The following is a 57,671-nucleotide window of genomic DNA, read 5'->3' on the forward strand; positions in this document are numbered from 1 at the left end:
CGCCGCGCCCTGGTGCGTCACAGGTGGCTCATCAGGGGCACATCAGTGGCACAACGGCCGTTCGGGACGCCACTCGCGTCCGTCCCGTGGACGCCCTGCCCATCCCGGCCCGCTCCCGGTTACGCTGGCGCCGTGCGCCGTTCCCCCGGATGCCCCCCGTGTGTCCGGGAAGCCGCATAGCCGACAGCCGTCGCACTCGAGGGAGCCCCTTACATGGCCTCGTTGCCACCGACCCCTTCCGACAGCCGGACCCGTGTGTCCGCCCTCCGAGAGGCCCTGGCCAGCCGTGTGGTCGTGGCCGACGGGGCCATGGGCACCATGCTCCAGGCGCAGGACCCGACGCTCGAGGACTTCGAGAATCTCGAAGGCTGTAACGAGATCCTCAACGTGACCCGGCCGGACATCGTCCGTTCCGTCCACGACGCGTACTTCGCGGTCGGCGTCGACTGCGTCGAGACCAACACCTTCGGCGCCAACCACACGGCCGCGGCGGAGTACGAGATCTCCGACCGGGTGCACGAGCTGTCCGAGGCGGGTGCCCGGATCGCCCGCGAGGCGGCCGACGAGTACGCCGCCCGGGACGGCCGGCCGCGCTGGGTGCTCGGCTCGATCGGACCCGGCACCAAGCTGCCCACGCTCGGCCACGTCACCTACGGCACCATCCGCGACGGCTACCAGGCCAACGCCGAGGGCCTGCTCGCGGGCGGCGCGGACGCGCTGCTCGTGGAGACCACGCAGGACCTGCTCCAGACGAAGGCCTCCGTCCTCGGCGCCCGCCGGGCCATGGAGGCCACCGGCGTCGAGGTGCCCCTGCTGTGCTCGATGGCCTTCGAGACCACCGGCACCATGCTGCTCGGCTCCGAGATCGGCGCGGCGCTGACCGCGCTGGAGCCGCTCGGCATCGACATGATCGGCCTGAACTGCTCCACCGGCCCGGCCGAGATGAGCGAGCACCTGCGCTATCTGACGCGCCACTCGCGCATCCCGCTGCTGTGCATGCCGAACGCCGGCCTGCCGATCCTCACCAAGGACGGCGCCCACTTCCCGCTCGACGCCGAGGGCCTGGCCGACGCCCAGCAGAACTTCGTCCGGGACTACGGCCTGTCCCTGGTCGGCGGCTGCTGTGGCACCACGCCGGAGCACCTGCGGCAGCTGGTGGAGCGCGTCCGGGACGTCACCCCGAGCGAACGCGCCCCGCAGCCCGAGCCGGGCGCGGCGTCGCTGTACCAGTCGGTGCCGTTCCGGCAGGACACGTCCTACCTGGCGATCGGTGAGCGTACGAACGCCAACGGTTCGAAGAAGTTCCGTGAGGCCATGCTGGACGGTCGCTGGGACGACTGTGTGGAGATGGCCCGGGAGCAGATCCGTGAGGGCGCGCACATGCTCGACCTGTGCGTGGACTACGTCGGCCGTGACGGTGTGGCCGACATGGAGGAGCTGGCCGGCCGTTTCGCCACCGCCTCGACGCTGCCGATCGTGCTGGACTCCACCGAGGTCGAGGTGATCCGGGCCGGTCTGGAGAAGCTCGGCGGCCGTGCGGTGATCAACTCGGTGAACTACGAGGACGGCGCCGGCCCGGAGTCCCGCTTCGCCAGGGTCACCCAGCTGGCCAGGGAGCACGGTGCCGCGCTGATCGCGCTGACCATCGACGAGGAGGGCCAGGCCCGTACCGCCGAGAAGAAGGTCGAGATCGCCGAGCGGCTGATCGACGATCTGACGGGCAACTGGGGCATTCACGAGGAGGACATCCTCGTCGACTGTCTGACCTTCACCATCTGCACCGGTCAGGAGGAGTCCCGCAAGGACGGCATCGCCACCATCGAGGGGATCCGCGAGCTGAAGCGGCGCCACCCGAAGGTGCAGACCACGCTCGGTCTGTCGAACATCTCCTTCGGTCTCAACCCGGCTGCCCGCATCCTGCTGAACTCGGTGTTCCTGGACGAGTGCGTCAAGGCGGGTCTGGACTCGGCGATCGTGCACGCGAGCAAGATCCTGCCGATCGCCCGTTTCAGTGAGGAGGAGGTCCGGACGGCTCTGGACCTCATCTACGACCGCCGCGCCGAGGGCTATGACCCGCTGCAGAAGCTGATGCAGCTGTTCGAGGGCGCCACCGCCAAGTCCCTCAAGGCCGGCAAGGCCGAGGAGCTGGCCGCCCTGCCGCTGGACGAGCGTCTGAAGCGGCGCATCATCGACGGCGAGAAGAACGGCCTGGAGGCCGACCTCGACGAGGCCCTGCAGTCCCGCCCGGCGCTGGACATCGTCAACGAGACGCTGCTGGAGGGTATGAAGGTCGTCGGTGAGCTGTTCGGTTCCGGGCAGATGCAGCTGCCGTTCGTGCTGCAGTCGGCCGAGGTGATGAAGACGGCCGTGGCTCACCTCGAACCGCACATGGAGAAGACCGACGAGGCGGGCAAGGGCACCATCGTGCTGGCCACCGTGCGCGGTGACGTGCACGACATCGGCAAGAACCTTGTCGACATCATCCTGACCAACAACGGCTACAACGTCGTCAACCTGGGCATCAAGCAGCCGGTCTCGGCGATCCTGGACGCCGCCGAGGAGCACAAGGCCGACGTCATCGGCATGTCCGGTCTCCTGGTCAAGTCCACGGTGATCATGAAGGAGAACCTGGAGGAGCTGAACCAGCGCGACCTGGCGGCGAAGTACCCGGTCATCCTCGGCGGCGCCGCCCTCACCCGCGCCTACGTCGAGCAGGACCTGCACGAGATCTACCAGGGCGAGGTCCGCTACGCCCGCGACGCCTTCGAGGGCCTGCGCCTGATGGACGCCCTGATCGGCGTCAAGCGGGGCGTTCCGGGCGCCAAGCTGCCCGAGCTGAAGCAGCGTCGCGTGCGGGCCACCGCCCCGGCCGCCGTGGAGGAGCGCCCCGAGGAGGGGCACGTCCGCTCCGACGTCGCCACCGACAACCCCGTCCCCGAGCCGCCCTTCCGCGGCACCCGCGTGATCAAGGGCATCCAGCTCAAGGAGTACGCGAGCTGGCTCGACGAGGGCGCCCTGTTCAAGGGCCAGTGGGGCCTCAGGCAGGCCCGCACCGGCGAGGGCCCCTCGTACGAGGAACTCGTCGAGAGCGAGGGCCGGCCCCGGCTGCGCGGGCTGCTGGACAAGCTCCAGACGGACAACCTGCTGGAGGCGGCCGTGGTCTACGGCTACTTCCCGTGCGTCTCCAAGGACGACGACCTGATCATCCTGGACGAGCAGGGCAACGAGCGCACCCGCTTCACCTTCCCGCGCCAGCGCCGCGGCCGGCGCCTGTGCCTGGCCGACTTCTTCCGCCCGGAGGAGTCCGGCGAGACGGACGTCGTGGGCCTCCAGGTCGTCACCGTCGGCTCGCGCATCGGCGAGGAGACCGCGCGGCTCTTCGAGGCGAACGCCTACCGCGACTACCTCGAACTGCACGGCCTGTCCGTGCAGCTGGCCGAGGCGCTCGCCGAGTACTGGCACGCGCGCGTGCGCTCCGAACTCGGCTTCGCCGGCGAGGACCCGGACGAGATGCAGGGCATGTTCGAGCTGAAGTACCGGGGCGCCCGCTTCTCCCTCGGCTACGGCGCCTGCCCCAACCTGGAGGACCGCGCGAAGATCGCCGACCTGCTCCAGCCGGAGCGCATCGGCGTCCACCTGTCCGAGGAGTTCCAGCTGCACCCCGAGCAGTCCACGGACGCCATCGTGATCCACCACCCGGAGGCGAAGTACTTCAACGCCCGCTGAACCGCCCCACCGGGCGCAGGGCACGGCGGCCCCCGGCGTATCCACGGTGTGCCCGGGGGCACAGCGGTCAAACGAGGCGCTTCGTCCGCACACGACGTAGACTGGTCGGTCCACTGCAGGCCGGTTCCCACGTGGGAACCGGCCTGATCGTCCCTCAAGGAGGTAGGTGGATGACCAGTACGGTCCCCGCGCTCGGTACACGTACGGCCGAAGGCTCGGCCCTGCAGGCCGTGCTCCTCGACATGGACGGCACCCTGGTGGACACGGAGGGCTTCTGGTGGGACGTCGAGGTCGAGGTCTTCGCCTCCCTCGGCCACAGGCTCGACGAGTCCTGGCGCCATGTCGTGGTCGGCGGCCCCATGACCCGCAGCGCGGGGTTCCTGATCGAGGCCACCGGCGCCGACATCACCCTCGACGAGCTCACCGTGCTCCTCAACGACGGCTTCGAGGACCGCATCGGCCGCGCCCTGCCGCTGATGCCCGGCGCCGGCCGGCTGCTGGCCGAGCTGTACGAGTACGAGATCCCCACGGCCCTGGTCTCCGCCTCGCACCGGCGCATCATCGACCGGGTGCTGACCTCTCTGGGCGCGCACCACTTCGCCCTGACTGTGGCCGGAGACGAGGTCCCGCGCACCAAGCCCTACCCGGACCCGTACCTGGCGGCCGCCGCCGGACTCGGCGCCGACCCCGTCCGGTGCGCCGTCATCGAGGACACCGCGACCGGAGTCGCCGCCGCGGAGGCCGCGGGCTGCCAGGTCGTGGCGGTGCCCTCCGTGGCTCCCATCGCCCCGGCCCTGAGGCGCACGATCGTCACCTCTCTCGAAGAGGTCGACCTGACATTTCTGCACGGCCTGATGACGGAAATGCGCTAGGTGTTCACCCAGCGTGCAGCGGCGTTAGAGCGGTAATTCCGAAGGTGAATTCGAACTCCCCGGAGGATCGAATTCCCGTACCCTCGCACCCGTTTACGGGTGTGACGTTCCCCACGCGGTCCGGGGTCGACAGCAGGTCCGGTGCGTGCATTGCACCCCCTCCGGGGGGCCGTCGGCGTGCCCTTGTGTCCCGATTGGTGGAACGCTGCACCAAAGCTTCCGCTGTCGGGTTTTCAGTGCGTCCACGCCCGGTTCCGCAGCGTGATGGGTGCTCAACTCCGGTGGCGGCGAACCCTCCTGCCGACCGCGACTAATCTCGACGCGAGAACATCGCCCCACCCCCCGTGATCCGCTGCGCCACCCCTGCATGCCGGGTACACGGAGTCGACAGCTCTGGAGAAACTCGAGCATGAACCGCAAGACTTTGGTGCTGCCGGCCGTGATCGGCCTGCTCGCGCCGGTGCTCGCCGCATGCGGCGGGTCCGACAGCGGGAGCGACAACGGCGGCGCGATCGTCGTCGGCACCACGGACCGGTTCACCGCCTCGAAGGACGCCCCCGCGCCCCTCGACCCGGCGTATGCCTACGACGTCGGCACCTGGAACATCCTGCGCCAGACCGTGCAGACCCTGATGATCCAGCCGCGCGGCGAGGGCGAGCCGGTACCGGAGGCCGCCGAGCGATGCGGCTTCACCGACACCGGCAACGAGCGCTACGCCTGCACCCTGCGCGACGGCCTGAAGTTCGCGAACGGCGACCCCGTCACCGCGGCCGACGTCAAGTACTCCATCGACCGCGCCCGTTCCCTCAAGGCCGACAGCGGCGTGTTCGCGCTGCTGTCCACCATCGACACCGTCGAGACGCAGGGCGACCGCGAGGTCATCTTCCACCTCAAGACCGCCGACGCGACCTTCCCGTACAAGCTGTCGACCCCGGTCGCCGGCATCGTCGACCCCGACGACTACCCGAAGAACAAGCTGCGCGACGGCTTCGACCTCGAGGGCTCCGGCCCGTACACGCTCAAGGCCGAGGTCGAGAACGACGAGATGGTCAAGGCCCGGTTCACCAGGAACCCCGACTACAAGGGGAGCCTGAAGGTGAACAACGACAAGGTCGAGATGGTCTCCTTCAAGGACACCGACGCCATGGGCGAGGCCCTGAACAAGGGCGACATCGACCTGATGACCCGCACCATGTCGCCGGAGCAGATCCGCAAGCTCTCGGGCGACGCGGACACCGCCATCGACCTCGTCGAGATGCCCGGCCTGGAGATCCGCTACCTGGGCTTCAACACCGACGCCCCGACCGTGAAGTCCAAGGCCGTACGCCAGGCGATGGCCCAGGTCGTCAACCGCAGCGAGCTGGTCTCCAAGGTCTACGGCTCCCAGGCCGAGCCGCTGTACTCGCTCGTCCCGGCCAGCGTCACCGGCCACTCCAACTCGTTCTTCAACAAGTACGGCGACCCGAACGTCACCAAGGCCCGCGCCCTGCTGAACCAGGCGAACGTCACCACCCCGGTGAAGCTCACGCTGCACTACACGACCGACCACTACGGTCCGGCCACCAAGCAGGAGTTCGAGGTCCTCCGCGACCAGCTGAACTCCAGCGGCCTGTTCGACGTCAGCATCAAGGGCACGCCGTGGGACACGTTCCGCCCGGCCGAGAAGAAGGGCGAGTACGACGTCTACGGCATGGGCTGGTTCCCGGACTTCCCGGACGCGGACAACTTCCTCGCGCCGTTCCTGGACAAGGACAACACCCTCGGCTCGCCGTACGACAACGGCCAGATCCGCAACACCCTGATTCCGGAGTCCCGCCGTGAGGCGGACCGGCTGTCCGCCTCCACCAGCCTGACGGACATTCAGGACATCGTCGCCTCCGACGTGCCGGTGCTGCCGCTGTGGCAGGGCAAGCAGTACGTCGCCGCGCGCGACGACATCACGGGTACCGCGTACGCCCTCAACTCCTCGTCGACGCTCCAGCTGTGGGAGCTCGGCCGGGGCGTGAGTGGCTGACGGACCCACTGGAACCCCGGGGCCGGTGACCGCGGCCCCCGGGGAACCGTGCCCCGGAGCCAGGGACATGCTCCGGGCGTTCTCGAGAACCGACGACAGGGCACACACGTGAACATACGCAACCAGTGGCCGGTCCTGCCCATCGTGGCGGGGCTCGCCTCCGGCCTGCTGACCGGCTGTGGAACGGAGACCGGAGACTCCGCGGGGGACGGCTCCAACGTGGTGGTGGGGATGTCCGACGACGTCCTGGCCACCGACCCGGCCTCCGGCTACGACCCCGGCTCCTGGCTGTTGTTCAACAACGTCTTCCAGTCGCTGCTCAGCTTCCCCAAGGGCGCCACGGAACCCCAGCCCGAGGCCGCCGAGAGCTGCGCCTTCAGCGACACGCAGACCACGGTCTACAAGTGCACGCTGAAGGACGGCCTCAAGTTCAGCAACGGTGACCAGCTCACCTCCGAGGACGTCAAGTTCTCCTTCGACCGCATGCTGAAGATCAACGACCCCGACGGGCCCGCGATCATGTTCCCCACGCTGGAGAAGGTCGAGACGCCGGACGAGAAGACGGTGGTCTTCCGGCTCAACACGGCCGACGCCACCTTCCCGAGCAAGATCGCCTCCGGCGCCGGCTCCATCGTCGACCACCGCCAGTACGACGCGGACGGGCTGCGCAAGGACGGCAAGGCCGTCGGCTCCGGCCCCTACCAGCTCGACTCGATCGACGACGAGCAGGCCGTCTTCTCCGTCAACGAGAACTACAAGGGCACCGCCAAGGTGAAGAACACCGGCGTGACGCTCAAGTTCTTCGACGGCGACCAGACCGCCCTGAAGCAGGCGATCCAGGCCGGGGACGTCGACATCGCCTACCGCGGCCTGACCGCCGGCGACATCGCGGACATGGAGAAGGCCGACGACGGCACCGGAGTCGAGGTCGTAGAGGGCAGCAGCGCCGAGGTCCAGCACCTGGTGTTCAACATGAACGACCCGGTCGCCGGAAAGTCCGGCGTACGCAAGGCCATCGCCCACCTGATCGACCGCGAAGCCCTCATCAAGGACGTCTACCAGGGCACCGCTACCCCGCTGTACTCGATCATCCCGGCCGGAATCGCCGGTCACAACACGGCCTTCTTCGACACCTACGGCGCCCGCCCCTCCAAGTCCAAGGCGGCCGCAGCCCTGCGCGCCGACGGCATCGACGGCAAGGTGAAGCTGACCCTGTGGTCGACGCCGTCCCGCTACGGCCCCGCCACCGACCAGGAGTTGAACGCCATCGCCGGCCAGCTCAATGCCAGCGGCCTGTTCGACGCCGACGTCAAGTCCGTCCCCTTCGGCCAGTACGAGAAGGACATCGCCGCCGGCAAGTACGGCGTCTACGTGAAGGGCTGGGTGCCCGACTACCCGGACGCCGACAACTTCACGGCCCCCTTCTTCGGCAAGGGCAACGTGCTGGGCAACAACTACGACAACGGCACCATCACCGGCACGCTCATCCCGCGCACCGCCGCCCTGACCAACCGCGCCGCCACCGACAAGGAGTTCGGCGAGCTCCAGGACATCGTCGCCGACGAACTGCCCGTCCTGCCGGTGTGGCAGGCCAAGCAGTACGCGGTCGTCCGCGACGGCGTCTACGGACTGGAGTACTGCCTCGACGCGTCCACCGTGTTCCGCTTCTGGGAGCTGAGCAAGGACTCCTGACGCACCCGCGTGCGTGAAGGAAGAGGGCGCCCCCTGCTCGGCAGGGGGCGCCCTCTGTGTCTCCGGTGCGCGGGTGTCTACTGCGCGCCGGGGCGCACCAGCCCGCTCTCGTACGCGTACACCGCTGCCTGCACGCGGTCGCGCAGGCCCAGCTTGGTGAGCACGTGCCCGACGTGCGTCTTGACGGTGGTCTCGCTGACGAACAGGTCCGCGGCGATCTCGGCGTTGGACAGCCCGCGCGCCACCAGCTTCAGCACCTCGACCTCGCGGTCGGTGAGCGTGTGCAGGGTGTCCGGCACGGGCTCCTCGCCCGACGGCAGATGCGTGGCGTACTTGTCGAGCAGGCGCCTGGTGATGCTCGGCGCGAGCATCGCCTCACCCGCGGCCACGACCCTGATCGCCTGCACCAGCTCGTTGGCCGGAGCGTCCTTCAGCAGGAAGCCGCTGGCACCGGCCCGCAGCGCCTCCACCACGTACTCGTCGAGGTCGAAGGTGGTCAGCACCAGGACCTTCGCCGGACCGTCCCGCCCGGGACCGGTGATCTGCCGGGTCGCCTCCACGCCGTCCATCCGCGGCATGCGGATGTCCATCAGGACCACATCGGGCTGGAGCGCCCGCACCTGGTCGAGCGCCTGGAGGCCGTCTCCGGCCTCGCCGACGACCGCGAGGTCCTGCTCGGCCTCCAGGATCATCCGGAAGCCCGTACGGAGCAGGGGCTGGTCGTCGACCAGTAGGACGCGGATGGCCACGTAAGTCTCCTTCGCTAGTCCGGCCCCATTCTGCCCTGCGCGAGGCCGCCGGACTCAGCCGCCCTGGCCGGTCGCCCGCAGCGGCAGCGGGTACGGCGGGGGAGTGCCGCCGAACTCCGGGCAGTGGGCCTGGTGGTCGCACCAGCCGCACAGCTTCGTGGGGCGCGGCCGCCAGTCGCCCGTCTCGGTCGCCAGCCGGATCGCCTCCCACAGCGCGAGCAGCTTGCGCTCGACCCGCTCCAGGTCGGCGAGGACCGGGTCGTACGTCAGCACCTGGCCGCTGCCGAGATAGACCAGCTGGAGCCGCCGCGGCACCACGTTCTTCAGCCGCCAGACCACGAGGGCGTAGAACTTCATCTGGAACAGGGCACCCTCGGAGTACTCCGGCCTGGGGGCCTTCCCCGTCTTGTAGTCGACGATCCGGACCTCGCCCGTGGGCGCCACGTCGACCCGGTCGATGATGCCGCGCAGCCGCAGCCCGGACTCCAGCTCGGCCTCGACGAACAGCTCCCGCTCGGCCGGCTCCAGCCGGCTGGGGTCCTCCAGGGTGAACCAGCGCTCGACGAGCTGCTCGGCCTCGCCCAGCCAGCGCGCCAGCCGCTCGCCCTCGGGGTCGTCGGCGAAGAGCTCCACGACCTCCGGCCGCGTCTCCCGCAGCCGGTCCCACTGGCCCGGGATCAGCGACTTCGCCCGGGGCGCCGTGCGCTCGGCCGCCGGGGCGTCGAAGAGGCGCTCCAGGACCGCGTGCACCAGCGTGCCCCTGGTCGCCGCCTCGCTCGGCTTCTCCGGCAGCCGGTCGATGACCCGGAAGCGGTAGAGCAGCGGGCACTGCATGAAGTCACTGGCACGCGAGGGGGACAGCGAGGCGGGCGGTATGGCCGTGGGCGCGGTCCCGGCCGCCGTCTCCACTGCCGTCTCGATGACCGCCTCCACGGACCCGGCCGGGACCGGCGGTTCCACCGCCGCGGCAGGGCTGCTGTCGGGCTGCGCGGCGCCCTCGGTGCTCGTCTCCATGCCCCAGACCATACGGGCCGCCACTGACAGTGACCCAGCCGCGGTCACGCCGCGGGCAGGAGTGAGGAGACGGGACGGAGGGAAACTCAGGGGTGCCGGGGCGGAAGGCACCTCGACGGACGCATACCATCGACTCGAGACCCTCCCGTCCGGCAGGCGCGGGAGACGATGCGAACGAGGGGACACCGGTGGACGAGAGCGGCGGGCGCGGGCAGCCGCGGTCCGGCAACGAGGAGTCGGCCGAGCGCCACGCAGGGCCTCCGGCCCGGGCCACCGACCCGACCCCCGCCGACGAACAGTCCACGGACGTACGGCGGTTCACCTCCACGAGTGACGACGACGCCCCTGCCGCGCCGCCGCCGACCCGGCCGGACGACCGCCCGTCTCCCCAGGCACCCGGACCGACGGCCGACCCGGCAGCGGCCGAGGCGCCCGGCACCGGCCGTCCGGCCGTGCGGCCGGGAGACCGCGCACCCGGCCACGACCCAGCCGCCACCACCGACGGCCCTCCGGAAGCACCACCCCAGGCGCACCCCGACCGCGCGGAGGCCTCCGCGCACGGCGAGGACGACGGCAGCAGCCGTTCGGAGGGCGACGCGCACGCGGACCGCCCCGAGGGCTTCGCCCGCGACGACAGCCGCCGTTCCGGGGCCGACGCGCACGCGGACCGCCCGGAGGCCGACGCCCTGCGCAAGGCCCCCGCCCACGGTGAGGACGACGGCACCCACTCGTCGGAGGCCGACAGGCACTCCGGCCGCCCCGAGCCGGACGCCCTGCGCAAGGCCCCCGCCCACGGCGACCACGACGCCGGCAACCCTCCGCCGGAGGGCGACGCACACCCCGACCGTGCCTACGCCGCCGGGCCGCACACGGACTCCGCCGCGGGCAAGCCCGATGCGCACAGCCGGCACGCCACCCCCGGCACCGGTGACCGCCACCTCGCGCACTCGGCCGACGGCAAGGGCCCCGCGCCCCAGCGCCCGGAGCCGCGTGGAGGACTGCTGATGGGGCGGCCGTTCGGAGTGCCCGTCTACGTCGCGCCCAGCTGGTTCCTCGTCGCCGCGCTGATCACCTGGGTGTTCGGCGGACAGCTGGAGCGCGTGCTGCCCCAGCTCGGCGCCGCCCGCTACCTGGTCTCCCTGTTCTTCGCGGTCGCCTTCTACGCGTCCGTGCTGGTGCACGAGCTGGCCCACACGGTCGCCGCCCTGCGCTTCAAGCTCCCCGTCCGCCGCATCCAGCTCCAGTTCTTCGGCGGCGTCTCCGAGATCGAGAAGGAGGCCGAGACCCCCGGACGGGAGTTCGTGCTCGCCTTCGTCGGACCGCTGCTCTCCCTCGTCCTCGCCGGCGTCTTCTACGCCGCCATGCAGACCGTGGAACCCGGCACGGTTCCGGGCGTGCTGCTGGCCGGCCTGATGATCTCCAACCTCATCGTGGCCGCCTTCAACCTCCTGCCCGGCCTGCCCCTGGACGGCGGCCGCATGCTCCGCGCGGTCGTCTGGAAGATCACCGGCAAGCCGATGACCGGCACCGTCGCCGCCGCCTGGGTCGGCCGCGCCCTCGCCGTCTCCGTCCTGATCGGCCTGCCGCTGCTGACCCAGTCCGGCGCCCTCGGCACCGACGCCGTGGACAACGTCGGCATGGACACCGTCCTGGACGCCCTGCTCGCCGCCATCCTCGCCGCGATCATCTGGACCGGCGCCGGCAACAGCCTGCGCATGGCCCGCCTGCGCGAGCACCTCCCCGAACTGCGCGCCCGAGCGCTCACCCGCCGCGCCGTCCCGGTCGAGAGCCACACCCCGCTCTCGGAGGCCCTGCGCCGCGCCAACGCCGCCGGCGCCCGCGCCCTGGTCGTCGTCGACGCCCACGGCAACCCCGTCTCCCTCGTCCGCGAGGCCGCCATCGTCGGCGTGCCCGAACACCGCCGCCCCTGGGTCGCGGTCAGCGGCCTCGCCCAGGACCTGACCGACGGCATGCGCGTCTCGGCGGAACTGTCCGGCGAGGAGCTCCTGGACGCGCTCCGGGCGACCCCCGCGACCGAGTACCTGGTCGTCGAGGAGACCGGCGAGATCTACGGCGTCCTGTCCGCGGCCGACGTGGAGCGAGCCTTCGTGAAGGCCATGGCCCGCCCCTCCTAGGGGTCGGACCGTGGTCGGAGGCCCTCTCAGGTGCCGGTAGGCTGGTCACATGTCCGAACCGACCGGTGCCGCCCGCAGGCGCGGGCCCTTCAAGGTCGGGGACCAGGTACAGCTGACCGACCCCAAGGGCCGCCACTACACGTTCACGCTCGAGGCCGGGAAGAACTTCCACACCCACAAGGGTTCCTTCCCGCACGACGAACTGATCGGCGCTCCCGAGGGCAGCGTTGTCCGCACCACAGGAAACGTCGCCTACCTCGCGCTGCGCCCCCTGCTCCCCGACTACGTCCTGTCCATGCCCCGCGGGGCAGCCGTCGTCTACCCGAAGGACGCGGGGCAGATCCTCGCCTTCGCCGACATCTTCCCCGGCGCCCGCGTCGTGGAGGCCGGCGTCGGCTCCGGCTCGCTCAGCAGCTTCCTGCTGCGCGCCATCGGCGACCAGGGCATGCTGCACAGCTACGAGCGCCGCGCGGACTTCGCCGAGATCGCCCAGGCGAACGTGGAGCGCTACTTCGGCGGCCCGCACCCCGCCTGGCAGCTCACCGTCGGCGACCTCCAGGACAACCTGTCCGACGCCGACGTCGACCGCGTCATCCTCGACATGCTCGCCCCCTGGGAGTGCCTGGAGGCCGTCTCCAAGGCGCTGGTCCCCGGCGGCATCCTGTGCTGCTACGTGGCGACCACCACCCAGCTCGCCCGGACGGTCGAGTCCATCCGCGAGATCGGCTGCTTCAACGAGCCGACCTCCTGGGAGACGATGATCCGCAACTGGCACATCGAGGGCCTGGCCGTCCGCCCGGACCACCGGATGATCGGCCACACCGGCTTCCTGCTCACCGCCCGCCGCCTCGCCGACGGCGTCGAGCCGCCCATGCGTCGCCGCCGCCCCGCCAAGGGCGCCTACGGCGAGGACTACGCCGGCCCCAACGCCGACGGCGGCACCGGCCGCTGAGACGACCCGCCGCCCCGCACAACGCACAGGCGCCGCGGCGGAGTTCCCGGGCACACTCCCGGAACTCCGCCGCGGCGCCTCACTGTTGCCCGGGCCGCCGCCACGGGTGAACCAGCGCGTGTCCCCCTTGACCTGAAACGGGCCCCCGGCGGCCCGCCTTGCCGACGTGACGCGGGCCCGCAGCGGCGCGCGACGGTCCCTGCCGCTGACGCAGCGGCAGGGACCGTAACCCTTCTGACTTCCCCGGCGCAGGACCTGCACACCCCGCCGTTCCCTCGCGGTGTGACGTGTGGCACCATCTTGGCCACCCACCGGCACAGCCCTCAGGAGACACTCCTAGTGCAGCCTTCCGCCGTCCCGGAGCTCGCCCACACCCACACCCGCCCCATCCACTGGCTCGCCACCGCGACTGCTGTCGCCGGCGTCGTGGCCCTCTCCTCGTTCCTCCAGCCGGGAGCGGCCACGGCGGCCCAGGCGGCCGGCCCCGAGACCAGAAGCACTCCGGCGCACCTCGCGCCGCCCGACCCGGCCGCGGTGACGTTCCCGATCGAGTGCGGCCCGGTGAAGGCCGTGGTGCAGAAGCGGGCTTCCGGCGACCTCGACGGCGACGGCAACCCCGAGACGGTGGCCGTGGTCCACTGCGACTCCCCGATGGGCACCCCGCCGGACGGCGTGTACGTCCTCACCCGCGGCAGGGACGGCGGCGAACCGCGCGTGGTGGCGACCCTGCTCGACCCCGAGGACGGCACCACCGTCAGCGACTTCGCCGTACGCGACGGCGCCGTCACGGCCACGCTCCTCGGCTACTCGTCGTCCGATGTGCCGCGTTGCTGCCCCGATGTGCACAGCGACGCGAAATGGCGTTGGCACAGCGGCGCGTTCGTGCGCTCGACACCGGCCGGTGCCCGCAGTGTGTGAGGCCTCTGCGCCCCCGCGTGTGAGATATCAGACAGGAGTGACGGACTGTAGAGAAGTAGTCACTCTGCGTCCGGTCCGTAGACCTCGGCCCTGTCCGAAACTCGACGTACGTGGATGCACTCGCCCGGACACTCCTTCGCCGAGTCGATCACGTCCGTGAGAAGCGGCAGCGGAACGGGCGTTGTCGCGCCCTTGTCCTGGAGCAACTCGTCGTCGGGGCTCTTCACATAGGCCAGACCGTCGATGTCCAGCTCGAACACCTCGGGCGCGTACTGGGCGCAGATGCCGTCCCCGGTACACAGGTCCTGGTCGATCCAGACCTCCAGCGCATCGCCGTCGACCCCGGCCTCCTGCTGCACGCTCATGTCTCCTGCCGTTTCATGCGTCGAGCCGTGCCGGGAATCCGGCCAGCTCTGACGGGTGTTGAACGCTTCGACCGTACCTGAGGCTGGGTTCCAATCATGTTCGCTGGGTATTCCCCTGGCGTGAGGGAGAGCGCAAGGGTGAAGATCGGACACACCCCGACCGTCTTTGTGATCTAGGGGTTTCAATCGACACCCGCCCAGGTAGGGTCTGGAAGCGTCCAGCTCCCCTTGGAGGAGGTGAGGACCGTGGCAGCCCACGACGACGACATGAACCGCGGCATCCGCCCGGGACGCGGGTCCGACGACCCGGCCGGGCAGATCGCCTACCTTGAGCAGGAGATCGCCGTCCTGCGACGTAAGCTCGCCGACTCTCCGCGACACACGAGGATTCTCGAAGAGCGGATCGTCGAGCTGCAGACCAATCTGGCCGGCGTGTCCGCGCAGAACGAGCGGCTCGCCAACACGCTCCGTGAGGCTCGTGACCAGATCGTGGCCCTCAAGGAGGAAGTCGACCGGCTCGCGCAGCCGCCGGCCGGCTTCGGTGTCTTCCTGACGGCGAACGAGGACGGCACCGCCGACATCTTCACCGGCGGCCGCAAGCTCAGGGTGAACGTAAGCCCCAGCGTCGAGCTCGACGAGCTCCGGCGCGGCCAGGAAGTGATGCTCAACGAAGCGCTCAACGTGGTCGACGCCATGGAGTTCGAGCGCGTCGGCGACATCGTCACACTCAAGGAGATCCTCGAGGACGGCGAGCGGGCCCTGGTGCTCGGGCACACCGACGAGGAGCGGGTGGTACGGCTCGCCGAGCCGCTGCTGGACGTCACCATCCGCCCCGGCGACGCCCTCCTGCTCGAACCCCGCTCCGGCTACGTCTACGAGGTCGTGCCCAAGAGCGAGGTCGAGGAGCTCGTCCTCGAAGAGGTCCCCGACATCGGCTACGAGCAGATCGGTGGCTTGGGCGGCCAGATCGAGGCCATCCGCGACGCGGTCGAGCTCCCGTACCTCTACCCGGACCTGTTCAAGGAGCACGAACTGCGGCCGCCGAAGGGTGTCCTGCTGTACGGGCCCCCCGGATGCGGTAAGACCCTGATCGCCAAGGCCGTCGCCAACTCGCTGGCCAAGAAGGTCGCCGAGGTGACCGGCCAGGCCGCCGGCAAGAGTTTCTTCCTCAACATCAAGGGCCCCGAGCTCCTGAACAAGTACGTCGGTGAGACGGAGCGGCAGATCCGCCTCGTCTTCCAGCGGGCCCGTGAGAAGGCCAGCGAGGGCACCCCCGTCATCGTCTTCTTCGACGAGATGGAGTCCCTCTTCCGCACCCGTGGCTCCGGTGTCAGCTCGGACGTGGAGAACACCATCGTCCCGCAGCTGCTCGCCGAGATCGACGGCGTGGAGGGCCTGCAGAACGTGGTCGTGATCGGTGCCTCCAACCGTGAGGACATGATCGACCCCGCCATCCTGCGTCCCGGCCGGCTGGACGTGAAGATCAAGATCGAGCGTCCGGACGCCGAGGCGGCCAAGGACATCTTCGGCAAGTACCTCACCGAGCGCCTCCCGCTGCACAGCGACGACCTCGCCGAGCACAGCGGATCCAAGGCCTCCACGGTCCAGAGCATGATCCAGACGGCCGTCGAACAGATGTACGCCGAATCCGAGGAGAACCGCTTCCTGGAGGTCACCTACGCCAACGGCGACAAGGAAGTTCTCTACTTCAAGGACTTCAACTCCGGCGCCATGATCGAGAACATCGTGGGCCGCGCCAAGAAGATGGCGATCAAGGACTTCCTCGAGAAGAACCAGAAGGGCCTCCGGGTCTCCCACCTCCTCCAGGCCTGCGTGGACGAGTTCAAGGAGAACGAGGACCTGCCCAACACCACCAACCCGGACGACTGGGCCCGGATCTCCGGAAAGAAGGGCGAACGGATCGTGTACATCCGTACGCTCATCACCGGAAAGCAGGGCGCGGACACCGGACGCTCCATCGACACGGTGGCGAACACCGGTCAGTACCTGTAAAAGGCAGGGCGGCTGCGGGTGCCCTCGACGGGTACCCGCAGCCGACTGTTTTTCAGGCCACGGGTGGAGCAACGCAATGACGCAAATGATCTCCCCACCAGCGCAAAGGCGTTCTAGGCTCTTGCGTACCGCCAAGTCGCGCAGTGCGGGGACGGGCACCGCACACGCAACCGAGCGCCAGCGGTATCTGAGTGGCGCCCACGACCGAGGGCGCCGCCGGGCAAGGAGGGCCGCATGACCGTACGGCGAGTAATGGGCATCGAGACGGAGTACGGAATCTCCGTCCCCGGCCACCCCAACGCCAATGCCATGCTCACCTCGTCCCAGATCGTGAACGCCTACGCGGCGGCGATGCACCGGGCCCGCCGGGCCCGCTGGGACTTCGAGGAGGAGAACCCGCTGCGGGACGCCCGAGGCTTCGACCTCGCCCGCGAGGCCGCCGACTCCAGCCAGCTCACCGACGAGGACATCGGCCTGGCCAACGTGATCCTCACCAACGGCGCACGGCTCTACGTCGACCACGCACACCCCGAGTACAGCGCCCCCGAGGTCACCAACCCGCGGGACGCGGTCCTCTGGGACAAGGCCGGCGAGCGGATCATGGCGGAGGCCGCGGAACGGGCCGCCCAGCTGCCCGGTGCCCAGCCGATCCACCTGTACAAGAACAACACCGACAACAAGGGCGCGTCCTACGGCACGCACGAGAACTACCTGATGAAGCGGGAGACCCCCTTCTCGGACATCGTGCGCCACCTCACGCCGTTCTTCGTCTCCCGCCAGGTCTTCACCGGCGCGGGCCGCGTCGGCATCGGCCAGGACGGGCACGAGCACGGCTTCCAGCTCAGCCAGCGGGCCGACTACTTCGAGGTCGAGGTCGGCCTCGAGACGACGCTCAAGCGCCCGATCATCAACACCCGCGACGAGCCGCACGCGGACGCCGAGAAGTACCGGCGCCTGCACGTGATCATCGGTGACGCGAACCTGTCGGAGATCTCGACGTACCTCAAGCTGGGGACGACCTCCCTGGTCCTGTCGATGATCGAGGACGGTTTCATCGCCGTCGACCTCGCCGTCGACCAGCCCGTCCGCACCCTCCACCAGGTCTCGCACGACCCGTCCCTGAAGCGTCTGATCACGCTGCGCAGCGGCCGTACGCTCACGGCGGTGCAGCTTCAGATGGAGTACTACGAGCTCGCGCGCAAGTACGTGGAGGAGCGGTTCGGCGCGGACGCCGACGACCAGACCAAGGACGTCCTGTCGCGCTGGGAGGACACCCTCACCCGTCTGGAGCACGACCCGATGAGCCTGGCCGGCGAGCTGGACTGGGTCGCCAAGCGGGAGCTCATGGAGGGCTACCGGCGCCGGGACAGCCTCGACTGGGACGCGGCACGGCTGCACCTGGTCGACCTGCAGTACGCCGACGTACGGCCCGAGAAGGGCCTGTACAACCGTCTGGTGGCCCGCGGGCGCATGAAGCGGCTGCTGGACGAGGCGGACGTCGAGCGGGCCCGTACGGCGCCGCCGGAGGACACGCGCGCGTACTTCCGCGGCCGCTGCCTGGAGCAGTACGCGGACGACGTGGCGGCGGCGTCCTGGGACTCGGTGATCTTCGACCTGCCGGGCCGGGACTCCCTCCAGCGCGTTCCAACCCTGGAACCGCTTCGCGGAACGCGTAATCACGTCAAGGAGCTTCTGGACCGCTGCCGCACCGCGGAAGACCTGGTCAGGGTCCTTTCGGGCGGGTGAGCGCGGTCAACGGGTACTCGGGTGGGGCCCGCCGGACAGGGTGGAAAATCCCAGGTCCGGGAATCATCGAGGTGGTCCCCGTACGTTGGAGCAACAGCGGGGCCATTGTCAGACCCGGCGAGTAGGGTCTGATCTTGACCGAGCAACTGTGTCGGGCGAACCGAGCGGGGTGAGGGATATGGCGACCAAGGACACCGGCGGCGGACAGCAGAAGGCCACCCGGTCCACCGAGGAGGTCGAGGAGCAGGCGGCAGAGGCTCAGGCTTCGGAGGACGTCAAGGAGCGTCACGAGAAGCTGAGCGACGACGTGGACTCGGTTCTGGACGAGATCGACGACGTCCTCGAGGAGAACGCCGAGGACTTCGTGCGGTCCTTCGTTCAAAAGGGTGGCCAGTAAGGCGCCTGAGCCTTCATTCCGAAGGCCACGGGGTGCCGTGGGTGACGGACGAGCCAGCGCGGAGCGCTGCGCGCGGGGCAGTGCATGACGTGGTGCCCTCGTGTGCGGCGCTCCGGCGTCGGTGGCGTCCGGGGCCCGGTGACCCGCCGGGCAGGAAGGGCGGGCAAATGCGGCGGGGCTCCCTCGGAGTTGGAGCCGCCGGGCATGTGGATCACCGCCGAAGGACGGGTAGGGTCCGTGGCATACCGAGCCCCCGGTCGCAACCGGACCGGGATTGTTCCAAGGATCGGCCCGACGTCACAGGGCGGGCTGTCGCATACGTGGAAGGAATCGCGTGGAAGCCAACACTCGTAGCACCGGGCGTCTACCAGCTGCCTTCCTGACGCCAGGGTCTTCCTCCTTCATGGATTTTCTCTCCGATCACCAGCCCGAACTGCTTCCGGGCAACAAGAAGTTGCCGCCGGTGCAGGGCGCGATCGAGGCGCCGCACGGCACGACGATCGTGGCCGTGACGTTCCCCGGCGGTGTCGTCCTCGCCGGTGACCGGCGGGCCACCATGGGCAACGTCATCGCGCAGCGGGACATCGAGAAGGTCTTCCCGGCCGACGAGTACTCGGCCGTCGGCATCGCCGGCACGGCCGGTCTGGCCGTGGAGATGGTGAAGCTGTTCCAGTTGGAGCTGGAGCACTTCGAGAAGGTCGAGGGCGCGCAGCTGTCGCTGGAGGGCAAGGCGAACCGGCTGTCGACGATGATCCGCTCGAACCTCGCCATGGCCATGCAGGGACTGGCCGTCGTCCCGCTCTTCGCCGGGTACGACGTGGACCGGGAGAAGGGGCGGATCTTCTCCTACGACGTCACGGGCGGGCGCTCCGAGGAGCAGAACTTCGCGGCCACCGGTTCCGGGTCGATCTTCGCTCGCGGCGCCATGAAGAAGCTCTTCCGGGACGACCTGAGCGAGTCCGAGGCCACGACGCTGGTGGTCCAGGCGCTCTACGACGCGGCAGACGACGACTCGGCGACCGGCGGTCCCGATGTCGCCCGCCGGATCTATCCCATCGTCACCGTGATCACCGAGGACGGCTTCCGCCGGCTCTCCGAGAACGAGTCGTCCGACATCGCGCGGTCGATTCTGGAGCGGCGTCTGGAGCAGCCCGACGGTCCGCGGGCCGCGCTGCTGTGAGCAGCGGGCTGTCTTCATGAGGGTGGTCCAGTGAACCGACGGAATCTTCAAGAGAGGGACGGATAACCGGTGTCGACGCCGTTCTATGTCTCACCCCAGCAGGCGATGGCCGACCGGGCGGAGTACGCCCGCAAGGGCATCGCCCGTGGTCGCAGCCTGGTCGTGCTGCAGTACGCCGACGGCATCGTGTTCGTCGGGGAGAACCCGTCCCGCGCGCTGCACAAGTTCAGCGAGATCTATGACCGGATCGGCTTCGCGGCCGCCGGCAAGTACAACGAGTACGAGAACCTGAGGATCGGCGGTGTGCGCTACGCCGACCTGCGGGGTTACACCTACGACCGGGACGATGTGACGGCCCGGGGCCTGGCGAACGTGTACGCGCAGACGCTGGGCACGATCTTCTCCAGCGCGGCGGAGAAGCCGTACGAGGTGGAGCTGGTCGTCGCGGAGGTCGGGGAGACGCCCGAGGGCGACCAGATCTACCGGCTGCCGCATGACGGTTCCATCGTGGACGAGCACGGCTCGGTCGCGGTGGGGGGCAACGCGGAGCAGATCAGCAACTATCTGGACCAGCGCCACCAGGACGGTATGACGCTGGCCGAGGCGCTGAAGCTGGCGGTGCAGGCGCTGTCCCGTGACACCAACGGCAGCGAGCGGGAGATCCCCGCGGAGCGGCTGGAAGTGGCGGTGCTGGACCGTACGCGGCCGCAGAAGCGGAAGTTCAAGCGGATCAGTGGGCGCCAGCTGGGCCGGCTGCTGGAGGCGGACGGAGCGAGCACGGCGTCGGAGGCCGAGGCGGACGCCGAGGCGGAGGCGTCGGACGGCGAGTAATCGTCCACTGCCGCGCGCCCCGGCCGTTCTGCGGCAGGGGCGCGCGGCCTGTGCCTGCGGCGGCCTGCGCGGGTGCGGCGGGGAACGGCGCGATGGGGTTTGCGAACCGACTGGCTGTCTGTTGACGCGCCAACCGCTGCGGGCGTCATGGCACCCTGGCTGCGGGCAATCGTGCCGCTGAGGGCGGCACGGGTGGGCGCAGCGGCACCCCGCTCCGCCGGGCTGCGGACCCACCCGGCCTCAGCGACAACGGGCGCTACCGCGGTCCCGGCGGTGCCGTAGAGCCCCGTACAACGAGCCGCACCGGGATGTCCCCGTCCTCGGGCTCACGGCCCTGCAGGACGGCCAGCAGCGCCGCCATACCCCGTTCACCGAACAGCTCGGCGTCCAGTCGGACCGTCGTCAGCTCGGGGTCGATCGCCGTGGCCAGGGCCAGATCGTCCAGGCCGGTGACCGACAGGTCGTCCGGGACGCGCAGGCCCAGACGGCGAGCTGCCTTGTACGTGCCGGCGGCCAGCTGGTCGTCGTCGCAGACCACGGCCGTGGGACGGGGACCGGGCCCCGAGAGGGCGGTTTCGGCCGCGGCCACCGCGCCCTCGATGGAGATCGGTGAGCGCGCCGTACGGACGGACGTGCCGGGCACCCCGGCCAGGCGCGCCGCCAGCTCCCGGGCACGGACCTCGAAGGTCCAGGACGGCACGTCCGCCGCCAGGTGGAGGAACCGGCGGTGCCCCAGGGACAGCAGGTGTTCCGCGACCTGGCGGACACCGTCGGCGATGTCCAGGTTGACCGTCGCCGCCCCCAGACTGCCCGCCGGGTCACTGTCCAGCATCACCAGCGGCAGCGCCTCCCCGCGGATCGCGGTCAGCGCGTCCGCGGCCATGGAGGACGCGATGACGCCGTCGAGCGCGGCCTGCGCGGAGGCGAAGGGGTCCCGGGCGGGGCCGATTCCCTCGGGGGAGGGGTAGAGGACCACGCCGAAGCCGTGCTCGGCGGCGACGCGGGTGGCGCCCGTGTAGACGCCGGCGAAGAACTCCGTGGTCAGGGCCGGGACCACCAGGAGGACCGTGCGGGTACGGCCCAGGCGCAGGTTGCGGGCGGCCAGATTCGGGCGGTAGCCGAGGTCGCGCGCGGCCTCGCGGACCCGCTGCGCCGTCGCCTCCGACACGCGCCCGCGCCACTTGTCCCCGAGGACCAGGGAGACCGCCGCCTGGGACACGCCGGCGGCCTGGGCGACGTCCCGGCTCGTGGGTCGGGTGCTGCCTCGTGCCACCGTCGGGCTGCTCCTTCGTCTGGACTCGTGAACAGCGGCCATGGTACGTATGGGAGTCGACGTTATACGTAAAACCTAGGGCGGGGACATGGCAACGGGATACCTGGAGATCCTTCGGGCGCGACACGCCGCCCGGCTGCTCGTCGGCACGCTCGTCGGCCGGTTGCCCAACGCCACTGCGGCCATCGCGATCCTGCTGTTCGTACGGGCCGAAGGCGGTTCGTACAGCCTCGCGGGGGCGCTGGCGGGCGTGTACGGCGTCGCCAACGCCGTGGGCCAGCCGGTGCTGGGCCGGCTCGTGGACCTGCGCGGGCAGCCGCGCGTGCAGTTGCCGGCGGCCGTTCTCTCCGGGCTCGCCATGGCCGTCTTCGCCTTCGCCGGGATCGGATCGCTGCCCCTCGCTTATGCCGCCGTGGCCGGTGCCGGGCTCTTCACGCCGCCCCTCGAGGGCGGGCTGCGGGCGTTGTGGTCGTCCGTCCTCCGCAAGGAGGAACACGTGCACACCGCGTACGCCATGGACGCCGTGGCCCAGGAGGTGATGTTCACCGTCGGGCCGCTGCTCGTGACGCTGTGCGTGTCCCTGTGGTCCGCCCAGGCCGCGCTGCTCGTGCTGAACGCGGTCGGGGTGCTGGGGGCGCTGTCCGTGGTGGTGTCGCCGCCCTCGCGCGCGTGGCGGTCGGCACCGCGGGAGGCGCACTGGCTGGGCGCGCTGCGCTCGGCGGGGCTGCTGGCGCTGCTGGCGGCGTTCCTGTTCATCGGGATGGCGCTCGGGTCCATCACGGTCGCCTCGGTGCCCTACGCGGACGAGCACGGCGGTGACGTCGTGTACGGCTGGCTGATGGCGGCCCTGGGGTTCGGGGCGCTGGTCGGCGGCGCCGTCTACGGGGCCCGGCAGTGGGCCGGTGAGCCCGCGCGGCGACTGCGGGTGCTGGTCGCCCTTCTGGTGGTGTGTTACCTGCCGCTGATGCTCATGCCGGACGCGGTGCCCATGGTGGCGCTGACCGCCCTCGCCGGGGTCTTCCTCGCGCCCGCCATCGCCTGCGCGTTCGTCCTGGTCGACCGGCACGCGCCGCGCGGCACGGTCACCGAGGCGTTCTCCTGGCTGGTGACGACGTTCACCGTGGGCCACTCGGTCGGAACGGGCGTCGCGGGACCCGTCGTAGAGGTGGGCGGGGCCCTGTGGGGCTTCGCCGTGCCGGGGGTCGCCGGGGGCGTGTCCCTGCTGGTTTTGACCGCCACGGGGCGGGTACTCGCAGCTCCCGGTGGGGGAGCGGTGGTTGCCGCCGGTTCGGAAAATGATCCAAACCGTGCCGTCGAACCCCGTTTCAGTTCAGGGGATCGGGCGTAATGTTCCCTCATGGACCGCCGCATTTTCGGGCTGGAGAACGAGTACGGCGTCACGTGCACGTTCAGGGGACAGCGCCGCCTGTCTCCTGACGAGGTGGCGCGGTACCTCTTCCGCCGTGTCGTGTCATGGGGCCGCAGCAGCAATGTCTTTCTGCGAAACGGCGCCCGCCTCTATCTCGACGTGGGTTCACATCCGGAATACGCCACACCGGAATGTGACAACGTGATCGAACTGGTCACCCACGACAAAGCGGGCGAGCGCATTCTCGAAGGACTCCTGGTGGACGCCGAACGACGCCTGCACGAGGAGGGAATCGCGGGCGACGTCTACCTCTTCAAGAACAACACCGATTCGGCGGGCAACTCCTACGGCTGCCACGAGAACTATCTGGTCGCCCGGCACGGGGAGTTCTCCCGGCTCGCGGACATTCTGATTCCGTTCCTGGTCACACGGCAGTTGCTGTGCGGCGCGGGCAAGGTGCTCCAGACGCCGCGCGGTGCGGTGTACTGCGTCAGCCAGCGGGCCGAGCACATCTGGGAGGGCGTCTCCTCGGCGACGACCCGCTCCCGGCCGATCATCAACACGCGTGACGAGCCGCACGCGGACGCCGAGCGCTACCGCCGCCTGCACGTCATCGTGGGCGACTCCAACATGTCCGAGACGACCATGCTGCTCAAGGTCGGGGCCACCGACCTGGTACTGCGCATGATCGAGGCGGGCACCGTGATGCGGGACCTCACCCTGGAGAACCCGATCCGGGCGATCCGCGAGGTCAGCCACGACATCACCGGCCGCCGCAAGGTCCGGCTGGCCAGCGGACGCGAGGCCTCCGCCCTGGAGGTGCAGCGCGAGTACTACGAGAAGGCCGTGGACTTCTGCGAGCGCCGCGGCATCCGCACCGGCACCGTGGAGCAGGTCCTGGAGCTGTGGGGCCGCACCCTGGACGCGATCGAGACCGAGGACCTCGACCGCATCGGCACCGAGATCGACTGGGTCATGAAGTACAAGCTGCTCGAGCGGTACCGGGCCAAGCACAACATGACCATGTCGCATCCGCGGGTCGCGCAGATAGACCTCGCCTACCACGACATCCACCGCCGTCGTGGCCTGTACTACCTGCTCGAGAAGAAGGGTCAGGCGGCGCGGATCTGCAACGACTTGAAGATCTTCGAGGGCAAGTCCGTTCCGCCGCAGACCACTCGGGCCCGGCTGCGCGGCGACTTCATCCGGCGCGCGCAGGAACAGCGCCGTGACTTCACGGTCGACTGGGTTCACCTCAAGCTGAATGACCAGGCCCAGCGCACCGTGTTGTGCAAGGACCCGTTCCGTTCCGTGGACGACCGGGTGGAGAAGCTGATCGCCGGAATGTGAGGAAATGCGCCGGCGGGGAAATCGCCGGAACGCCACACGGGCGCCGTACGTTACAAGTACGGCGCCCTGCTCACGCCGTAGAGTTGCGCGCACGCCATCAACGAGATCGACCGATTACGAGGCCCCCACAGTGCGCCGACGCTCACTTCTCATCTCCGTACCCGCTGGACTGGCCACGCTCGCCGCATGCGGCGACGACAAGTCCGACTCGAGCAAGGCCAGCGACAGCCCGTCGCCCTCGGCGTCGGCCCCGTCCGCGGCCCCGCCGCCGAAGATCGTCGACGGCCCGCTGCCGGCGGTCACCGCGGGCACGAAGTTCGACGAGAAGCCGACGATCGCCAAGGGCAGCGGAGAGCCGTCGAAGCAGCTCGCGGTGAAGACCCTGGTCGCGGGCAGCGGCAAGACCGTCGCTGAGAACGACTTCGTCGTCGCGAACTACCTCGGCCAGGTCTGGAGCACCGCCAAGGTCTTCGACAACTCCTACGACCGCAAGGCCCGTCTGGCCATCCAGCTCACCCAGGGCCAGATCATCGACGGCTGGCGGTACGCGCTGGCCGGCAAGAAGGCCGGCAGCCGTGTCGAGATGGCCGTCCCGCCCACCTGGGGGTACGGCTCGCAGGGCAACCCGCAGGCGGGCATCAAGGGCACCGACACCCTGGTCTTCGTCGTCGACGTGCAGGACACGTTCAACGCCAAGAGCTCCGCCAAGGGCAAGGAGGTCCCGCAGGACGACGCGGACCTGCCCAAGGTCGGCACCGACACCGACGGCAAGGCGCCCTCCATCGAGGTGCCCAAGGCAGCCGCCCCGAAGAAGCTCGTCGCGGAGTACGTCCTGGAGGGCGACGGCGAGAAGGTCGCCGCCGCCGACAGCGTCCTCGTGCAGTACAAGGGCGTGCTGTGGGACGGCGGCAAGGAGTTCGACTCGTCGTACGCCAACAAGCAGCTGGTGTCGTTCTCGCTCCAGCAGGTCGTCAAGGGCTGGGCGCAGGGCCTGACCGGCAAGAAGGTCGGCAGCCGCGTCCTCATCGTCATCCCGCCGAAGCTGGGCTACGGGGACAACCCGCCGCAGGGCAGCGGTATCAAGAAGGACTCCACGCTGGTCTTTTCGGTGGACATCCTCGCGAAGCTGTGACGCGCGTGGGATGTAAGACTGTGCGTGTTCGCCTTTCCGCAGACAAGCAGGAGCTAGAGACGTGAGCATCGACAAGCCCGAGATCGACTTCCCGGGCGGCGAGCCCCCGGCGGACCTCGAGATCAAGGACATCTGGGAAGGCGACGGCCCGGTCGCGCAGGCGGGCCAGACCGTCACCGTGCACTACGTCGGCGTGGCCTTCAGCACGGGCGAGGAGTTCGACGCCAGCTGGAACCGCGGCACCCCCTTCCGCTTCCCGCTGGGCGGCGGCCGGGTCATCAAGGGCTGGGACCAGGGCGTGCAGGGCATGAAGGTCGGCGGCCGCCGTCAGCTGACCATCCCCGCTCACCTCGCCTACGGCAACCAGAGCCCGTCCCCTCTGATCAAGCCGGGCGAGACGCTGATCTTCGTGGTCGACCTGCTCGGGGTCTGAGCAGGATCCGAACAGACTCGATCACGTGGGGCCCATGCCTGTTCGGGCATGGGCCCTCGGCTTTTGCCGGGCCACCGCGGGGCGGTACGGTCGTCGTCGTCAAGCACCATAGGGAGGCGAAGCGCGTCGATGGCCATTGCCAAGGCCGAGCGGCTGATGAATCTGGCGCTGTGTCTGCTCGGGACGCGGCGGCCGCTCAGCAAGCGTGAGCTGCGCGACTCCATCGAGGCCTACGTCGAGGCCTTCGGGCCGGGCAACGGCGCGGGCGGCAACGACGACTCCTTCAACCGCATGTTCGAGCGCGACAAGGACGACCTGCGCGAACTCGGACTGGTCATCGAGACCGTCGAGAGCCTCGACGGCGAGGTCGGCTATCTGGCCCGCCGGGACAGCAACCGCCTCCCGCCCATCACCCTGGACGCCGAGGAAGCCGCCGCACTCGGGCTCGCCGCCAAGGTGTGGCAGCAGGCCCGGCTCGCCGGCGCCGCCAGCGGCGCTCTCCAGAAGCTGCGCGCGGCGGGACTCCCCGAGGACGTCGACCCGTACGGGGCGCACGGCGCGCTGGAGCCGCGCATCCCCGTGCACGAGGCGGCGTTCGAGCCGCTGATGCTCGCCTGCCGGGACCGCCGGCCCGTCGTGTTCGACTACCGCAAGGCCACCGCCGCCCACCCCGAGCAGCGGCACGTGGAGCCGTGGGCGCTGGAGTGCTGGCGGGGCCACTGGTACCTGGCGGGCTGGGACCGCGACCGGGGTGCCGAGCGGGTCTTCCGGCTGTCCCGGATCACCGGCAAGGTCCGCTCGCGCGGCGGCCGGTACACCGCTGACGTGCCGGACGTCGTCACCGTCCGTGAGACCGTCGCGAGCTGGGCCGGGGAGATCACCGACCGTTCGGCGCGGATCCGGCTGCGCTCGGCCGCGGGGTACCCCCTTCGGGCGAAGGCCACCTCGGTTCGGGAACTCGGTGACGGCTGGGACGAGTTGGAGATTCCGTACGGCCACGGTCTGGACGCCTGGCTGGTGGAGTTCGGGCCGGACGTGGTCGTCCTGGAACCCGCGGAGCTGCGGGCCGACGTGGTGGACCGGCTGCGGGCCGTGGCCAAGGGCTGAGGGGGAGCGGACGAGACAGTGGCAGGCAAACCGGTCAGGCCCGTGAACGCCATCGACCAGACCCGGCGGATGCTCTCCCTGGTGACGTATCTGAGGGAGCGCCCCGGGGCCCGGGTCGAGGACGTCGCGCGCGCCTTCGGCATCACCGAGGACGAGCTGGTCTCCGACCTCGACGTGCTGCCCATGTGCGGCACCAGCTTCCGCGGCGGCGACCTGCTCGACATCGACACCGACGGCGAGCGCATCTGGTGGCACAACCCGGCCGCCCTGGCGGCGGAGGCGGCCGAGCCGCTCAGGCTCGCCGCCGACGAGGCCACCGCCCTGCTCGTCGCCGCCCGGGCCGTGGCCACCCTGCCCGGCCTGCGCGAGAGCGACCGCCAGGCGCTGCTGCGGGCGACGGCCAAGGTGGAGACCGCCGCCGGCGAGGCGGCGGGCGCCAGCTCGCGGCTGTCGGTGACCTTCGAGTCCGAGGGCGGGGTCTTCGCGGACGTCGACCGGGCGATCGCCGAGCGCCGCCGGCTGTGGATCCGCTACTACTCGCCCGCCCGCGACGAGGTCACCGAGCGGGAGATCGACCCGATCCGCCTGGTCAGCGTCGGACACACCTATGTCGAGGCCTGGTGCCGCCGCTCGGAGGCGCGCCGCACCTTCCGGCTCGACCGGGTCGCCGAGATCAAGATCCTCGACGAACCGTCGGCACCGCCGGAGATCGAGCTGCGGGACCTGTCCGAGGCGCTGGTGCAGCCCGCGGCCGAGGACCCGGAGGTGGTGGTCGAGGTCGGGCCCGGCGGCCGCTGGGTCGCCGAGTACTACCCGCACGACAGTGCGGACGAGCTCGCGGACGGCGGGCTGCGTATCACGCTGCGGACCCCCGACCCGACGTCGCTGCGGCGCCTGGCGCTGCGGCTCGGGCGTGACGGCCGCATCGTGTCGCCGCCCGAGCTGGCGGACAGCGCCCGGCAGGCGGCCCGCGAGGCGCTGGCGGCGTACGACGGGATCGAGGCGGTGGCGGTGGCCGGCGGGGCGGAGGCCGCTGGTGCGGGCGGGCCGCGTGCGGTGCACGCCGTCGCGGACGGGCCGGACGGCAGACGCGAGTGAGCCGCGGGTGCCACCGGCGTCGACGGCCGGACACGGCCGTCCCGCGACACCGGCCGTGGCGCCCCGGAGGCGAACGACCCGAGAAAGAGGAGCCAGGGCTGTGAGCGAGTCGGTGACGTCCGGTGCCATGGGCATGACGGTGGAGTCCGCGTTCTCCGGGATGAGAAGCGTGACCCCGGTGGTGTTCCGGGCGGGCTGCCCGGACTGCCGGGAGCGCTTCGAGCTCACCGCGGGCGCCCTGCGCCTCGCCATCGGCGCCACGAGCCGTACCACTTTCTACTCCTTCACCTGCCCTGAGTGCGGCGCTGCTGTCCGCAAGCCCGCGGGGGAGCGGATCGTGGAACTGCTCACCGGCGGCGGTGTGCGCACCCTGCGGCTGCACTCCACCGTCTAGTGGGCCGGGGCATCCGGCCCGTCGGAAGGGTCTAGGCTCGGCGTCATGTTCTGGCCGATGTTCGCGATTGCCGTGGGATTCGTGGGTCTCGCCGTGCTCGGGGTGCTCGCCGTGCGGGTCTTCGTCGAGGCACAGCGCCTGGGCAGCCAGGTCACGGACTCGGCGCGCCGTATCAACCGGGCCGCGGAGGACCTGGAGCGGGCGGCGGAGAGCACGGCCCGCTCCGTGGACGCCCTGTGAGCTGTCCGGCAGGCGGCTGTGAGTCTGGCTTTGGGACACTTCGCCCTGTCACCTCGGCGGTTCGGACAGGTACGCTGCTGGTCGCGGCCCGGTTAACGAGGCACTGGCCGCGGACGGGAGTACGCACAGGGGATGCAGAGGGATTGCCCCACGTTCACCCCTGAGCGTTACGATCGCTGTCAACACGATCGTTCGGACACATGTCCGACCGGTCGGACAGCACCCCACCACAGCCGCCTCGGTGAGAAGGTAAAGACTTATGTTCGGAAGGCTCGGAGCCCCCGAGATCATTCTCATCCTCGTCGTCATCATCCTGCTGTTCGGCGCGAAGAAGCTTCCGGACATGGCTCGGTCGCTCGGCAAGTCGGCCCGCATCCTCAAGAGCGAGGCCAAGGCCATGAAGGACGAAGGCAAGTCGTCCACGACCCCGGCCGGCCCGCCCAACACCGACGAGCCCTCGCAGCGCACCATCCAGGCCGCTCCCGGTGACGTGACCAGCTCGCGCCCGGTCAACGAGCCGACGGACACGACCAAGCGCTGACGCAGGGCCGGTGACCTCCGGCCCGCCGCACGAGATGGGAACGTGGGTTGCTGAAGTCTGCCCGCAAAAAGGAGAGGGATCCCGAGGGGCGGATGCCCCTCGCGGAGCACCTTCGCGAGCTCCGCAACCGGCTCGCCAAGGCGATTCTGGCGATCGTCGTCGTCACGGTCTTCGCCGCCTTCTTCTACAACGACATCATCAACTTGATCACCAAGCCGATCCTCGACTCGGTCGGCTGTGACAAGACCTTCGCGGAACTGGCCAAATCGCAGCCGGGCTCGAAGCCGTGCGCGCAGATCACCATCAACGGTCTGCTCACCCCCTTCACGCTGGCGCTGAAGGTGTCCCTGATGGCCGGCGTCGTGCTGGCCTCGCCGATCTGGCTCTACCAGCTGTGGGCCTTCGTCGCGCCCGGTCTGCACCGGCACGAGAAGAAGTACGCCTACGCCTTCGTGGGCACGGGCGCCCCGCTGTTCATCGTCGGTGCCTACTTCGCGTACACGGTCCTTCCCACCACCGCGAAGGTGCTGCTCGAGTTCACCCCGGGCGGCACGTCCAACCTCCTCCCGCTGGACGACCTGCTCGACCTGGTCATGCGGATGGTGCTCGTCTTCGGCCTCTCCTTCGAGCTGCCCCTGCTGCTGGTCATGCTCAACCTCACCGGTGTGCTCACCGGTAAGCGCATGCTCGGCTGGTGGCGCGGCATGATCATGGGCATCACGGTGTTCGCGGCCATCGCCACGCCCAGCACCGACCCGTTGACCATGCTGGCCCTCGCGGCGCCGATCTGGATCCTTTACTTCGCCGCAGTCGCCTTCTCCCTCCTCAACGACCGCCGCCGCAGCCGTCGCGAGGCCCTGGGCCCCGCCGACGACGAGGCCTCCGAGCTGGACCTCACGCCCGAGGACATCGGCGAGATCGAGCCCGTGACCACCAGCCGCGCCGCCCTGCCCGAGCAGGCGAGCGGGGACCGCACGGACCGGGTCAACGGTTATGACGACGTGACCTGAAGATCCGCGGGCAGCTCATAGGGTCAGTCGCGTGACCAGCGAGATCACCCTCTTCGTCAACCCCACCGCGGGCCGCGGCCGGGGCGCCCGCGCGGCGCAGCCGGCCGCTTCCGCGTTGCGGGCGGCCGGTTTCTCGGTGCGTACGGTCCTCGGCGTCGACGCCGCGGACGCCCTCACCCGCGCGCGTGCCGCCGTCGAGGGCGGCACCGGTGCGCTGATAGCCGTCGGCGGTGACGGTATGGCCAACCTCGCGCTGCGGGCGGTCGCGGGCACGCGCACCCCGCTCGGCCTGGTCGCCGTCGGCACCGGCAACGACTTCGCCCGCGCCCTCGGTCTGCCCGTGCGCGAGCCGGCCGCAGCGGGCCGCATGATCGCCGACGCCCTCAAGTGCGGCCGGATCCACGACATCGACCTGGGTCAGGCCGGCGACCGCTGGTTCGGCACGGTCCTCGCCTCCGGTTTCGACTCCCGCGTCAACGACCGGGGCAACCGCATGCGGTGGCCCTCAGGCCGCTTCAAGTACGACCTCGCGATGATCGCCGAACTCGCCGCGTTCCGGCCCGTCCCCTACCGGATCCGGCTCGACGACGGCGAGATCCGGGAGGTCGAGGCGACCCTCGTCGCCGTCGGCAACGGCTCGTCGTACGGCGGCGGCATGCGCATCTGCCCCGGCGCCGACCTGACCGACGGCCTGTTCGACATCACCGTGGTCGGGGACTGCGACCGTACGACGCTGCTGCGGGTGTTCCCGCGGGTGTACCGGGGGAGTCACGTCGAGCATCCGAAGGTGACCGTGCTGCGGGCGGCCCGGGTCGAGATCACCGCCGACGACGTCACCGGCTACGCCGACGGGGAGCCGCTCGGTCCGCTGCCGCTGACCGCGCGCTGCGTACGCGGGGGCGTGCGGGTCGTCGGCCCCTGAGCCGCGCTGCCCCTGAGCTGCGCCGATCCCCGGTTTCACAGGAACGGATCCGGATAATGATCGTCCTGTTGTCAGTGCGGCCCGGTACGCTCGAAAGCACGATGACAGAGGATCTCTCACCGGCCGAGCGGTACGCGGCAGCCCGCAAGCGCGCTGCCGAGCAGGCCACCGCGCTCGCCTCCTTCCGCGAGATGTACGACTTCGGCCTCGACCCCTTCCAGATCGAGGCCTGCCAGGCGCTCGAAGCGGGGAAGGGCGTGCTGGTCGCCGCGCCCACCGGCTCCGGCAAGACGATCGTCGGCGAGTTCGCCGTCCACCTCGCCCTCCAGCAGGGCAAGAAGTGCTTCTACACGACACCCATCAAGGCGTTGTCGAACCAGAAGTACGCCGACCTGTGCCGCCGCTACGGCACGGACAAGGTGGGCCTGCTCACCGGCGACAACAGTGTCAACTCCGACGCCCCGGTGGTCGTGATGACCACCGAGGTCCTGCGGAACATGCTGTACGCCGGTTCGCAGACGCTGCTCGGCCTCGGCTACGTGGTCATGGACGAGGTGCACTACCTCTCCGACCGGTTCCGCGGAGCCGTCTGGGAAGAGGTGATCATCCACCTCCCCGAATCGGTCACGCTCGTCTCCCTCTCGGCGACCGTGTCGAACGCCGAGGAGTTCGGCGACTGGCTCGACACGGTCCGCGGCGACACCGAGGTGATCGTCTCCGAGCACCGGCCCGTACCGCTGTTCCAGCACGTGCTGGCCGGGCGGCGGATGTACGACCTGTTCGAGGAGGGCGAGGGCCACAAGAAGGCCGTCAACCCCGACCTCACGCGCATGGCGCGCATGGAGGCGACCCGGCCGTCGTTCCAGGACCGCCGGCGTGGCCGGCTGCGCGAGGCCGACCGCGAGCGTGAGCGCAGACAGCGCTCCCGGGTGTGGACGCCGAGCCGGCCCGAGGTCATCGAGCGGCTCGACGCCGAAGGGCTGCTGCCCGCCATCACCTTCATCTTCAGCCGCGCCGCCTGCGAGGCCGCCGTCCAGCAGTGCCTGTACGCGGGCCTCCGGCTGAACGACGACGAGGCACGCGAACAGGTCCGCTCCCTCGTCGAGGAGCGCACGGCGTCCATCCCGCGCGAGGACCTGCACGTCCTCGGCTACTACGAGTGGCTCGAGGGCCTGGAGCGCGGCATCGCCGCCCACCACGCGGGCATGCTGCCGACCTTCAAGGAGGTCGTCGAGGAGCTCTTCGTACGCGGCCTGGTCAAGGCCGTGTTCGCGACCGAGACCCTCGCCCTCGGCATCAACATGCCCGCCCGCTCGGTGGTGCTGGAGAAACTCGTCAAGTGGAACGGCGAGCAGCACGCGGACATCACCCCGGGCGAGTTCACGCAGCTGACCGGGCGGGCCGGGCGGCGCGGCATCGACGTCGAGGGCCACGCCGTGGTGCTGTGGCAGCGCGGGATGAACCCCGAGCACCTGGCGGGCCTGGCCGGCACGCGCACGTACCCGCTGCGGTCCAGCTTCAAGCCCTCGTACAACATGGCGGTCAACCTGGTCGAGCAGTTCGGCCGGCACCGCTCGCGCGAGCTGCTGGAGACGTCCTTCGCACAGTTCCAGGCGGACAAGTCGGTCGTCGGGATCTCCCGGCAGGTGCAGCGCAACGAGGAGGGCCTCGAGGGCTACAAGGCCTCCATGACCTGCCACCTCGGCGACTTCGAGGAGTACGCGCGGCTGCGCCGTGAACTGAAGGACCGGGAGAACGAGCTGGCCCGGCAGGGCGCGGCCCAGCGGCGCGCGGAGGCCGCCGTCGCGCTGGAGAAGCTGAAGCCCGGTGACGTCATCCACGTGCCCACCGGCAAGTACGCGGGTCTGGCGCTGGTGCTTGACCCGGGCCTGCCCGCGGGCCGTTCCAACGGCCATCGCGGATTCGAGCACCACGACGGGCCGCGCCCGCTGGTGCTGACCGCCGAGCGGCAGGTGAAGCGGCTGGCGGCCATCGACTTCCCGGTGCCGGTCGAGCCGTTGGAGCGGATGCGGATCCCGAAGTCCTTCAACCCCCGTTCCCCGCAGTCCCGTCGGGACCTCGCGTCCGCGCTGCGCACCAAGGCCGGGCACATCCCGGCCGACCGGCACCGCAAGCGGCGCTCCCAGGCGGCCGACGACCGCGAGATCGCCCGGCTGCGGACCGCGCTGCGGGCGCACCCCTGCCACGGGTGCAGCGACCGTGAGGACCACGCCCGTTGGGCCGAGCGCTACCACCGGCTGCTGCGGGACACCTCGCAGCTGGAGCGGCGCATCGAGGGCCGTACGAACACCATCGCGCGGACGTTCGACCGGATCGTCGCGCTGCTGACCGAGATGGACTACCTGCGCGGTGACGAGGTCACCGAGCACGGCAAGCGGCTCGCGCGGCTGTACGGCGAGCTGGACCTGCTCGCCAGCGAGTGCCTGCGCGAGGGCGTCTGGGAGGGGCTCGGCCCGGCCGAACTGGCCGGGTGCGTCTCGGCGTTGGTGTACGAGGCGCGCGTCGGGGACGACGCGCTGGCGCCGAAGCTGCCGTCGGGCAAGGCCAAGGCCGCGCTGGGCGAGATGGTGCGGATCTGGGGGCGGCTGGACGCGTTGGAGGAGGAGTTCCGGATCAGCCAGACCGAGGGGGTCGGGCAGCGTGAGCCGGACCTCGGGTTCGCCTGGGCCGCGTACATGTGGGCCTCCGGGAAGGGGCTCGACGAGGTGCTGCGCGAGGCGGAGATGCCGGCGGGGGACTTCGTGCGGTGGTGCAAGCAGGTCATTGACGTGCTGGGGCAGATCGCGGCGGCGGCGCCGCAGGGGTCTTCTGTGGTGAAGAACGCCCGTAAGGCCGTTGATCTGTTGCTGCGGGGGGTTGTCGCCTACTCGTCGGTGGGGTGATGTCGTCGCGCGGGTGCCGGTGGTTCGTGGTTGCTCGCGCAGTTCCCCGCGCACCTGAAGGTACGTTGTTCTGAAGGTCCCTCACTCGTGACGGTGAGGGACTTTCGTATGCCCGTTCGCAACTACCCTTCGTATTCGAACGGTGTCGCAGCGTGTAAACGACTGAGCGTACTATCCCTTCGCGACCGGTTTCCGGCAGTTGCTGAATATGACACGGCGATGATCCGGTCGGACTAAGCTCGCCCGCAGCGCACCGGCTTGAGATGAATTCGTGCGCTTGTTCCCCAATGTGCGGAAGAGTCCTACAGCTTCATGACATACCCCCCTGCAAGTCCTCCCGAACCCCAGCCGACTCCTTTCAGAGGGCCCACATGGTGAGTGTTCAATCCCCTCCCGGTCGCCGTGAACTTCCCTACGCGCGCGTCCTGCTGCTGCCGGCCATAGCGATGGCCGCGGCGACCGGAGTCGCTGTCGCCCTGGTGACGGCGCCGGCCCGGCTCGCCGTCGGCTGGTGCGGTGGTATCGCCACCGTGCTGGTGATCGCGACGGCGGCCGAGGCGGTGCGCCGCGGCCGTGCCCTGCGCAAGCAGCGGGGCGAGCACGCCCGGCACACCGCGCATCTGGAACAGCGGATCGCGGCCCACGAGAACGAGTTGGTCCGCTTCTCGCGGGAGATCATCCCCGCGGCGCTCCGGCTGCTGAGCACCGGAGAATCCCCCAGGGAGGTGATTCGCAAGCTCGGCCTCGCCAACCCCGAGTACCGCGACCTGCCCGCGCCGCAGGCCGAGACGCTGCTGACGGTGCTGAAGATCGTCGACCGCGAAGTGACCATGCGCGACGCCGCCGCGCGCTCGTTCGTCAGTGTCGCCCGCCGCGTCCAGGCGATCATCCACCAGCAGGCCGAGGAACTCCGGGAGATGGAGGAGGACCACGGTCGCAACCCCGAGGTCTTCGACGACCTGCTGCGCATCGACCACGGCAACGCCCTGATCGGCCGCCTCGCCGACTCCGTCTCCGTGCTCGGCGGCGGCCGCCCCGGACGGCAGTGGCCCGAGCCGGTGTCCCTGTACAGCACGCTTCGCGGTGCCATGTCCCGCATCCTGGAGTACCGGCGCATCCAGCTGTCCTCCATCGCCAAGATCAGCGTCAAGGGCATCTACGTCGAGCCGGTCATCCACGCCGCCGCCGAACTCCTCGACAACGCCACGCGCTACTCGCCGCCGCAGACCAAGGTGCACGTCACCGCCACCGAGGTGCAGACCGGCGTCTGCATCGAGATCGAGGACGGCGGTGTCAACCTCAACGAGGAGGCCCGCGCCCGGATCGAAGGCATGCTGGAGGCCGCCAAGGCCGGCGTCGACCTCCAGGACATCGGCGAGCACCCGCGCCTCGGCCTCGCCGTCGTCGGTCGCCTCTGCTCGGCGTACAACATGCAGGTCTCGCTGCGCGCCTCCGCGTACGGCGGTGTCCGCGCCATCCTCATCGTGCCGAGCGAGATGGTCACCCACGAGCCCGGCGTCGGACTCGCCCACGGCATCGGCGCCACCGGCATCCCCATGCCGGTCGGCATCCCCGAGGGCCCGAAGCGCACGCCCAAGAAGCGCCGCCCCACCAACCCGCGCATCCCCGAGACGGTCTCCCTGGAGGACGACGACGTCCCCGTGGTCACCGAGTGGACGCCCAACGGCCTGCCGCAGCGCCGCAGCCGGGTGAAGACGTCCCTCACCGAGCGGATCGCCCAGCAGGCCGCCTACGACCGGGAAGACCGGGAGGCCGCGGCACGGGGCGAGGCGAACCCCTGGGCGACACCCGAGCCCGAGCCCAAGCCCCTGCGCGACATGAACGCCCCCGACGCCCCCGGCAAGGGCCTCGAGGCGTTCTGGGAGGGGCTCAAGCAGGGCATCGAGCCCGGCACCCACCCCACCGACTTCATCCGGAACCCGACCAAGTACCTGCACCTGCTCAACGACCCGGCCCCCACCGAGGCCGATGACGAGGGGGACCTCAAGTGATCCAGCAGCGAGGCAACTTCGACTGGATGCTCAAGCAACTCGCCGACGGCGTGCCGGGCATCGAGATGATCGTGGTGCTGTCGGCCGACGGTCTGCGCATCGCCCGCTACGGCGGCGAGCCCGACGCGGCCGACCGGGTCGCCGCGGCCTGCGCCGGCCTGCAGTCCCTCGCGGGCAGCGTCTGCCAGGAACTCAGCGTCGGCGACGGCGAGATGAAACTCGTCATGATCGAGATCGACCGCGGCTACTTCTACCTGATGAGCGCCGGAGCCAACGCCTTCCTCGCGGTGCTCTCCGACGTACGGTGCGAACCCGGCCGGATGAGCGCGATGATGCGCGACCTCGTCGTCCGCATCGGCGGCCATCTGACCAGTCCGCCCCGGCGGAACGGGCAGATCGTATGACGCCTCCCCAACGCCAGAGGCGCGAACCCGCCCCGGAACCGCCCAAGCCCGAGGAGGGCGAGGGCAAGGTCCGCAACCCGGAGCGCATGTACGTGGTGGCCGGCCCGGACGGTGAACGGGCCGAGCTCGACCTGGTGACGTTAATCGTGGCGCGTGCCGCGGACCCGCCGCCCTCCGCCTCGCCCGAGCAGGCGGCGTTGCTCCGGCTCTGCGCCGCCCCCCTCTCCGTGGCCGAGCTGTCGGCCTACCTCAGCCTGCCGTTCAGCGCCATGGGCGTGCTGCTCACCGAGCTGCTGACGGCGGATCTGGTGACGGCGCGCTCCCCGATCGTGCGCCAGGCGCTCCCCGACCGTTCCCTCCTCGAAGCGGTGATGAATGGACTTCAAAGGCTCTGACACCATCCCGGGCCCCCGGGCCGAGGACCAGTTGCCACACACGGCACAGGCCGCGGCCAAGATCGTGATCGTGGGGGGCTTCGGTGTCGGAAAGACGACCATGGTCGGCTCGGTCAGCGAGATCAAACCGCTGACCACCGAGGAGACCATGACGCAGGCCGGCATCGGTGTCGACGACAACTTCGGTTCCGCGTCCAAGACGGCCACCACCGTGGCGATGGACTTCGGCCGGATCAGCATCACCGACCAGCTCGTGCTGTACCTCTTCGGCACACCCGGCCAGCAGCGCTTCTGGTTCCTGTGGAACGGGCTGTTCGAGGGCGCGCTCGGCGCGGTGGTGCTGGTCGACACCCGCCGCCTGGAGGTCAGCTTCGACGTCATGGGGCGCCTGGAGGAACGCGGCGTGCCGTTCGTGGTCGCCATCAACTCCTTCCCGGACGCGCCCCGTTACCCCATCGAGGAACTGCGCACGGCGCTCGACCTCTCCCCGGACATCCCGATCATGGAGTGCGACGCGCGGCGGCGGGCCTCCAGCCGCGACGTCCTGATGACCCTCATGCGCTTCCTGCACTCGCTCGCCATGACGGGCTCGCTCACCTGATCCGTGTCCGTCCCATCCCACACTTCCCCCCAGACACCTGGAAAGTTTCGGAGCGACCACTGTGACGCCTGAATCCCACGCCTCGACGGGTACGGACACCCCCCTGGCCGGCCCGCCCCCCGGCTGCCCCGCGCACGGCCCCGGGCCCGGAGGGCTGCACCGGCTGCACGAGTCGGAGGACCTGGCAGGGCTGTACGAGCAGCTGCGGAAGGAGCACGGCCCCGTGGCGCCCGTGCTGCTCCACGACGACGTACCGATCTGGATCGTGCTCGGCCACGCCGAGAACCTGCACATGGTGCGCTCGCCCACGCAGTTCTGCCGGGACAGCCGTATCTGGACCCCGCTCAGGGACGGCCTGGTCAAGCCCGATCACCCGCTGATGCCGCACATCGCCTGGCAGCCCATCGCCTCGCACGCCGAGGGCGACGAGCACAAGCGGCTGCGCGGCGCGGTTCAGGGCGCCATCTCGACCATCGACTTCCGCAGCCTGCGCCGCTACATCAACCGCAGCACGCAGGCCATCGTCAACCGCTTCTGCGAGGAGGGCGAGGCCGACCTCGTCGGCCAGTTCGCCGAGCACCTGCCGATGGCGGTCATGTGCGAGATCCTCGGCATGCCCGACGAGTACAGCGACCGTCTCGTCGAGGCCGCCCGCGACGCGCTCAAGGGCACCGAGACGGCGATCGCCAGCCACACCTTCGTCATGGACGCCCTGAGCCGGCTCACCGTCCGGCGCCGCGCCCAGCCGGAGGAGGACCTGGCCAGCTACCTGATCACCCACCCGGCCCGGCTGACCGACGACGAGGTCAGGGAGCACCTGCGCCTGGTGCTCTTCGCCGCCTACGAGGCCACCGCCAACCTGCTGTCCAACGTGCTGCTGACGGTGCTGATCGACCCCCGCTTCCGGGCCCAGCTCAACGGCGGCCAGATGACGGTGCCGGAGGCGGTGGAGCAGTCGCTGTGGAACGAGCCGCCGTTCAGCACGGTCTTCGCCTACTTCGCCAAGCAGGAGACCGAGCTCGGCGGGCAGCGCATCCGCCGGGGCGACGGGCTGCTCTTCGCCCCGCTGCCGGCGAACGTCGACCCGCGGGTGCGGCCGGACCTGAAGGCCAGCATGCAGGGCAACCGGTCGCACCTCGCCTTCGGCGGCGGCCCGCACGAGTGCCCCGGCCAGGACATCGGCCGCTCCATCGCGGACGTCGGCGTCGACGCGCTGCTGATGCGACTGCCGGACGTCGAACTCGACTGCGACGAGGACGAGCTGCGCTGGACGGCGTCCATCGCCTCCCGGCACCTCGTGGCTCTGCCGGTGACGTTCGCGCCCAAGCCGCCGCAGGACATCACGGAGACGCCGAACCACAACCACGTCCCCGCCCAGCGCTCCGACTGGCAGATCGGCATCACACAGCCGCAGCCGCAGCCGCAGCCCCAGCCGGTACCGGTCGCCGCACAGCCGCAGCCGGCCCCGGCCCCGGCGCAACCCCAGCCGGCCCCCGTACCGCCGCAGGCGCAGCCGGTGGCGGAGGAACCGGCCCGCCGCAAGGGCGTCTGGCAGCGCTTCCTGAGCTGGTGGCGCGGTTACTGACCGTCCGACGGGCCGTCGTACGTCCCGGCGGCCCACCGGTGGTACGACGCCCAGGCCGCGAGCACCCGGCCGCTGCGGAACCGGTGCTCCCCGCCCGTGACCGGGTTGGTGAACTCCAGGGCCCGCGCCAGCAGTTGAAGCGGGCGCCGGAAGTCACCGGCCGGCCCGGGTGCGGTGACCTCGGGGTAGAGCGGGTCACCGAGGATCGGCACGCCCAGCGCGGCCATGTGCACGCGCAGCTGGTGGGTCTGCCCGGTGCCGGGCACGAGCCGGTACCGGGCGAGCCCGCCGCTCCCGTCCGGGCGGTGTTCCACGAGCTCGACGCGGCTGACGGCGTTGGGCTCGCCCGCCACCTCCCGGGCGGTGAGCTCGCCGCGCTCCTTCACGATCCGGCTGCGTACGGTCCGAGGCAGGGCGAGGCCCGGATCGTACGGGGCGACGGCCTCGTACTCCTTGCGCACGAGCCGGTCGCGGAAGAGCGTCTGGTACGCGCCGCGCTCCTCGGGGCGCACGGTGAACAGCACGAGGCCGGCGGTGAGCCGGTCCAGGCGGTGCGCGGCGGTGAGCGTGGGGATGTCCAGCTCGCGGCGCAGCCGGGCCAGCGCGGTCTCGGCGACATGGCTGCCGCGTGGGGTGGTGGCGAGGAAGTGGGGTTTGTCGACGACGACGATGTGCTCGTCCCGGTACACGACCTCCAGCGGGAACGGCACCGGCACCTCGTCGGGCAGCTCCCGGTGGAACCACACGAGCATCCCGGGCACGTACGGCGCGTCCGCCGGCACGGCCCGCCCGTCCGCACCGACGACGAGCCCCGCGTCGAACATCCCGTCGACGACCCCGTCACCGGCTCCCGAGAGCCGCTCCACCAGATGCTCACGCACCGTGGCCCACGCCCCCGCTGCGGGCAGCCGTACCCGCACCGGGTCCACCCCGCGGCGCTGCGGCAGGGGAGCGGGCGGGACGCGCGTCTTCCGTCTCATCGCGGCCCAGCGTACGAGGCGGGCGGGCACCGGCGGAAAACCACTGGGGCCGCCCACCGCCGACTTGCCAGGATGTGGGCATGCCCTTCCTCATCAGCCCGGTCCTGGCCCCCGAGGTCTTCACCGGCCGGCCGCAGCCCACCCTCGCCACCGGCGACGGACTCCTCCTGCGCCCCTGGCGGGCCGGGGACGCGCCCGCGGTGTACGAGGTCTTCCAGGACCCCGTGATGCACCAGTGGCACGCCCGGACCGCCGGCTCCGAGGAGGAGGTCGCCGACTGGATCCGGGACTGGCACCAGGCGTGGGAGGAGGAGCGGGAGGCGCAGTGGGCCGTCGTCGACGCGGACTCCGACCGGCTGCTGGGGCGGGTGGCGTTGCGCGAGATACGGCTCGGCGACGGCACGGCGGAGGTGGCGTACTGGACCGTCCCGGCGGCGCGCGGCCGGGGCGTCGCCGCCCGGGCCACCACCGCACTCACCCGCTGGGCGCTCGACGAGATCGGTTTCCACCGTCTCGAACTGCTGCACGCCGTGCGCAACGAGGCCTCCTGCCGGGTCGCCTCCCGGACCGGATTCGCTCTCGAAGGCACCAAGCGCAGCGCCATCCTGCACCAGGACGGCTGGCACGACATGCATCTGCACGCACGCGTGCGGGGCGACTGACCCCGCTGTCCGGGCAGACCGCGGCAGGCCGGAGGCCGTCAGGCGGCCGGGGTGCGCTCCTGCTCCGCCTCGATGCGCGCGTTCCACTCCCGCTTCGAGGCCTGCCAGCCGTCCTCGTTGTGGCCGCGGCGCCAGTAGCCGGAGATCGACAGGTCCTCGCGCGCGATGCCGCGCTCGACGCGGAGCAGCCGGCGCAGCTCCTTCACGAAGTGCGCCTCGCCGTGGACGAAGGCGTGCACCCGGCCCTCGGGGAACTCCAGGTTCCGCACGGCCTCGACGAGCGCCTCGCCGAGCGGCCGGTCACCGCGGTGCAGCCAGACGACCTCCACGTCCGAGTCGATCTTCTGCTCCTCCTCGGGGCCGGAGATCTCCACGAAGGCGTACGCCCTGGCCCCGCGCGGCAGGGACTCCAGGGAGCGGGCGATCGCGGGCAGCGCGCTCTCGTCGCCGACGAGCAGATGCCAGTCGGCCTGCGGGTCGGGCGCGTACGCCCCGCCGGGGCCCATGAACCGCACGGTCTCGCCCGGCTGGACGCGCGCCGCCCACGGGCCGGCCAGGCCCTCGTCGCCGTGGATGACGAAGTCCAGCGTCAGCTCGCGGTGTTCGGCGTCCCACTGGCGCACCGTGTACGTCCGGGTCACCGGCCACTGTTCGCGCGGCAGCTCGTCGCGGACGCGCTGCATGTCGAAGGGTTCCGGATAGGTCACGCCCTCGGGCGGGAACAGCAGCTTCACATAGTGGTCGGTGCACGTCCCCGCCGCGAAGTCGGCGAGGCCCTCGCCACCGAGCACCACGCGCTGCATGTGAGGGGTCAGCCGCTCGGTGCGGACGACCTGAGCGGAGTGCGGCTTGCGCGGCTGGCGTCCCGGTCGCTCTGCCATGAGGGCCTCCCTGATTCGTGTAGTTAGGCTTACCTAAGTTAGCACCTCGCCCCCACTTAACACCTCTCGTATGAGAAGTTGATGAGGACCACCGGCCTCAGGAACGCCACCCACCCTCTCGTCCGTCACGCCGCGAGCGTCGTCAGCAGGCGCTCCAGCGAACCGCCCAGTCCCCAGCGGGCCGCAAGTACCTCCAGCTCCGCAGGGTCGCGCGGCGTCCGCGGCACCGCCGTCGTGACGTCCGGCAGCGGTACGTCGCCCGCGACCCGGACCACCTTCGGCGCGACCGCGAGATACGGGCGCGCCTCGTCCAGTCGCCTGCGCTGCGTCGGCGTCAGCTTCGACCCCCGGTCCTCGACCGCCGCCAGGATCCCGGCCAGGTCCCCGAACTCGGCCAGCAGCTTGGCGGCCGTCTTCTCGCCGACACCGGGCACGCCGGGCAGGCCGTCGCTGGGGTCGCCGCGCAGCAGGGCCAGATCCGCGTACCCGCTGCCGTCGACCCCATACTTCTCACGGAGCCATGCCTCATCGGTGAGCTGCAGCGTGCCCACGCCCTTCAGCGGGTACAGCACGCGCACCCCGCGCGCGTCGTCCACCAGCTGGTACAGATCGCGGTCGCCCGTGACGATGTCGACCGGGCCCTTCGCCCGCGCCGTGAACGTGCCGATCACGTCGTCGGCCTCGTATCCCGCGACGCCCACGCGCGCGATGCCCACCGCGTCCAGCACCGCCTCGATGACCGGCACCTGCGGCGACAGCGTGTCGGGCACCTCCTCCTCGTCCGGGCCGGCCGCGTGCTCCTCGGCGACGCGGTGGGCCTTGTAGGAGGGGATCAACTCCACCCGCCAGTGCGGCCGCCAGTCGGCGTCCATGCAGGCCACGAGGTGGTCCGGCCGGTGATCCCGGACCAGGCGCTCGATGAAGTCGAGCAGCCCGCGCACGGCGTTCACCGGCGTGCCGTCCGGTGCCTTCACCGAGTCCGGGACGCCGAAGAAGGCGCGGAAGTACAGGGAGGCGGTGTCGAGGAGCATCAGTCGTCCGGTCACGTCACGCATCATGCCGTACGCCACCGACAGGGACATGCCTCATATGTGACGCGCCCCACTTGTGCGTTTGGGATCCGGAATCGAGGGGAGGCGCCGCCCCGCAGCGAGGCTGGTTGTGCAATTCAACTTTTGCGCCCTGCCCTCGCTCTGTTCTATTGCCGTCCAAATTGAGGTGCACGTGTCAGCAAGGCTTCAGGCAGAGAGCCTGTACAAGGTGTTCGGCAGGAGACCGGACCGAGCGGTCGAGCGGCTCCGCGCCGGGGCCGACCGGGAGGAGCTGCGCGCCGAGGGCGCGACCGCCGCCGTCATCGACGCGTCCTTCACCGTCGAGCCCGGCCAGATCTTCGTCGTCATGGGCCTGTCCGGATCCGGCAAGTCCACCCTGCTGCGCATGCTGAACGGCCTGCTGGAGCCGACCGCCGGACATGTGCGCTTCGACGGCCAGGACCTGACCGCGCTCGGCGACCGGGAGCTGCGCGAGGTCCGCTCCAGGAAGATCAGCATGGTCTTCCAGCACTTCGCGCTCTTCCCGCACCGCAGCGTCCGCGAGAACGCCGCCTACGGTCTGGAAGTGCAGGGCGTGCCCCGCGCCGAGCGCGTACGCCGCGCCGACGAGGCGCTCGCCCTGTGCGGCCTGGCCGGCTGGGAGAAGTCCTGGCCCGACGAGCTGTCCGGCGGCATGCAGCAGCGCGTCGGTCTCGCCCGCGCGCTCGCCACCGACGCCGACCTGCTGCTGATGGACGAGTCCTTCAGCGCCCTGGACCCGCTGATCCGCCGCGACATGCAGGACCAGCTGCTGGAGCTGCAGCAGAAGCTGAAGAAGACGATCGTCTTCATCACCCACGACCTGAACGAGGCCATGCGCCTCGGCGACCGCATCGCCGTCATGCGCGACGGCCGCATCGTGCAGATCGGCACGGCGCAGGACATCCTGCTGCGGCCGGAGAACGACTACGTCGCCTCCTTCACCCAGGACGTCGACCGTGCCCGCGTGCTGACCACCGGCGAGCTCATGGACACCTCGGTCACCGGCGACGACCCCGGCTGCCACTGCGAGACCGCCACGGCCGACACCCCGCTCACTGAACTGTGCGCGATCAGCGCCCGGCTCACGCACCCCGTCTCGGTCGTGGACGAGGACAACAAGCTGATCGGCGTCGTCCCGCGGCAGCGCCTGGTCGGCTTCCTCGGCGACGAGCAGGACACCACCCCGGAGCCCTGCGACTCCCCGCGGGACAAGGGCGGAGAGAAGGTGACCGCCCGTGCCTAGGATTCAGCTCGGCACCTGGGTCAACGACGCGGTCGACTGGCTCACCACCCACATGGGGTGGCTGTTCGACTTCTGCAAGACCGTCTTCCTCGGCCTCTACGACGGCATCAACGCCGTCCTCCAGGCCCCCCAGCCGCTGCTCCTCGCGGGCATCTTCGCCGTGGTCGCCTTCTGGCTGCGCGGCACCCTCGCCGGTGTCCTCACCTTCGTGGGATTCGCGTTCATCGACTCCCTCGACCTGTGGGAGAACGCGATGATCACCCTGGCGCTCGTCCTCGTGGCGACCGTCATCGCGCTGGTGATCTCCATACCGGTGGGCATCTGGGCGGCCCGCTCGGACCGCGTCAGCGGTCTGGTCCGGCCCGTCCTGGACTTCATGCAGACGCTGCCCGCGATGGTCTACCTCATCCCGGCGATCCTCTTCTTCGGCACCGGCGCCTCCGCCGGTATCGTCGCCACCCTGATCTTCGCGCTCGCACCGGGCGTGCGCATGACCGAACTCGGCATCCGCCAGGTCGACAGGGAACTGGTCGAGGCCGCCGACGCGTTCGGCACCACACCCCGCAACATCCTGCTGCGCGTCCAGCTCCCCCTCGCCCTGCCCACGGTCATGGCCGGCGTCAACCAGGTCATCATGCTCGGTCTGTCCATGGCCGCCATCGCGGGCATGGTCGGCACCGGCGGTCTCGGCGGCGACGTCAACCAGGCCATCGGCCAGCTCAACGTCGGCCTGGGCGCCGAGGCCGGTGTCGGCATCGTGATCCTCGCGATCTACCTCGACCGCATGACCAGCGCGCTCGGCACCCAGGTCTCCCCGCTCGGCCGCCGCGCCGCCGCCCGGCTGCGCGCCGCCCAGGGGCTGAAGATCTGGTCGTACCGGCCCCGCCCGGCGGTCGCCGTGATCGGCGTCGTCGTCCTCGCCCTCGTCTCCGGCGGCCTGGGCGTCTTCGGCAGCGGCGGCACCGCCTCCACCGCCGCGGCCGGCAGCAAGGACGTCGGCCAGGGCAAGAAGATCAGCATCGGCTACATCCCCTGGGACGAGGGCGTCGCCTCCACCTTCCTCTGGAAGGAGGTCCTGGAGCAGCGCGGCTACCAGGTGGAGGCCAAGCAGCTCGACGCCGGCCCGCTGTACACCTCCCTCGCCCAGGGCGACGTCGACTTCCAGACGGACGCCTGGCTGCCCACGACCCACGCCCAGTACTGGAAGAAGTACGGCAAGCAGCTCGACGACCTCGGCGCCTGGTACGACAAGACGTCCCTGGAGCTCTCCGTGCCCTCCTACATGAAGGGCATCGACTCCCTGGCGGACCTCAAGGGCAAGGCGTCCGAGTTCGGCGGCAAGATCACCGGCATCGAGTCCAGCGCCGGCGAGATGGCCCTGCTCAAGAGCAAGGTCCTCAAGGAGTACGGCCTGGACAAGGAGTACAAGGTCGTCGACAGCTCCACGCCCGCGATGCTGGCCGAGCTGAAGCGCGCGTACGCCCAGAAGGAGCCGATCGTCGTCACGCTCTGGTCGCCGCACTGGGCGTACAACGACTACAAGCTGACGAAGCTCAAGGACCCCAAGGGCGCCTGGGGCAAGGGCGACGGCGTGCACACGCTGGCCCGCAAGGGCTTCGCGGGCGACGACCCGACGGTCGCCGGCTGGCTGAAGAAGTTCAAGATGAGCGAGAAGGAGCTCACCAGCCTCGAAGCCGAGATCAACAAGGCCGGCAAGGGCAACCAGCAGCAGGCCGTCCGCGCCTGGCTGAAGCAGCACCCCGGCTACGTCGACAAGCTCGCCCCGGTGAAGGGCGCCGGCGGCAGCACGCCCGCCGAGGCCAAGCGGCCGCTGGACGTGGCGTGGTTCCCCTGGGACGAGGACATCGCCGTCACGTACCTGTGGAAGAACGTCCTCGAACGGCGCGGCTACACGATGAACCTGAAGCAGATGGACGTCGGCCCCGTCTACACCGGTCTGGCCTCGGGCGATCTCGACCTCAACTTCGACGCCTGGCTGCCCTACGCCCAGAAGAACTACTGGGACAAGAACAAGGACCGGCTCAAGGACCTCGGCACCTGGTACGAACCGACCTCCCTGGAGATCGCCGTGCCGTCCTACGTCAAGGGCGTCGACTCCCTGGCGGACCTCAAGGGCAAGGCCGGCACCTTCGACGGGAAGATCATCGGCATCGAGCCCGGCACCGGCGAGATGGATCTGGCGAAGAACAAGGTTCTTCCCAGCTACGGCCTCGACAAGGAGTACGAGGTCGTCGACGGCTCCACCCCGGCCATGCTGGCCGAGCTGAAGCGCGCGTACGCCAAGAAGGAGCCGATCGCCGTCACCCTCTGGTCGCCGCACTGGGCCTACAGCGACTACGAGCTGACCAAGCTGAAGGATCCCAAGAAGGCCTTCGGCGAGGGCAACACGATCCGCACCATCTCCAACGAGAAGTTCCCCGAGGAGTACCCGCAGCTCACGAAGTGGATCAAGAACTTCAAGATGAGCGAGGACGAGCTCGGCAGCCTGGAGAGCGAGATCAAGAACCGCGGCCAGGGCCATGAGGAAGAGGCCGTCGCCGCGTGGCTGAAGCAGCACCCCGACATGGTGGAGCGCATGACGCCGCAGTGAGGTCCGGTACGGGGCGGGGCGCGACACACCGCGTCCCGCCCCGTACGCGTACCCTCACCCGTATCCCGCCCAGGGCCTGGACCCAGCAGGATCCGGACAACCACAGAGCGCTACGCCACCCCCCGAACCCCTTCTCCCTCCCTGTTCCTCCCGTAGGAGGAATCGGCGCGCCGCCCCCGAGGGCGGCGGATCCCCTGGCGCGAAGTGTGAGGTCTCACACCGCCCGGTATGACGTCGATGTGACCGGCGCATGCACCGGTTTGCCGAACATGCGTAGGGTGCAGACAACTCAACAGAAGCAGTGCGCCGGGACACCGACGTACCGGGAGCGGATCGACGGGCGAAGGAGGGAGCCGGAGCGATGGGCGACCACAAAGAGCAGCCCCTGCGGGTGGGCGCGGCCGTGCGTCGGCGGCGCCGCGCGCTGGAGCTCACCCTCGCCGTCGTGGCGGAGCGCAGCGGCCTGTCGGTCCCGTTCCTCAGCCAGGTCGAGAACGACCGGGCGCGGCCCAGCACGAGTTCCCTCGAGAAGGTCGCCGACGCCCTGCGCACCACGGCGGTCGAACTCCTCGCCGCGGCCGACCCGGCGTGCAGCGTGGACGTCGTGCGCGCCGACGACACCGAACCGCTGCCCCACCCCCGGACCCGGTCCCTGGTGCGCGGCCACCACCAGATGCACGCCTCCGAGTTCACCGGCGACCATGACGCCGGCCGTGAATTCCAGTACCGCAACGACCAGTTGATGTACGTCGCGGACGGCGCGGTGGAGATCGAGGCGGAGGGCCGCGCCTACCGGCTCGGCCGCGGCGACACGCTGTACCTCACCGGCGGTGTGCGGCACCGCTGGCGGGCTGCGGAGTCCGACACCCGGGTGATCGTCGTCGCCGTGGCCGAGCACATCGAGGCGGTCCGGGACCGGCCCCGCCGGTGAGGGTCGTCTCGCTGGTCCCGTCGCTGACCGAGGCCGTGGCCCGGTCCGCGCCCGGCGCCCTGGTCGGCGCCACCGACTGGTGCACGCATCCGCCCGGCCTCGACGTCGTACGCGTCGGCGGCACGAAGAACCCGAAGACCGACCGGATCGTCTCCCTCGCTCCCGACCTGGTGATCGCCAACGAGGAGGAGAACCGCGAGCCCGACCTCGCGGCCCTGCGCGCGGCGGGCGTCGAGGTCCTGGTCACGGAGATCCGCGACGTGCCGCAGGCCTTCCCGGAACTGGCCCGGGTCCTGGACGCCTGCGGGGTGGCGGCCCGCCCGCGCTGGCTGGACGAGGCGGAGGAGACCTGGTCGTCCCTGCCGCGCCCGGAGGTCCGGCTGACGGCGGTCGTGCCGATCTGGCGCCGTCCCTGGATGGTCCTGGGCCGCGACACCTTCGCGGGCGACGTCCTGGCCCGCCTGGGTGTCGACCACGTGTACGCGGCGCACCCCGACCGCTACCCGCGCGTCCCGCTGGAGGAACTCCGCGCCGCCGCACCGGACATGGTGGTCCTTCCCGACGAGCCCTACCGCTTCACCGCGGACGACGGCCCGGAGGCCTTCCCCGGCCTGCCCTGCGCGCTCGTCAGCGGACGGCACCTGACGTGGTACGGGCCGTCGCTGGCGGAGGCGCCACGGGTACTGGGCCGGGCCCTGCGAGCAGCTCGCCCCTGAGCAGCCCGCGCACGGTGCCCACGGCGGCGGTGCCCCACGCGGCGACCAGCACCGCGTACAGCGCGAGAGCCGGCCCCGCGTAGGCGACGAGCCCGGTGTGCCGGGCCAGTGCCTCGGCGCCCGTGACACAGGTGCCGACCGGGAAGGTGAACGACCACCAGGTCATCGAGAACCGCATCCCGTGCCGCCGGGCGCGCACCACATGGGCGGTGGCGAGGCAGAACCACAGCAGCGCGAACCCCATCACGGGCACGCCGTAGAGCACGGCGAGCACATCGAAGCCCTGGCTGTACGGCGCGGGTACGACCCCGGGGGCGGCGTCCCCGAACGCGCCGACGGCGGTCGTGGACTGCCCGAGCGGCCCGAGCACCAGGAACAGCGTCGGAGTGAGGGCGAGCGGCAGCGGCCCACCGGTGATCAGCCGCCCGAAGACCAGCGGCAGCATCACCAGGGTCGCCAGGAGGCTGAGCCCGAACAGGGCGACGCAGACGAGGAGCAGCGTCTCCCGTGGCTGACCGGGAGGCAGCTGGTGCACCAGCGGCGGCCCGACGGCGGCGGACACCATGGGCGCGACCAGCGGCAGCAGCCAGACGGGCGTGGCCTGTCCCGGCTCGACACGGTGCCGTACGGCCATCAGATACGGCACCGCGACGGCGGCGGCCAGCCCGAGAGCCGTACCGGCGCTGAACAGCACCGCGTCGAGCGCCACGGCCGCCCGCAGGCCGATCCAGTCCCGGCCGACGGTGAGGGCACCGCCCCCGACGGCCAGCAGGGCCATGGCGAGGCAGCCGTAGAAGGGGGCCGTCGCCGGGTCGAGGAGGTGGGCGCGGGCCTGGTCCCGGTGGCGGGCCCAGTGCGCGGCCCGGGCGCAGAGCAGGGTGACGAGCAGGACCAGGGAGAGGGCCCAGACACCGGCCAGCGCGCCGCGCAGCCCGGGGACGTGCGGTGACAGGGCGGTCCCGGCGGTGGCGACGACGGCGGTGCCCATGACGGTGGCGTACCAGTTGGGTCCGAGGTGACGGACGGAGAGGGCGCACGGAAGGGGCTGGGCCGGCTGGGCTGCGGTGACCATGACTCCCACGGTCGGGCCGTGGGCACCCCGCCGCCAGGGAGCATGTCTCTATGGCGACATAAGCTGGGTTTATGAGCAGGACGGAAGAGCAGGGCGAGATCCCGGCCGGCGGGTCTCTCGCACACCGGGTGCCGGATCTGGGCGGCCTGGAGCTGCTGTTGGCGGTGGCGCGGCTCGGCAGCCTCGGCGGGGCGGCGCGGGAACTCGGCATCACCCAGCCCGCGGCCAGCAGCCGGATCCGGTCGATGGAGCGGCAGCTCGGCGTGGCGCTGGTCGACCGCTCACCGCGCGGGTCCCGGCTCACGGACGCCGGTGCGCTGGTGACGGACTGGGCGCGGCGGATCGTGGAGGCGGCGGAGGCGTTCGACGTGGGGGCGCAGGCGCTGCGCGACCGGCGCGACTCCCGGTTGCGGGTGGCGGCGAGCATGACGATCGCCGAGTATCTGCTGCCCGGCTGGCTGCTCGCGCTGCGTGCCCAGCGGCCCGACACGGCGGTGTCCCTGCATGCCGGGAACTCGACGGTGGTCGCGGAGCGGCTGCTGGCGGACGAGGCGGACCTGGGGTTCGTCGAGGGGCTGACGGTCCCGACGGGGCTGGACTCGGTGGTCATCGCCCATGACCGGCTGATAGTGGTCACGGCTCCTGCCCATCCGTGGTCCCGGCGGCGGCGTTCCCTGGCCGCGGAGGAACTCGCGTCGACCCCGCTGATCCTGCGTGAGAAGGGCTCCGGTACGCGTCAGGTCCTGGACGCGGCGCTGGGTGGGCTGGCACGGCCGCTGATCGAGCTGTCGTCCACGACGGCCGTCAAGGCGGCGGCGGTGAGCGGGGCGGGGCCGGCGGTGCTGAGCGAACTGGCGGTGGGGGAGGAGCTGGCGATGCGGCGGCTGGTGCGGGTGCCGGTGGAGGGGGTCGCGCTGGCGCGGGACCTCCGGGCGGTGTGGCCGACGGGCCATCGCCCTACCGGTCCGGCCCGGGATCTGCTGTCGCTGACGCGGGGGTAGTTTCCTCGCCCCCGCCGCCCCTACCCGTCCCATCCCCAGGGGCTCCGCCCTTTCGACCCCGCCAGGGGGCTGCGCCCCCTGGACTCCCATCGGCCTGAACGGCCTCGTCCTCAAACGCCGGACGGGCTGGGGGGCTGGGGGCCCGGCCTCCTGGCCGACCGATTCGGGTGGTGGGTGGGCACAGGCCGGGGGTCCAGGGGGCGGAGCCCCCTGGGACCTTGCGTTCACCGGCTCAGGTCACCATCGCCGCCTCCACCAACGCCCGCATCACCCGGACGTCCTCGCCCATCTCCGGATGCCACTGCACTCCAAGCACCCAGCCCTCCCCGGACGGCAGTTCCAGGGCCTCCACCGTGCCGTCCTCCGCGTAGGCCGACGGCATGAGTCCCTCGCCCAGGCGGTCCACGGCCTGGTGGTGGTACGAGGGCACCGACGTCTCCTCGGGCACGACACCCGCGTACAGACTCCCCGGCACCGGCTTGACGGCATGGTTGCCGAAGACGCCCACGACCTCCGCGTGCCCGTCGAGGTGCTGCACCAGCGTCCCGCCCAGGGCGACGTTCAGCAGTTGCATGCCCCGGCAGATGCCGAGCAGCGGGACGCGCGCCGTGAGGGCCGCGTCGATCAGGGCCAGCTCCCAGGCGTCCCGCTCCCGCGCCGGCGGCCCGGTGCGGGGGTGCGGCTCGGCGCCGTACCGTACGGGCTCCACGTCCGGGCCGCCCGCGATGACCAGCCCGTCCAGCCGGGCCACGGCCGCGGCCGCGTGCGCGGGGTCGTCCGGAGGGAGCATCGCGGCCAGACCGCCCGCCCGCTGCACGAGCCGGGGATAGCCGACCGGCAGCAGCGCGGCCTCCAGTTCCCACACCCCCCAGCGCGCACCCGCCTCCAGATACGTGCTGACCCCGATCAACGGCCTGGCCACAGAAACTCCCTCACACTCGATGTCTCAGTCCCGTGTCAACTCTGCCTCGGCCGCGGCCAGCGCCGCGAACTCCTCCTCCGGCGCCTTCGCCACCAGCCGCTTCCGGCTGTACAGGCCGAAGTACGCGAGGGCCACGACGTACACCGCCAGCGCGATCAACGCCGCCGTCACATCCACCAGGAACGTCGCCACCAGCGCCGCACAGGCCAGCACCAGGGCGACGGAGGAGGTCAGCACCCCTCCCGGCGTGCGGTACGGCCGCGGCAGCTCCGGCTCGCGGCGGCGCAGCACGATGTGCGACAGGGACATCAGGGCGTAGGAGATGGTCGCGCCGAAGACCGCGATGTTCAGCATCCGGGCGCCGTTCCCGGACACCGCCGCCAGCAGGAAGCCGATCGTGCCGGGCACCAGCAGGCCCAGGTAGGGCGCCTTGCGGCGGCTGGTGAGGGACAGGAAGCGGGGCAGGTAACCCGCGCGGGACAGGGCGAACAGCTGGCGCGAGCCCGCGTAGATCAGGGAGAAGAACGACGCCACCAGGCCGGCCAGGCCCGCGTAGTTCACGATCCGGCTCAGGGTCGTCGCCCTGCCGTCCGGCTGGAGCGCCTCGACGAGCGGGTTGCCCGCCTCCTGGATCGCCGCGGAGCCGCGTGTCCCTGCCGCCGCGAAGAAGGTCACCACCGCCAGTACCACCAGGATGCCCATCGACCAGCGGATCGCCTTCGGCAGCGTACGGGCCGGGTCCCGCGTCTCCTCGGCGGCCAGCGGCACGCCCTCGACGCCCAGGAAGAACCACATGCCGAACGGGAACGCCGCCCAGATGCCGAGCAGACCGAACGGGAGCCAGGAGCTCGACCCCGCGGCGGAGGAGTCGACCGGGATGTCGTCCAGCGAGGCGAACGAGAAGTCGGGCAGCGCCGCCAGCGCGAACACGATCAGGGCGGCCACCGCGATGCCGGTGACGACGAAGCTGAAGCGCAGCGCCTCGCCGACACCCCAGAGGTGGATGCCGAGGAAGATCGCGAAACAGACCAGGTACATCGGCCAGCCGGACTCCAGGCCGAACAGCCCCAGCGACTCGACGTAGTCGCCGATGAAGATGACGATGGCGGCGGGCGCGAGGACGTACTCGATGAGGATCGCCGTACCGGTCAGGAAGCCGCCCCACGGGCCGAGCGCCCGGCGGGCGAAGCCGTAGCCGCCGCCCGCCGTCGGCAGGATCGAGGACAGCTCGGCGAGGGCGAAGACCATGCACGCGTACATCGCGCCCATGAGCACCATGGCGATCGCGAGGCCGCCGAAGCCGCCCTCGGCCAGGCCGAAGTTCCAGCCCGAGTAGTCACCGGAGACGACGTAGGCGACGCCGAGGCCGGTCAGCAGCACCCAGCCGGCGCTGCCGCGGCGCAGTGCCCTGCGTTCCAGATAGTCGTCCGCCTGCGCGGCGGCGGGTGGGCTGGTGGATTCCTGGGACATGGGCAGACTCCCCACGGGAGGCGGACACGGGGTCGAGAGGGCTCGACTCAATGGAATGGATCCATACCTTTGCCGTGCCGCCACAGGAAGGCAATACCCCTGCGTTAATCGCCAGTAAATCCTCGCAACGCCGGGACCCGTCCCGGCTCAGCCGAGGAAGCCGCGCAGCAGCGCCGCCGTCCCCGCGCAGTGCTCGCGCGTGATCTCCCGCGCCTGGTCCGCATCGCCCTCGATCACGGCCTCCACCAGGGCCGTGTGCTGCCGCTGCGAGTGCTCGAGGTTGCGCACGAGCAGCGGGATGCAGTCGAGCAGCTCGTTCACGGTCGCGCGGACGGCCGCGTACTGGGCGGTGAGCGTGGGGGAGCCGGACAGCTCGGCGAGCGTGAGGTGCAGCAGCGTGTCCAGGCGGCGGTAGTCGGCGAGCGGGGCGTCGTGCGTGCGCGCCAGGGCCTCCCGGAGCCGCTGCGCCTGCTTGTCGTCCAGCCCGTGCGCCGCGCACAGCCCCGCCGCGCCGACCTCCAGCACCTCCCGGAACCGCAGCACGTCCTCTATGTCGACCTCGGCGATCCGGCGCCGCAGCTCGTCCTCGCCGCCCGCGTCGTGACGCGGCAGCACGAACGTGCCGCCGTACCGGCCCCGCCGTGACTCCACCAGCCCCTGGTCCTGGAGCACCTTCAGCACCTCGCGCAGCGTCACCCGGCTGATCCCCAGCCGCTCCGCCAGCTCCCGCTCGGCCGGCAGCCGCTCGCCCCCCGGCACGAGGCCTAGCCGCACGACCTGGAGGATCTGCTCCAGCGCCTCCTCGAAGCCGTTGCCCGCGCGCACCGGCCGCAGCACCGGCGTCAGCCCGTCCCGCGTCTCGCCGCCAGCTTCCTCCGGCATGTGGCCGTACCCCCTTCCCAAGCAATGGTTCTCCGCAATACCTTATGGGCTCCGGCGGACCCAAGGAGCCAAGGAGGCCCTCCCGTGGCAGACCGCACACCCCCGCTGAGCGTCGAGGAACTGCACGCCCTCGTCGCCGGCGGTGAGATCGACACTGTCGTCCTGGCCTTCCCCGACATGCAAGGGCGGCTCCAGGGCAAGCGGTTCGCCGCGCGCTTCTTCCTCGACGAGGTCCTCCAGCACGGCACGGAGGGCTGCAACTACCTGCTCGCCGTCGACACCGAGATGAACACCGTCGACGGCTACGCCATGTCCTCCTGGGACCGCGGCTACGGCGACTTCGCCATGCACCCGGACCTGAGCACCCTGCGCCGCGTCCCCTGGAACGAGGGCACGGCCATGCTCCATGCCGACCTCGCCTGGAACGACGGCTCGCCCGTGGTCGCAGCGCCCCGCCAGATCCTGCGCCGCCAGCTGGAGCGCCTCGCCGAACTCGGCTACACCGCCCAGGTCGGCACCGAGCTGGAGTTCATCGTCTTCAAGGACACCTACGAACAGGCCTGGGACGCGAACTACAGAGGCCTGACCCCGGCCAACCAGTACAACATCGATTACTCGGTCCTCGGTACCGGCCGCATCGAGCCCCTGCTGCGCCGCATCCGCAACGAGATGGCGGCCGCCGGCCTCACCGTGGAGTCCGCCAAGGGCGAGTGCAACCCGGGCCAGCACGAGATCGCCTTCCGCTACGACGAGGCCCTGGTCACCTGCGACCAGCACGCCGTCTACAAGACCGGCGCCAAGGAGATCGCCGCCCAGGAGGGCATGTCGATCACCTTCATGGCCAAGTACAACGAGCGCGAGGGCAACTCCTGCCACATCCACCTCTCGCTCGCGGACGCGGACGGCACCAACGCCATGGCAGGCGACGGCGAGGACGGCATGTCGGACGTCATGCGCCACTTCCTCGCCGGCCAGCTCGCCGCCCTGCGTGACTTCTCCCTCCTCTACGCCCCCAACATCAACTCCTACAAGCGGTTCCAGCCCGGCTCCTTCGCCCCGACCGCCGTCGCCTGGGGCCATGACAACCGCACCTGTGCACTGCGCGTGGTCGGCCACGGCCGCTCGATGCGCTTCGAGAACCGGCTGCCCGGCGGCGACGTCAACCCCTACCTCGCCGTGGCCGGACTGGTCGCGGCCGGACTGCACGGCATCGAGCACAAGCTGGAACTGCCCGAGCCCTGCCCCGGCAACGCCTACGCCGCCGACTTCGCCCACGTCCCCACCACCCTGCGCGAGGCCGCCGAGCTCTGGGAGCACAGCCCCATCGCCCGGGCCGCCTTCGGGGACGAGGTGGTCGCGCACTACCGCAACATGGCGCGCGTCGAACTGGACGCCTTCGACGCCGCGGTGACCGACTGGGAGCTGCGCCGCTCCTTCGAACGCATGTGAGGTCCTTCTTGTCTTCCGAGCACCTTCTGGAAGTACTGAACCCCGCGACCGAGGAGGTCGTCGCCGCCGTCGCCGGGGCGAGTCCGGCCGACGTCGACGCGGCCGTCACCCACGCCGCCAGGGCACAGCGCATCTGGGCCGCCCTCGCGCCCGGGGACCGCGCCCGGCTGCTGCGCCGCTTCGCGGCCACCGTCGACGAACACCTGGAAGAACTGGCCCGCCTGGAGGTGCGGGAGGCCGGCCACACCATCGGCAACGCCCGCTGGGAGGCGGGCAACGTCCGGGACCTGCTGGACTACGCGGCCGGGGGAGTGGAGCGGCTCACCGGCCGGCAGATCCCGGTGCCCGGCGGCCTCGACGTCACGATCCTCGAACCGCTCGGCGTCGTCGGCGTGATCGCGCCCTGGAACTTCCCCATGCCGATCGCCGCCTGGGGCACGGCCCCCGCCCTCGCGGCCGGGAACGCGGTCCTCCTCAAGCCCGCCGAGACCACTCCGCTCACCGCGCTGCGCCTGGCCGAACTCGCCCTGGAGGCGGGCCTCCCCGAGCATCTCTTCCAGGTCCTGCCCGGACGCGGCGACATCACGGGCGACGCCCTCGTCCGGCACCCCGGCGTCGCCAAGATCGTCTTCACCGGCTCCACCCGCACCGGCACGCGCGTCGCCGCACTCGCCGCCGAGCAGGTCAAGCCGGTCACCCTCGAACTCGGCGGCAAGAGCCCCAACATCGTCTTCGCCGACTCCGATCTGAAGACCGCCGTCGACCCCTTCTCCTTCCTGGACAACTCCGGCCAGGACTGCTGCGCCCGCACCCGCATCCTGGTCCAGGAGACGGTGTACGACGAGGTCCGCGAGCTGCTCGCCGAGACGCTTGCCGCCGTGGTGGTGGGCGACCCGGCCGACGAGAAGACCCAGATGGGCCCGCTGATCTCCCGGCAGCAACTCGACCGCGTCCGCGGCTTCGTACCCGACGACGCCCCCGCCTTGCGTGGCAGCGCGCCCGAGGGCCCCGGCTTCTGGTTCCCACCGACCGTGCTCACCGGGGAGCGGCCCGACTCGGCGGCGGCCTGCGAGGAGATCTTCGGCCCGGTCGCCGTCCTGCTGCCCTTCACCGACGAGGCCGACGCGATCCGGCTCGCCAACGACACCCCGTACGGCCTCTCCGGCTCCATCTGGACCCGGGACGTCGGCCGTGCCCTGCGCGTCTCCCAGGCCGTCCGCGCCGGCAATCTGTCCGTCAACTCCCACGCCAGCGTCCGCTACTGGACCCCGTTCGGCGGCTACAAGCAGTCGGGCGTCGGCCGCGAGCTCGGCCCCGAGGCGCTGGCCGCCTTCACCGAAACCAAGAACGTCTTCATCAGTACGGAGGGCCCCGCACAGTGACCGCTCAGGAAAGCATCTGCCGCCGGCTGGCCGGCCGTACCGCCGTCGTCACCGGAGCCGGCAGCGGCATCGGCCTCGCCGCCGCCCGCCGTCTCGCCTCCGAGGGCGCGCACGTCGTCTGCGGCGACGTCGACGAGGTCCGCGGCAAGGCCGCCGCCGAGGAGACCGGCGGCATCTTCGTGAAGGTGGACGTCACCGACCCCGAGCAGGTCGAGGCCCTCTTCAAGACCGCCCACGACACCTACGGCAGCGTCGACATCGCCTTCAACAACGCCGGCATCTCCCCGCCCGACGACGACTCCATCCTGGAGACCGGCCTGGAGGCCTGGAAGCGCGTCCAGGAGGTCAACCTCACCTCCGTCTACCTCTGCTGCAAGGCCGCGATCCCCTACATGCAGCGCCAGGGCAAGGGTTCGATCATCAACACGGCGTCCTTCGTGGCCAGGATGGGCGCCGCCACCAGCCAGATCTCGTACACGGCGTCCAAGGGCGGCGTCCTCGCCATGTCCCGTGAGCTGGGCGTGCAGTTCGCCCGGGAGGGCATCCGGGTCAACGCCCTGTGCCCCGGCCCGGTCAACACCCCGCTGCTCCAGGAGCTGTTCGCCAAGGACCCGGAGCGCGCCGCGCGCCGCCTGGTGCACATCCCGCTGGGCCGGTTCGCCGAGGCCGAGGAGATCGCCGCCGCCGTGGCCTTCCTCGCCAGCGACGACTCCTCCTTCGTGAACGCCACCGACTTCCTGGTCGACGGCGGGATCGCGGGGGCGTACGTCACACCCCTGTAGGAGCCGTGCCCGGACGGCCGGGCTCTCGCTCTACAGTGCCGGGATGAGCATGACGCCACCGCCCGGCTGGTATCCCGACCCGCACGGCCCTCATCTGGAACGCTGGTGGGACGGCACGGCCTGGACCGAGCACCGCCGCGCGCCCGAGGCCCCGAAGGGGCCGGTGCCCCCGCCCCCGGGCGGCGGCACCGGGCGCGCGAAGGCCGTCGCCCTCATCGCCGCCGGAGCCGTCCTCGTCGCG

The 57,671-nt window shown here is 70.8% G+C and carries 49 protein-coding genes and 1 pseudogene (1 of these 50 running past the window's edge); 39 read left to right on the forward strand and 11 right to left on the reverse strand.

Going from position 1 to position 57,671, the window contains the following annotated elements:
• Nucleotides 1-213: 213 nt before the first annotated feature.
• The 4 genes from metH to MQE23_RS35285 all read left to right on the forward strand — a co-directional run bounded on the left by metH (nucleotide 214) and on the right by MQE23_RS35285 (nucleotide 8,304).
• Nucleotides 214-3,726 (forward strand): methionine synthase, encoded by a 3,513-nt coding sequence (metH, locus tag MQE23_RS35270; protein ID WP_243381249.1) that lies wholly within the window; start codon nucleotides 214-216, stop codon nucleotides 3,724-3,726.
• A gap of 170 nt (nucleotides 3,727-3,896) precedes the next feature.
• On the forward strand, nucleotides 3,897-4,598 hold the full coding sequence (locus MQE23_RS35275; RefSeq protein ID WP_020274886.1) for an HAD family phosphatase: 702 nt from the start codon (nucleotides 3,897-3,899) through the stop codon (nucleotides 4,596-4,598).
• A gap of 409 nt (nucleotides 4,599-5,007) precedes the next feature.
• Complete coding sequence (locus MQE23_RS35280) at nucleotides 5,008-6,612, forward strand: ABC transporter substrate-binding protein (RefSeq protein ID WP_020274885.1); 1,605 nt, start codon at nucleotides 5,008-5,010, stop codon at nucleotides 6,610-6,612.
• A 108-nt stretch (nucleotides 6,613-6,720) separates the two neighbouring features.
• The gene (locus MQE23_RS35285) at nucleotides 6,721-8,304 is read left to right on the forward strand and encodes an ABC transporter substrate-binding protein (protein ID WP_020274884.1); all 1,584 of its coding nucleotides are present in this window, start codon (nucleotides 6,721-6,723) and stop codon (nucleotides 8,302-8,304) included.
• Between the two features lie 77 nt (nucleotides 8,305-8,381).
• Here the strand turns inward: MQE23_RS35285 and MQE23_RS35290 are convergent, their stop codons facing one another.
• Together MQE23_RS35290 and MQE23_RS35295 are read right to left on the reverse strand one after the other, a co-directional pair.
• Nucleotides 8,382-9,053: a response regulator transcription factor gene (locus tag MQE23_RS35290; protein ID WP_010045368.1), complete on the reverse strand. Its 672-nt coding sequence runs from the start codon at nucleotides 9,051-9,053 to the stop codon at nucleotides 8,382-8,384.
• Between the two features lie 14 nt (nucleotides 9,054-9,067).
• Nucleotides 9,068-10,067: pseudogene (locus MQE23_RS35295) on the reverse strand (RecB family exonuclease).
• A gap of 188 nt (nucleotides 10,068-10,255) precedes the next feature.
• Here MQE23_RS35295 and MQE23_RS35300 point away from each other — a divergent pair.
• The 3 genes from MQE23_RS35300 to MQE23_RS35310 all read left to right on the forward strand — a co-directional run bounded on the left by MQE23_RS35300 (nucleotide 10,256) and on the right by MQE23_RS35310 (nucleotide 14,072).
• A complete protein-coding gene (locus MQE23_RS35300) occupies nucleotides 10,256-12,202 on the forward strand; it encodes a site-2 protease family protein (protein WP_243381251.1) in 1,947 nt (648 codons plus the stop codon).
• Between the two features lie 49 nt (nucleotides 12,203-12,251).
• Entirely contained in the window at nucleotides 12,252-13,154 is a 903-nt protein-coding gene (locus tag MQE23_RS35305) for a tRNA (adenine-N1)-methyltransferase (protein WP_020274881.1), read from the forward strand.
• Between the two features lie 339 nt (nucleotides 13,155-13,493).
• A complete protein-coding gene (locus MQE23_RS35310) occupies nucleotides 13,494-14,072 on the forward strand; it encodes a hypothetical protein (protein ID WP_243381253.1) in 579 nt (192 codons plus the stop codon).
• A 59-nt stretch (nucleotides 14,073-14,131) separates the two neighbouring features.
• Here the strand turns inward: MQE23_RS35310 and MQE23_RS35315 are convergent, their stop codons facing one another.
• Entirely contained in the window at nucleotides 14,132-14,437 is a 306-nt protein-coding gene (locus MQE23_RS35315) for a ferredoxin (protein ID WP_020274879.1), read from the reverse strand.
• 246 nt (nucleotides 14,438-14,683) lie between these two features.
• On the opposite strand from MQE23_RS35315, the gene arc reads away from it, so the two are divergent.
• From arc to prcA, 5 genes are all read left to right on the forward strand, one after another.
• Nucleotides 14,684-16,450 (forward strand): proteasome ATPase, encoded by a 1,767-nt coding sequence (gene arc, locus MQE23_RS35320; RefSeq protein ID WP_037671286.1) that lies wholly within the window; start codon nucleotides 14,684-14,686, stop codon nucleotides 16,448-16,450.
• 234 nt (nucleotides 16,451-16,684) lie between these two features.
• A complete protein-coding gene (gene dop, locus MQE23_RS35325) occupies nucleotides 16,685-18,196 on the forward strand; it encodes a depupylase/deamidase Dop (RefSeq protein ID WP_341868291.1) in 1,512 nt (503 codons plus the stop codon).
• Nucleotides 18,197-18,374: 178 nt separating this feature from the next.
• Nucleotides 18,375-18,593: a ubiquitin-like protein Pup gene (locus tag MQE23_RS35330; RefSeq protein ID WP_010045349.1), complete on the forward strand. Its 219-nt coding sequence runs from the start codon at nucleotides 18,375-18,377 to the stop codon at nucleotides 18,591-18,593.
• 334 nt (nucleotides 18,594-18,927) lie between these two features.
• Entirely contained in the window at nucleotides 18,928-19,773 is an 846-nt protein-coding gene (prcB, locus tag MQE23_RS35335; RefSeq protein WP_037671283.1) for a proteasome subunit beta, read from the forward strand.
• Nucleotides 19,774-19,842: 69 nt separating this feature from the next.
• Nucleotides 19,843-20,604 carry a proteasome subunit alpha gene (prcA, locus tag MQE23_RS35340; RefSeq protein ID WP_020274875.1) on the forward strand — a complete coding sequence of 254 codons (762 nt, stop codon included), beginning with the start codon at nucleotides 19,843-19,845 and terminating at the stop codon, nucleotides 20,602-20,604.
• A 256-nt stretch (nucleotides 20,605-20,860) separates the two neighbouring features.
• Here the strand turns inward: prcA and MQE23_RS35345 are convergent, their stop codons facing one another.
• Nucleotides 20,861-21,919: a LacI family DNA-binding transcriptional regulator gene (locus MQE23_RS35345; RefSeq protein WP_128092634.1), complete on the reverse strand. Its 1,059-nt coding sequence runs from the start codon at nucleotides 21,917-21,919 to the stop codon at nucleotides 20,861-20,863.
• 46 nt (nucleotides 21,920-21,965) lie between these two features.
• Here MQE23_RS35345 and MQE23_RS35350 point away from each other — a divergent pair, with 46 nt between their 5' ends.
• From MQE23_RS35350 to MQE23_RS35430, 17 genes are all read left to right on the forward strand, one after another.
• Complete coding sequence (locus tag MQE23_RS35350; RefSeq protein WP_243381255.1) at nucleotides 21,966-23,225, forward strand: MFS transporter; 1,260 nt, start codon at nucleotides 21,966-21,968, stop codon at nucleotides 23,223-23,225.
• A gap of 9 nt (nucleotides 23,226-23,234) precedes the next feature.
• The gene (gene pafA / locus MQE23_RS35355) at nucleotides 23,235-24,596 is read left to right on the forward strand and encodes a Pup--protein ligase (protein WP_020274871.1); all 1,362 of its coding nucleotides are present in this window, start codon (nucleotides 23,235-23,237) and stop codon (nucleotides 24,594-24,596) included.
• A 130-nt stretch (nucleotides 24,597-24,726) separates the two neighbouring features.
• Nucleotides 24,727-25,728, forward strand: a complete 1,002-nt coding sequence (locus tag MQE23_RS35360; protein WP_020274870.1) for an FKBP-type peptidyl-prolyl cis-trans isomerase — start codon at nucleotides 24,727-24,729, stop codon at nucleotides 25,726-25,728.
• 61 nt (nucleotides 25,729-25,789) lie between these two features.
• A complete protein-coding gene (locus MQE23_RS35365; RefSeq protein ID WP_020274869.1) occupies nucleotides 25,790-26,161 on the forward strand; it encodes an FKBP-type peptidyl-prolyl cis-trans isomerase in 372 nt (123 codons plus the stop codon).
• A gap of 129 nt (nucleotides 26,162-26,290) precedes the next feature.
• Entirely contained in the window at nucleotides 26,291-27,268 is a 978-nt protein-coding gene (locus tag MQE23_RS35370) for a WYL domain-containing protein (protein WP_020274868.1), read from the forward strand.
• A gap of 18 nt (nucleotides 27,269-27,286) precedes the next feature.
• Nucleotides 27,287-28,366, forward strand: coding sequence for a WYL domain-containing protein (locus tag MQE23_RS35375; RefSeq protein ID WP_243381256.1), 1,080 nt, complete (start codon nucleotides 27,287-27,289; stop codon nucleotides 28,364-28,366).
• A gap of 100 nt (nucleotides 28,367-28,466) precedes the next feature.
• Nucleotides 28,467-28,760, forward strand: a complete 294-nt coding sequence (locus tag MQE23_RS35380) for a hypothetical protein (protein ID WP_020271426.1) — start codon at nucleotides 28,467-28,469, stop codon at nucleotides 28,758-28,760.
• 45 nt (nucleotides 28,761-28,805) lie between these two features.
• Nucleotides 28,806-29,000, forward strand: coding sequence for a hypothetical protein (locus MQE23_RS35385; RefSeq protein WP_020271425.1), 195 nt, complete (start codon nucleotides 28,806-28,808; stop codon nucleotides 28,998-29,000).
• A 259-nt stretch (nucleotides 29,001-29,259) separates the two neighbouring features.
• On the forward strand, nucleotides 29,260-29,541 hold the full coding sequence (gene tatA, locus MQE23_RS35390; RefSeq protein ID WP_020271424.1) for a Sec-independent protein translocase subunit TatA: 282 nt from the start codon (nucleotides 29,260-29,262) through the stop codon (nucleotides 29,539-29,541).
• Nucleotides 29,542-29,588: 47 nt separating this feature from the next.
• A complete protein-coding gene (tatC, locus tag MQE23_RS35395; protein WP_037668084.1) occupies nucleotides 29,589-30,551 on the forward strand; it encodes a twin-arginine translocase subunit TatC in 963 nt (320 codons plus the stop codon).
• A 31-nt stretch (nucleotides 30,552-30,582) separates the two neighbouring features.
• On the forward strand, nucleotides 30,583-31,473 hold the full coding sequence (locus tag MQE23_RS35400; RefSeq protein ID WP_020271422.1) for a diacylglycerol kinase: 891 nt from the start codon (nucleotides 30,583-30,585) through the stop codon (nucleotides 31,471-31,473).
• Between the two features lie 56 nt (nucleotides 31,474-31,529).
• A complete protein-coding gene (locus MQE23_RS35405; RefSeq protein ID WP_243381258.1) occupies nucleotides 31,530-34,376 on the forward strand; it encodes a DEAD/DEAH box helicase in 2,847 nt (948 codons plus the stop codon).
• A gap of 371 nt (nucleotides 34,377-34,747) precedes the next feature.
• Nucleotides 34,748-36,388, forward strand: a complete 1,641-nt coding sequence (locus MQE23_RS35410) for an ATP-binding protein (protein WP_020271420.1) — start codon at nucleotides 34,748-34,750, stop codon at nucleotides 36,386-36,388.
• Nucleotides 36,385-36,792 carry a roadblock/LC7 domain-containing protein gene (locus tag MQE23_RS35415; RefSeq protein ID WP_020271419.1) on the forward strand — a complete coding sequence of 136 codons (408 nt, stop codon included), beginning with the start codon at nucleotides 36,385-36,387 and terminating at the stop codon, nucleotides 36,790-36,792. Before MQE23_RS35410 ends, MQE23_RS35415 begins: the two co-directional genes overlap by 4 nt.
• Entirely contained in the window at nucleotides 36,789-37,187 is a 399-nt protein-coding gene (locus MQE23_RS35420; protein ID WP_020271418.1) for a DUF742 domain-containing protein, read from the forward strand. The genes MQE23_RS35415 and MQE23_RS35420 overlap by 4 nt, the downstream gene beginning before the upstream one ends.
• Nucleotides 37,168-37,788 (forward strand): ATP/GTP-binding protein, encoded by a 621-nt coding sequence (locus tag MQE23_RS35425; RefSeq protein ID WP_010045315.1) that lies wholly within the window; start codon nucleotides 37,168-37,170, stop codon nucleotides 37,786-37,788. The genes MQE23_RS35420 and MQE23_RS35425 overlap by 20 nt, the downstream gene beginning before the upstream one ends.
• Nucleotides 37,789-37,849: 61 nt before the next feature.
• Entirely contained in the window at nucleotides 37,850-39,373 is a 1,524-nt protein-coding gene (locus MQE23_RS35430) for a cytochrome P450 (protein WP_243381260.1), read from the forward strand.
• Here MQE23_RS35430 and MQE23_RS35435 read toward each other — a convergent pair.
• A complete protein-coding gene (locus MQE23_RS35435; RefSeq protein ID WP_243381262.1) occupies nucleotides 39,367-40,353 on the reverse strand; it encodes an RluA family pseudouridine synthase in 987 nt (328 codons plus the stop codon). The genes MQE23_RS35430 and MQE23_RS35435 overlap by 7 nt on opposite strands.
• 80 nt (nucleotides 40,354-40,433) lie before the next feature.
• Between MQE23_RS35435 and MQE23_RS35440 the strand changes: the two genes are divergently transcribed.
• Entirely contained in the window at nucleotides 40,434-41,015 is a 582-nt protein-coding gene (locus MQE23_RS35440; protein WP_243381263.1) for a GNAT family N-acetyltransferase, read from the forward strand.
• A gap of 38 nt (nucleotides 41,016-41,053) precedes the next feature.
• Here MQE23_RS35440 and MQE23_RS35445 read toward each other — a convergent pair whose 3' ends face one another.
• On the reverse strand, nucleotides 41,054-41,896 hold the full coding sequence (locus MQE23_RS35445) for a siderophore-interacting protein (RefSeq protein ID WP_037668079.1): 843 nt from the start codon (nucleotides 41,894-41,896) through the stop codon (nucleotides 41,054-41,056).
• A gap of 125 nt (nucleotides 41,897-42,021) precedes the next feature.
• Entirely contained in the window at nucleotides 42,022-42,978 is a 957-nt protein-coding gene (locus MQE23_RS35450; protein ID WP_243381264.1) for a 5'-3' exonuclease, read from the reverse strand.
• A 142-nt stretch (nucleotides 42,979-43,120) separates the two neighbouring features.
• Here MQE23_RS35450 and MQE23_RS35455 point away from each other — a divergent pair, with 142 nt between their 5' ends.
• The 4 genes from MQE23_RS35455 (at nucleotide 43,121) to MQE23_RS35470 (ending at nucleotide 48,470) form a co-directional block, all read left to right on the forward strand.
• Entirely contained in the window at nucleotides 43,121-44,212 is a 1,092-nt protein-coding gene (locus tag MQE23_RS35455; RefSeq protein WP_037668078.1) for a betaine/proline/choline family ABC transporter ATP-binding protein, read from the forward strand.
• Nucleotides 44,205-46,823, forward strand: coding sequence for an ABC transporter permease/substrate binding protein (locus tag MQE23_RS35460; RefSeq protein WP_243381266.1), 2,619 nt, complete (start codon nucleotides 44,205-44,207; stop codon nucleotides 46,821-46,823). The genes MQE23_RS35455 and MQE23_RS35460 overlap by 8 nt, the downstream gene beginning before the upstream one ends.
• A gap of 361 nt (nucleotides 46,824-47,184) precedes the next feature.
• On the forward strand, nucleotides 47,185-47,754 hold the full coding sequence (locus MQE23_RS35465) for an XRE family transcriptional regulator (RefSeq protein ID WP_020270274.1): 570 nt from the start codon (nucleotides 47,185-47,187) through the stop codon (nucleotides 47,752-47,754).
• Entirely contained in the window at nucleotides 47,751-48,470 is a 720-nt protein-coding gene (locus tag MQE23_RS35470; protein WP_020270273.1) for a helical backbone metal receptor, read from the forward strand. The genes MQE23_RS35465 and MQE23_RS35470 overlap by 4 nt, the downstream gene beginning before the upstream one ends.
• Here MQE23_RS35470 and MQE23_RS35475 read toward each other — a convergent pair.
• Nucleotides 48,382-49,542 carry a TDT family transporter gene (locus MQE23_RS35475; RefSeq protein WP_243381268.1) on the reverse strand — a complete coding sequence of 387 codons (1,161 nt, stop codon included), beginning with the start codon at nucleotides 49,540-49,542 and terminating at the stop codon, nucleotides 48,382-48,384. The genes MQE23_RS35470 and MQE23_RS35475 overlap by 89 nt on opposite strands.
• Before the next feature lie 71 nt (nucleotides 49,543-49,613).
• On the opposite strand from MQE23_RS35475, the gene MQE23_RS35480 reads away from it, so the two are divergent.
• Nucleotides 49,614-50,543: a LysR family transcriptional regulator gene (locus tag MQE23_RS35480; RefSeq protein ID WP_020270271.1), complete on the forward strand. Its 930-nt coding sequence runs from the start codon at nucleotides 49,614-49,616 to the stop codon at nucleotides 50,541-50,543.
• 232 nt (nucleotides 50,544-50,775) lie between these two features.
• Here the strand turns inward: MQE23_RS35480 and MQE23_RS35485 are convergent, their stop codons facing one another.
• The 3 genes from MQE23_RS35485 to MQE23_RS35495 all read right to left on the reverse strand — a co-directional run bounded on the left by MQE23_RS35485 (nucleotide 50,776) and on the right by MQE23_RS35495 (nucleotide 53,817).
• On the reverse strand, nucleotides 50,776-51,465 hold the full coding sequence (locus MQE23_RS35485; RefSeq protein WP_243381269.1) for a gamma-glutamyl-gamma-aminobutyrate hydrolase family protein: 690 nt from the start codon (nucleotides 51,463-51,465) through the stop codon (nucleotides 50,776-50,778).
• A gap of 24 nt (nucleotides 51,466-51,489) precedes the next feature.
• Nucleotides 51,490-52,935 carry an ethanolamine permease gene (gene eat, locus MQE23_RS35490; protein WP_020270269.1) on the reverse strand — a complete coding sequence of 482 codons (1,446 nt, stop codon included), beginning with the start codon at nucleotides 52,933-52,935 and terminating at the stop codon, nucleotides 51,490-51,492.
• Between the two features lie 147 nt (nucleotides 52,936-53,082).
• Nucleotides 53,083-53,817 (reverse strand): FCD domain-containing protein, encoded by a 735-nt coding sequence (locus MQE23_RS35495; protein ID WP_020270268.1) that lies wholly within the window; start codon nucleotides 53,815-53,817, stop codon nucleotides 53,083-53,085.
• Nucleotides 53,818-53,901: 84 nt separating this feature from the next.
• Between MQE23_RS35495 and MQE23_RS35500 the strand changes: the two genes are divergently transcribed.
• The 4 genes in view from MQE23_RS35500 to MQE23_RS35515 are tightly spaced (at most 49 nt apart) and all read left to right on the forward strand, a layout consistent with a single transcriptional unit that may run on beyond the window.
• The gene (locus MQE23_RS35500; RefSeq protein WP_020270267.1) at nucleotides 53,902-55,266 is read left to right on the forward strand and encodes a glutamine synthetase family protein; all 1,365 of its coding nucleotides are present in this window, start codon (nucleotides 53,902-53,904) and stop codon (nucleotides 55,264-55,266) included.
• A gap of 8 nt (nucleotides 55,267-55,274) precedes the next feature.
• The gene (locus tag MQE23_RS35505; protein WP_020270266.1) at nucleotides 55,275-56,648 is read left to right on the forward strand and encodes an aldehyde dehydrogenase family protein; all 1,374 of its coding nucleotides are present in this window, start codon (nucleotides 55,275-55,277) and stop codon (nucleotides 56,646-56,648) included.
• A complete protein-coding gene (locus MQE23_RS35510; protein WP_020270265.1) occupies nucleotides 56,645-57,430 on the forward strand; it encodes a 3-oxoacyl-ACP reductase in 786 nt (261 codons plus the stop codon). The genes MQE23_RS35505 and MQE23_RS35510 overlap by 4 nt, the downstream gene beginning before the upstream one ends.
• Nucleotides 57,431-57,479: 49 nt before the next feature.
• A protein-coding gene (locus tag MQE23_RS35515) for a DUF2510 domain-containing protein (protein WP_243382870.1) crosses the window boundary here: on the forward strand, nucleotides 57,480-57,671 show its beginning. The gene runs 726 nt beyond the window's last position; the window shows 192 of its 918 coding nt (coding positions 1-192); the start codon lies at nucleotides 57,480-57,482; its stop codon lies off the right edge, out of view.

The sequence above is a fragment of the Streptomyces sp. HP-A2021 genome (genome assembly GCF_022807935.1).
GTDB classification, from domain to species: Bacteria; Actinomycetota; Actinomycetes; order Streptomycetales; family Streptomycetaceae; genus Streptomyces; species Streptomyces afghaniensis.

Excerpts from the sequence above, each read along its gene's own strand:
- MQE23_RS35435 (WP_243381262.1), bottom strand. The coding sequence starts at position 40,353 with ATGAGACGGAAGACGCGCGTCCCGCCCGCTCCCCTGCCGCAGCGCCGC.
- MQE23_RS35480 (WP_020270271.1), top strand. The coding sequence starts at position 49,614 with ATGAGCAGGACGGAAGAGCAGGGCGAGATCCCGGCCGGCGGGTCTCTC.
- MQE23_RS35495 (WP_020270268.1), bottom strand. The coding sequence starts at position 53,817 with ATGCCGGAGGAAGCTGGCGGCGAGACGCGGGACGGGCTGACGCCGGTG.
- pafA (WP_020274871.1), top strand. The coding sequence starts at position 23,235 with ATGGACCGCCGCATTTTCGGGCTGGAGAACGAGTACGGCGTCACGTGC.
- MQE23_RS35450 (WP_243381264.1), bottom strand. The coding sequence starts at position 42,978 with ATGTCCCTGTCGGTGGCGTACGGCATGATGCGTGACGTGACCGGACGA.
- MQE23_RS35425 (WP_010045315.1), top strand. The coding sequence starts at position 37,168 with ATGGACTTCAAAGGCTCTGACACCATCCCGGGCCCCCGGGCCGAGGAC.
- MQE23_RS35305 (WP_020274881.1), top strand. The coding sequence starts at position 12,252 with ATGTCCGAACCGACCGGTGCCGCCCGCAGGCGCGGGCCCTTCAAGGTC.
- tatA (WP_020271424.1), top strand. The coding sequence starts at position 29,260 with ATGTTCGGAAGGCTCGGAGCCCCCGAGATCATTCTCATCCTCGTCGTC.
- MQE23_RS35405 (WP_243381258.1), top strand. The coding sequence starts at position 31,530 with ATGATCGTCCTGTTGTCAGTGCGGCCCGGTACGCTCGAAAGCACGATG.
- MQE23_RS35445 (WP_037668079.1), bottom strand. The coding sequence starts at position 41,896 with ATGGCAGAGCGACCGGGACGCCAGCCGCGCAAGCCGCACTCCGCTCAG.
- MQE23_RS35315 (WP_020274879.1), bottom strand. The coding sequence starts at position 14,437 with ATGAGCGTGCAGCAGGAGGCCGGGGTCGACGGCGATGCGCTGGAGGTC.
- MQE23_RS35440 (WP_243381263.1), top strand. The coding sequence starts at position 40,434 with ATGCCCTTCCTCATCAGCCCGGTCCTGGCCCCCGAGGTCTTCACCGGC.
- dop (WP_341868291.1), top strand. The coding sequence starts at position 16,685 with ATGACCGTACGGCGAGTAATGGGCATCGAGACGGAGTACGGAATCTCC.
- eat (WP_020270269.1), bottom strand. The coding sequence starts at position 52,935 with ATGTCCCAGGAATCCACCAGCCCACCCGCCGCCGCGCAGGCGGACGAC.
- MQE23_RS35475 (WP_243381268.1), bottom strand. The coding sequence starts at position 49,542 with ATGGTCACCGCAGCCCAGCCGGCCCAGCCCCTTCCGTGCGCCCTCTCC.
- MQE23_RS35350 (WP_243381255.1), top strand. The coding sequence starts at position 21,966 with ATGGCAACGGGATACCTGGAGATCCTTCGGGCGCGACACGCCGCCCGG.
- MQE23_RS35330 (WP_010045349.1), top strand. The coding sequence starts at position 18,375 with ATGGCGACCAAGGACACCGGCGGCGGACAGCAGAAGGCCACCCGGTCC.
- MQE23_RS35275 (WP_020274886.1), top strand. The coding sequence starts at position 3,897 with ATGACCAGTACGGTCCCCGCGCTCGGTACACGTACGGCCGAAGGCTCG.
- MQE23_RS35345 (WP_128092634.1), bottom strand. The coding sequence starts at position 21,919 with ATGGCCGCTGTTCACGAGTCCAGACGAAGGAGCAGCCCGACGGTGGCA.
- MQE23_RS35370 (WP_020274868.1), top strand. The coding sequence starts at position 26,291 with ATGGCCATTGCCAAGGCCGAGCGGCTGATGAATCTGGCGCTGTGTCTG.
- MQE23_RS35420 (WP_020271418.1), top strand. The coding sequence starts at position 36,789 with ATGACGCCTCCCCAACGCCAGAGGCGCGAACCCGCCCCGGAACCGCCC.
- metH (WP_243381249.1), top strand. The coding sequence starts at position 214 with ATGGCCTCGTTGCCACCGACCCCTTCCGACAGCCGGACCCGTGTGTCC.
- MQE23_RS35410 (WP_020271420.1), top strand. The coding sequence starts at position 34,748 with ATGGTGAGTGTTCAATCCCCTCCCGGTCGCCGTGAACTTCCCTACGCG.
- MQE23_RS35465 (WP_020270274.1), top strand. The coding sequence starts at position 47,185 with ATGGGCGACCACAAAGAGCAGCCCCTGCGGGTGGGCGCGGCCGTGCGT.
- MQE23_RS35385 (WP_020271425.1), top strand. The coding sequence starts at position 28,806 with ATGTTCTGGCCGATGTTCGCGATTGCCGTGGGATTCGTGGGTCTCGCC.
- MQE23_RS35280 (WP_020274885.1), top strand. The coding sequence starts at position 5,008 with ATGAACCGCAAGACTTTGGTGCTGCCGGCCGTGATCGGCCTGCTCGCG.